General features: G+C 64.0%; 55 protein-coding genes, 1 other RNA gene and 1 pseudogene (1 of these 57 cut by a window edge). 31 read left to right on the plus strand and 26 right to left on the minus strand.

What is annotated here, in order from left to right; translation table 11 throughout:
* A protein-coding gene (locus QCE62_RS01900; RefSeq protein ID WP_309913679.1) for an EAL domain-containing protein crosses the window boundary here: on the plus strand, positions 1 to 410 show its final stretch. 2,704 nt of this gene lie to the left of the window's left edge; the window shows 410 of its 3,114 coding nt (coding positions 2,705-3,114); its start codon lies beyond the left edge, outside the window; the stop codon is at positions 408 to 410.
* A gap of 6 nt (positions 411 to 416) precedes the next feature.
* Here the strand turns inward: QCE62_RS01900 and QCE62_RS01905 are convergent, their stop codons facing one another.
* A complete protein-coding gene (locus QCE62_RS01905; protein ID WP_309807189.1) occupies positions 417 to 812 on the minus strand; it encodes an acyl-CoA thioesterase in 396 nt (131 codons plus the stop codon).
* Positions 813 to 1,050: 238 nt separating this feature from the next.
* Between QCE62_RS01905 and QCE62_RS01910 the strand changes: the two genes are divergently transcribed.
* The 7 genes from QCE62_RS01910 (at position 1,051) to QCE62_RS01940 (ending at position 8,792) form a co-directional block, all read left to right on the plus strand.
* Positions 1,051 to 2,928: an ABC transporter ATP-binding protein/permease gene (locus tag QCE62_RS01910; RefSeq protein WP_309913682.1), complete on the plus strand. Its 1,878-nt coding sequence runs from the start codon at positions 1,051 to 1,053 to the stop codon at positions 2,926 to 2,928.
* A gap of 89 nt (positions 2,929 to 3,017) precedes the next feature.
* On the plus strand, positions 3,018 to 3,986 hold the full coding sequence (locus QCE62_RS01915) for a LysR family transcriptional regulator (RefSeq protein ID WP_309913685.1): 969 nt from the start codon (positions 3,018 to 3,020) through the stop codon (positions 3,984 to 3,986).
* Positions 3,987 to 4,094: 108 nt separating this feature from the next.
* Entirely contained in the window at positions 4,095 to 5,402 is a 1,308-nt protein-coding gene (locus QCE62_RS01920) for a Glu/Leu/Phe/Val dehydrogenase (RefSeq protein WP_309913690.1), read from the plus strand.
* A 291-nt stretch (positions 5,403 to 5,693) separates the two neighbouring features.
* On the plus strand, positions 5,694 to 6,587 hold the full coding sequence (locus QCE62_RS01925; RefSeq protein ID WP_309913693.1) for a glutamate/aspartate ABC transporter substrate-binding protein: 894 nt from the start codon (positions 5,694 to 5,696) through the stop codon (positions 6,585 to 6,587).
* A gap of 68 nt (positions 6,588 to 6,655) precedes the next feature.
* Positions 6,656 to 7,396 carry an amino acid ABC transporter permease gene (locus QCE62_RS01930; protein ID WP_309807196.1) on the plus strand — a complete coding sequence of 247 codons (741 nt, stop codon included), beginning with the start codon at positions 6,656 to 6,658 and terminating at the stop codon, positions 7,394 to 7,396.
* Complete coding sequence (gltK, locus tag QCE62_RS01935; protein WP_309807197.1) at positions 7,396 to 8,070, plus strand: glutamate/aspartate ABC transporter permease GltK; 675 nt, start codon at positions 7,396 to 7,398, stop codon at positions 8,068 to 8,070. Before QCE62_RS01930 ends, gltK begins: the two co-directional genes overlap by 1 nt.
* A complete protein-coding gene (locus QCE62_RS01940) occupies positions 8,067 to 8,792 on the plus strand; it encodes an amino acid ABC transporter ATP-binding protein (RefSeq protein ID WP_309807198.1) in 726 nt (241 codons plus the stop codon). The genes gltK and QCE62_RS01940 overlap by 4 nt, the downstream gene beginning before the upstream one ends.
* Positions 8,793 to 8,843: 51 nt before the next feature.
* On the opposite strand, the gene QCE62_RS01945 is transcribed toward QCE62_RS01940, so the two are convergent.
* Positions 8,844 to 9,746, minus strand: coding sequence for a class II glutamine amidotransferase (locus tag QCE62_RS01945; protein ID WP_309913697.1), 903 nt, complete (start codon positions 9,744 to 9,746; stop codon positions 8,844 to 8,846).
* 186 nt (positions 9,747 to 9,932) lie between these two features.
* Here QCE62_RS01945 and pyrC point away from each other — a divergent pair, with 186 nt between their 5' ends.
* The 3 genes from pyrC (at position 9,933) to rnpB (ending at position 12,262) form a co-directional block, all read left to right on the plus strand.
* A complete protein-coding gene (gene pyrC / locus QCE62_RS01950; RefSeq protein ID WP_309913701.1) occupies positions 9,933 to 11,003 on the plus strand; it encodes a dihydroorotase in 1,071 nt (356 codons plus the stop codon).
* A gap of 10 nt (positions 11,004 to 11,013) precedes the next feature.
* A complete protein-coding gene (locus tag QCE62_RS01955; RefSeq protein ID WP_309913703.1) occupies positions 11,014 to 11,826 on the plus strand; it encodes a DUF3025 domain-containing protein in 813 nt (270 codons plus the stop codon).
* Between the two features lie 23 nt (positions 11,827 to 11,849).
* Positions 11,850 to 12,262, plus strand: an RNA gene (gene rnpB, locus QCE62_RS01960) — RNase P RNA component class A.
* 72 nt (positions 12,263 to 12,334) lie between these two features.
* Here the strand turns inward: rnpB and QCE62_RS01965 are convergent.
* Positions 12,335 to 12,760, minus strand: a complete 426-nt coding sequence (locus tag QCE62_RS01965) for an OsmC family protein (protein WP_309913705.1) — start codon at positions 12,758 to 12,760, stop codon at positions 12,335 to 12,337.
* A 643-nt stretch (positions 12,761 to 13,403) separates the two neighbouring features.
* Between QCE62_RS01965 and rplM the strand changes: the two genes are divergently transcribed.
* The 3 genes from rplM (at position 13,404) to erpA (ending at position 14,817) form a co-directional block, all read left to right on the plus strand.
* Complete coding sequence (gene rplM, locus QCE62_RS01970; RefSeq protein ID WP_016344249.1) at positions 13,404 to 13,832, plus strand: 50S ribosomal protein L13; 429 nt, start codon at positions 13,404 to 13,406, stop codon at positions 13,830 to 13,832.
* Between the two features lie 11 nt (positions 13,833 to 13,843).
* Positions 13,844 to 14,236 (plus strand): 30S ribosomal protein S9, encoded by a 393-nt coding sequence (gene rpsI / locus QCE62_RS01975; RefSeq protein WP_035497678.1) that lies wholly within the window; start codon positions 13,844 to 13,846, stop codon positions 14,234 to 14,236.
* A gap of 215 nt (positions 14,237 to 14,451) precedes the next feature.
* Positions 14,452 to 14,817, plus strand: coding sequence for an iron-sulfur cluster insertion protein ErpA (erpA, locus tag QCE62_RS01980; RefSeq protein WP_309807205.1), 366 nt, complete (start codon positions 14,452 to 14,454; stop codon positions 14,815 to 14,817).
* Between the two features lie 67 nt (positions 14,818 to 14,884).
* Here erpA and QCE62_RS01985 read toward each other — a convergent pair whose 3' ends face one another.
* The gene (locus tag QCE62_RS01985; protein ID WP_309919545.1) at positions 14,885 to 16,015 is read right to left on the minus strand and encodes an anhydro-N-acetylmuramic acid kinase; all 1,131 of its coding nucleotides are present in this window, start codon (positions 16,013 to 16,015) and stop codon (positions 14,885 to 14,887) included.
* Between the two features lie 382 nt (positions 16,016 to 16,397).
* On the opposite strand from QCE62_RS01985, the gene tyrS reads away from it, so the two are divergent.
* The 3 genes from tyrS to QCE62_RS02000 are packed head-to-tail and all read left to right on the plus strand — an operon-like array spanning position 16,398 to position 18,781.
* Entirely contained in the window at positions 16,398 to 17,654 is a 1,257-nt protein-coding gene (gene tyrS / locus QCE62_RS01990; protein ID WP_309913708.1) for a tyrosine--tRNA ligase, read from the plus strand.
* A gap of 4 nt (positions 17,655 to 17,658) precedes the next feature.
* Positions 17,659 to 18,117: a D-aminoacyl-tRNA deacylase gene (dtd, locus tag QCE62_RS01995; protein ID WP_309913711.1), complete on the plus strand. Its 459-nt coding sequence runs from the start codon at positions 17,659 to 17,661 to the stop codon at positions 18,115 to 18,117.
* 13 nt (positions 18,118 to 18,130) lie between these two features.
* Positions 18,131 to 18,781, plus strand: coding sequence for a histidine phosphatase family protein (locus tag QCE62_RS02000; protein ID WP_309913713.1), 651 nt, complete (start codon positions 18,131 to 18,133; stop codon positions 18,779 to 18,781).
* Here QCE62_RS02000 and ruvB read toward each other — a convergent pair.
* The 9 genes and pseudogenes from ruvB to QCE62_RS02045 form a co-directional block, all read right to left on the minus strand.
* Complete coding sequence (ruvB, locus tag QCE62_RS02005; RefSeq protein ID WP_309913717.1) at positions 18,778 to 19,839, minus strand: Holliday junction branch migration DNA helicase RuvB; 1,062 nt, start codon at positions 19,837 to 19,839, stop codon at positions 18,778 to 18,780. The genes QCE62_RS02000 and ruvB overlap by 4 nt on opposite strands.
* Positions 19,840 to 19,904: 65 nt before the next feature.
* Positions 19,905 to 20,486 carry a Holliday junction branch migration protein RuvA gene (gene ruvA, locus QCE62_RS02010; protein ID WP_309913719.1) on the minus strand — a complete coding sequence of 194 codons (582 nt, stop codon included), beginning with the start codon at positions 20,484 to 20,486 and terminating at the stop codon, positions 19,905 to 19,907.
* Positions 20,487 to 20,510: 24 nt separating this feature from the next.
* On the minus strand, positions 20,511 to 21,053 hold the full coding sequence (gene ruvC, locus QCE62_RS02015) for a crossover junction endodeoxyribonuclease RuvC (protein ID WP_309913722.1): 543 nt from the start codon (positions 21,051 to 21,053) through the stop codon (positions 20,511 to 20,513).
* Positions 21,054 to 21,154: 101 nt separating this feature from the next.
* Positions 21,155 to 22,720 carry a bifunctional phosphoribosylaminoimidazolecarboxamide formyltransferase/IMP cyclohydrolase gene (gene purH / locus QCE62_RS02020; RefSeq protein ID WP_309913725.1) on the minus strand — a complete coding sequence of 522 codons (1,566 nt, stop codon included), beginning with the start codon at positions 22,718 to 22,720 and terminating at the stop codon, positions 21,155 to 21,157.
* Positions 22,721 to 22,784: 64 nt separating this feature from the next.
* On the minus strand, positions 22,785 to 23,018 hold the full coding sequence (locus QCE62_RS02025) for a Fis family transcriptional regulator (RefSeq protein ID WP_008351548.1): 234 nt from the start codon (positions 23,016 to 23,018) through the stop codon (positions 22,785 to 22,787).
* A pseudogene (dusB, locus tag QCE62_RS02030) lies at positions 23,015 to 24,109 on the minus strand (tRNA dihydrouridine synthase DusB). Before dusB ends, QCE62_RS02025 begins: the two are co-directional and overlap by 4 nt.
* A 215-nt stretch (positions 24,110 to 24,324) precedes the next feature.
* On the minus strand, positions 24,325 to 25,533 hold the full coding sequence (locus QCE62_RS02035) for a UbiH/UbiF/VisC/COQ6 family ubiquinone biosynthesis hydroxylase (protein ID WP_309913728.1): 1,209 nt from the start codon (positions 25,531 to 25,533) through the stop codon (positions 24,325 to 24,327).
* A gap of 12 nt (positions 25,534 to 25,545) precedes the next feature.
* Positions 25,546 to 26,934, minus strand: a complete 1,389-nt coding sequence (locus QCE62_RS02040; protein ID WP_309913731.1) for an aminopeptidase P N-terminal domain-containing protein — start codon at positions 26,932 to 26,934, stop codon at positions 25,546 to 25,548.
* Between the two features lie 81 nt (positions 26,935 to 27,015).
* On the minus strand, positions 27,016 to 28,320 hold the full coding sequence (locus QCE62_RS02045) for a class I SAM-dependent RNA methyltransferase (RefSeq protein WP_309913734.1): 1,305 nt from the start codon (positions 28,318 to 28,320) through the stop codon (positions 27,016 to 27,018).
* 245 nt (positions 28,321 to 28,565) lie between these two features.
* On the opposite strand from QCE62_RS02045, the gene QCE62_RS02050 reads away from it, so the two are divergent.
* Both QCE62_RS02050 and QCE62_RS02055 read left to right on the plus strand, forming a co-directional pair.
* Positions 28,566 to 28,946: a hypothetical protein gene (locus tag QCE62_RS02050; protein WP_309913736.1), complete on the plus strand. Its 381-nt coding sequence runs from the start codon at positions 28,566 to 28,568 to the stop codon at positions 28,944 to 28,946.
* A 13-nt stretch (positions 28,947 to 28,959) separates the two neighbouring features.
* Positions 28,960 to 29,559: a hypothetical protein gene (locus tag QCE62_RS02055; protein ID WP_309913739.1), complete on the plus strand. Its 600-nt coding sequence runs from the start codon at positions 28,960 to 28,962 to the stop codon at positions 29,557 to 29,559.
* A gap of 91 nt (positions 29,560 to 29,650) precedes the next feature.
* Here the strand turns inward: QCE62_RS02055 and QCE62_RS02060 are convergent, their stop codons facing one another.
* The 3 genes from QCE62_RS02060 to QCE62_RS02070 are packed head-to-tail and all read right to left on the minus strand — an operon-like array spanning position 29,651 to position 32,573.
* On the minus strand, positions 29,651 to 31,093 hold the full coding sequence (locus tag QCE62_RS02060; RefSeq protein WP_309913741.1) for an NAD(P)(+) transhydrogenase (Re/Si-specific) subunit beta: 1,443 nt from the start codon (positions 31,091 to 31,093) through the stop codon (positions 29,651 to 29,653).
* Entirely contained in the window at positions 31,094 to 31,414 is a 321-nt protein-coding gene (locus QCE62_RS02065) for an NAD(P) transhydrogenase subunit alpha (RefSeq protein WP_106854767.1), read from the minus strand.
* 13 nt (positions 31,415 to 31,427) lie between these two features.
* Entirely contained in the window at positions 31,428 to 32,573 is a 1,146-nt protein-coding gene (locus QCE62_RS02070) for a Re/Si-specific NAD(P)(+) transhydrogenase subunit alpha (RefSeq protein ID WP_309913748.1), read from the minus strand.
* Positions 32,574 to 32,816: 243 nt separating this feature from the next.
* On the opposite strand from QCE62_RS02070, the gene QCE62_RS02075 reads away from it, so the two are divergent.
* The 3 genes from QCE62_RS02075 to QCE62_RS02085 all read left to right on the plus strand — a co-directional run bounded on the left by QCE62_RS02075 (position 32,817) and on the right by QCE62_RS02085 (position 35,254).
* Positions 32,817 to 33,299 (plus strand): NUDIX hydrolase, encoded by a 483-nt coding sequence (locus tag QCE62_RS02075; RefSeq protein WP_309913750.1) that lies wholly within the window; start codon positions 32,817 to 32,819, stop codon positions 33,297 to 33,299.
* 90 nt (positions 33,300 to 33,389) lie between these two features.
* The gene (gene mnmA, locus QCE62_RS02080) at positions 33,390 to 34,523 is read left to right on the plus strand and encodes a tRNA 2-thiouridine(34) synthase MnmA (RefSeq protein ID WP_309913752.1); all 1,134 of its coding nucleotides are present in this window, start codon (positions 33,390 to 33,392) and stop codon (positions 34,521 to 34,523) included.
* A 173-nt stretch (positions 34,524 to 34,696) separates the two neighbouring features.
* Positions 34,697 to 35,254, plus strand: a complete 558-nt coding sequence (locus QCE62_RS02085; RefSeq protein ID WP_309913754.1) for a TetR/AcrR family transcriptional regulator — start codon at positions 34,697 to 34,699, stop codon at positions 35,252 to 35,254.
* A gap of 267 nt (positions 35,255 to 35,521) precedes the next feature.
* On the opposite strand, the gene QCE62_RS02090 is transcribed toward QCE62_RS02085, so the two are convergent.
* From QCE62_RS02090 to QCE62_RS02110, 5 genes are all read right to left on the minus strand, one after another.
* Complete coding sequence (locus tag QCE62_RS02090) at positions 35,522 to 36,130, minus strand: glutathione S-transferase C-terminal domain-containing protein (protein WP_309919548.1); 609 nt, start codon at positions 36,128 to 36,130, stop codon at positions 35,522 to 35,524.
* A 117-nt stretch (positions 36,131 to 36,247) separates the two neighbouring features.
* On the minus strand, positions 36,248 to 36,970 hold the full coding sequence (locus QCE62_RS02095) for a PqiC family protein (protein WP_309913757.1): 723 nt from the start codon (positions 36,968 to 36,970) through the stop codon (positions 36,248 to 36,250).
* The gene (locus QCE62_RS02100) at positions 36,967 to 38,649 is read right to left on the minus strand and encodes an MlaD family protein (RefSeq protein ID WP_309913760.1); all 1,683 of its coding nucleotides are present in this window, start codon (positions 38,647 to 38,649) and stop codon (positions 36,967 to 36,969) included. Before QCE62_RS02100 ends, QCE62_RS02095 begins: the two co-directional genes overlap by 4 nt.
* A complete protein-coding gene (locus QCE62_RS02105; protein WP_404987166.1) occupies positions 38,642 to 39,325 on the minus strand; it encodes a paraquat-inducible protein A in 684 nt (227 codons plus the stop codon). The genes QCE62_RS02100 and QCE62_RS02105 overlap by 8 nt, the downstream gene beginning before the upstream one ends.
* Positions 39,322 to 39,996 carry a paraquat-inducible protein A gene (locus QCE62_RS02110; RefSeq protein ID WP_309913763.1) on the minus strand — a complete coding sequence of 225 codons (675 nt, stop codon included), beginning with the start codon at positions 39,994 to 39,996 and terminating at the stop codon, positions 39,322 to 39,324. Before QCE62_RS02110 ends, QCE62_RS02105 begins: the two co-directional genes overlap by 4 nt.
* A gap of 506 nt (positions 39,997 to 40,502) precedes the next feature.
* Between QCE62_RS02110 and QCE62_RS02115 the strand changes: the two genes are divergently transcribed.
* From QCE62_RS02115 to QCE62_RS02125, 3 genes are all read left to right on the plus strand, one after another.
* Complete coding sequence (locus QCE62_RS02115; RefSeq protein WP_309913766.1) at positions 40,503 to 41,072, plus strand: cytochrome b; 570 nt, start codon at positions 40,503 to 40,505, stop codon at positions 41,070 to 41,072.
* Positions 41,073 to 41,215: 143 nt separating this feature from the next.
* The gene (locus tag QCE62_RS02120; RefSeq protein WP_309807234.1) at positions 41,216 to 41,773 is read left to right on the plus strand and encodes a YceI family protein; all 558 of its coding nucleotides are present in this window, start codon (positions 41,216 to 41,218) and stop codon (positions 41,771 to 41,773) included.
* 107 nt (positions 41,774 to 41,880) lie between these two features.
* Positions 41,881 to 42,414: a YceI family protein gene (locus QCE62_RS02125; RefSeq protein WP_404987345.1), complete on the plus strand. Its 534-nt coding sequence runs from the start codon at positions 41,881 to 41,883 to the stop codon at positions 42,412 to 42,414.
* Between the two features lie 77 nt (positions 42,415 to 42,491).
* Here the strand turns inward: QCE62_RS02125 and secF are convergent, their stop codons facing one another.
* The 5 genes from secF to queA all read right to left on the minus strand — a co-directional run bounded on the left by secF (position 42,492) and on the right by queA (position 48,504).
* Positions 42,492 to 43,442, minus strand: coding sequence for a protein translocase subunit SecF (secF, locus tag QCE62_RS02130; protein WP_309913772.1), 951 nt, complete (start codon positions 43,440 to 43,442; stop codon positions 42,492 to 42,494).
* A gap of 17 nt (positions 43,443 to 43,459) precedes the next feature.
* On the minus strand, positions 43,460 to 45,532 hold the full coding sequence (secD, locus tag QCE62_RS02135) for a protein translocase subunit SecD (RefSeq protein WP_309913775.1): 2,073 nt from the start codon (positions 45,530 to 45,532) through the stop codon (positions 43,460 to 43,462).
* Between the two features lie 120 nt (positions 45,533 to 45,652).
* On the minus strand, positions 45,653 to 45,982 hold the full coding sequence (gene yajC / locus QCE62_RS02140; RefSeq protein ID WP_309807238.1) for a preprotein translocase subunit YajC: 330 nt from the start codon (positions 45,980 to 45,982) through the stop codon (positions 45,653 to 45,655).
* 254 nt (positions 45,983 to 46,236) lie between these two features.
* Positions 46,237 to 47,400 (minus strand): tRNA guanosine(34) transglycosylase Tgt, encoded by a 1,164-nt coding sequence (gene tgt / locus QCE62_RS02145; protein WP_309913778.1) that lies wholly within the window; start codon positions 47,398 to 47,400, stop codon positions 46,237 to 46,239.
* A gap of 57 nt (positions 47,401 to 47,457) precedes the next feature.
* A complete protein-coding gene (queA, locus tag QCE62_RS02150; RefSeq protein ID WP_309913780.1) occupies positions 47,458 to 48,504 on the minus strand; it encodes a tRNA preQ1(34) S-adenosylmethionine ribosyltransferase-isomerase QueA in 1,047 nt (348 codons plus the stop codon).
* A gap of 73 nt (positions 48,505 to 48,577) precedes the next feature.
* Between queA and recG the strand changes: the two genes are divergently transcribed.
* From recG to ubiA, 6 genes are all read left to right on the plus strand, one after another.
* Complete coding sequence (gene recG, locus QCE62_RS02155; RefSeq protein ID WP_309913783.1) at positions 48,578 to 50,779, plus strand: ATP-dependent DNA helicase RecG; 2,202 nt, start codon at positions 48,578 to 48,580, stop codon at positions 50,777 to 50,779.
* A 146-nt stretch (positions 50,780 to 50,925) separates the two neighbouring features.
* A complete protein-coding gene (locus QCE62_RS02160) occupies positions 50,926 to 51,885 on the plus strand; it encodes a LysR substrate-binding domain-containing protein (RefSeq protein ID WP_309913786.1) in 960 nt (319 codons plus the stop codon).
* Between the two features lie 327 nt (positions 51,886 to 52,212).
* Positions 52,213 to 53,685: a catalase gene (locus QCE62_RS02165; RefSeq protein ID WP_309913788.1), complete on the plus strand. Its 1,473-nt coding sequence runs from the start codon at positions 52,213 to 52,215 to the stop codon at positions 53,683 to 53,685.
* A 33-nt stretch (positions 53,686 to 53,718) separates the two neighbouring features.
* Positions 53,719 to 53,871, plus strand: a complete 153-nt coding sequence (locus tag QCE62_RS02170; protein ID WP_309807245.1) for a hypothetical protein — start codon at positions 53,719 to 53,721, stop codon at positions 53,869 to 53,871.
* A gap of 134 nt (positions 53,872 to 54,005) precedes the next feature.
* Complete coding sequence (locus tag QCE62_RS02175; protein WP_309807246.1) at positions 54,006 to 54,494, plus strand: Dps family protein; 489 nt, start codon at positions 54,006 to 54,008, stop codon at positions 54,492 to 54,494.
* A gap of 130 nt (positions 54,495 to 54,624) precedes the next feature.
* Complete coding sequence (ubiA, locus tag QCE62_RS02180; RefSeq protein ID WP_309913791.1) at positions 54,625 to 55,482, plus strand: 4-hydroxybenzoate octaprenyltransferase; 858 nt, start codon at positions 54,625 to 54,627, stop codon at positions 55,480 to 55,482.
* Positions 55,483 to 55,491 lie beyond the last annotated feature (9 nt).

The raw sequence follows: 55,491 nt of genomic DNA on the forward strand, positions 1-55,491 counted from the left end.
ATCTCGAACTCGAACTCACCGAAAGCGCGATCATGCGCAACGCCGAGGAAGCGATCACGATGCTGTCCGAGCTATCCGCGCTCGGGATCGGCATTGCCATCGACGACTTCGGCACCGGCTATTCGAGCCTGTCCTATCTGAAGCGCTTCCCGGTGCACCGGCTGAAGATCGACCGCTCGTTCGTCGCGGACATCGGCGCGTCGAGCGACGACGAAACCATCACCTCGGCGATCATCGCGCTCGCGCATTCGCTGGAGTTGCAGGTGATCGCGGAAGGCGTCGAAACCTCCGCGCAACACGAGTTCCTGCGCGCCCGCGACTGCGACGAAATGCAGGGCTTCTTCTTCTCGCGCCCGATGCCGCACGAAGCGATTCCGGGCCTCTTGCAACAGGGCGTGCTGCCGAACTGAGGCGCGTCAGTCGAGCGGCGGCAGGACGCGCGGACGGCGGTCGCGGTCGGTCGCGACGTAGGTGAGCGTCGCCTCCGTTACCTTGACGACCTCTTCGGCGAGGCTCATGCGCTGCGCATAGACCTCGACCGATACGGTGACCGACGTGTTGCCGGTCTTCACGATGTCGGCATAGAAGCTAAGCAGGTCGCCGACGAATACCGGATGCTTGAAGAGGAACGAATTCACCGCCACGGTCGCGACGCGTCCGTTGGCGCGGCGGCTCGCGGGAATGGAGCCGGCGATGTCCACCTGCGCCATGATCCAGCCGCCGAACACGTCGCCGTGGACGTTGGCGTCGGCGGGCTGCGGCACGACGCGCAGCGCGACCTGCTTCTGGGGAAGATTGGATTGGTCGGTCATGGCAGGTTTCCGGTTGGCGAGGGAGGAGCGGCGGCCGGCGCAAGCGGCCCCTTGGGCCTTCTGCGACAATGCCGTTAGACGGATGCGCTTCCGGCCGCGCGGCAACTTGCAGCGGCGCCGGGCGCTTGCCATAAATTGTACGGGAAAGCCTGCGCGAGACCGGCTCCCGCCCCGCCGACCGATGCGTTACCCGGCGCCGCATTCCGGCTGGAAGCGGCGCGCTTGCCCCACGATACTCATGCGCCGCACGTCCAACCGAGAGCCCGGGCCCGCGCCCCAGGGCCCGCGCAACGACTGGCAGACGATCCGTTCGCTGCTGCCTTATCTCACCACGTACAAATGGCGCGTCGCGTTCGCGCTGACCTGCCTGATCGGCGCGAAGGTCGCGAACCTGGGCGTGCCGATCGTGATGAAGAAGATCGTCGATGGCCTGTCTTCCGTGCAGCATCTGACCGCGCTCGGCCGCGCGACGGATGCGCCGGGGATCGTGCTGATCGGCGGCATCGGGCTGCTGGTGGTCGCCTATGCGGCCGCGCGGCTCTCCACCTCGCTGTTCACCGAACTGCGCGAACTGCTGTTCGCCAAGGTCACCGAAAGCGCCGTGCGGCAACTCGCGCTGCGCGTGTTCCGGCATCTGCATTCGCTGTCGCTGCGCTTTCACCTGGAGCGGCAGACGGGCGGCATGTCGCGCGACATCGAGCGCGGCACGCGCGGCATCCAGCAACTCGTTTCCTATTCGCTGTACAGCATCCTGCCGACGCTCGTCGAAGTCGGCCTCGTGCTGGCGTTCTTCGTGACCAAGTACGAAGCGTATTACGCGATCGTCACGGGGATCGCGCTGGTGACGTACATCGTCTTCACCGTGAAGGTGACGGAGTGGCGCACGCATTACCGCCGCACGATGAACGATCTCGATTCGAAGGCGAATTCGCGCGCGATCGATTCGCTGCTCAACTACGAGACCGTCAAGTACTTCGGCAACGAAGAATGGGAAACGCGCCGCTACGACGAGAATCTGCAGCGCTATCGCGCGGCCGCGATCAAGTCGCAGCGCTCGCTGTCGATGCTCAACTTCGGCCAGCAGACGATCATCGGCGTCGGGCTCGTGTTCATCCTGTGGCGCGCGACGCAGGGCGTGATGGCCGGCCGCCTGACGCTCGGCGATCTCGTGCTGATCAACACCTTCATGTTGCAGCTGTATATACCGCTCAATTTCCTGGGTGTCGTGTATCGCGAGCTCAAGCAGGCGCTGACCGACATGGACCGCATGTTCACGCTGCTCGGCGCGGGCCGGGAAGTGCCCGACGCGCCGGATGCGCAAGCGCTCGCGGTGCGCGGCGGCGAAGTGCGCTTCGAGCACGTGAGCTTCGCCTATGAACGCGCGCGGACCATCCTGCATGACGTCGATTTCACGATTGCCGCCGGCACCACGACCGCGGTGGTCGGGCACAGCGGCTCGGGGAAGTCGACGCTCGGACGCCTGCTGTTCCGCTTTTACGATCTCGAGCGCGAGCAGGGCGGCGCCATCCGCATCGACGGACAGGACATTCGCGACGTCACACAGGACTCGCTGCGCGCGGCGATCGGCATCGTGCCGCAGGACACGGTGCTGTTCAACGATTCGATCTATTACAACATCGCGTACGGCCGTCCTTCCGCGAGCCGCGACGAAGTGATCGCGGCGGCGCGTGCGGCGCATATCCACGATTTCATCGAGGCCTTGCCGGCGGGTTATGACACGCCGGTCGGCGAACGCGGGCTGAAGCTCTCGGGCGGCGAGAAGCAGCGTGTCGCCATTGCGCGCACGCTGCTCAAGAACCCGCCGATCCTGATTTTCGATGAAGCCACGTCGGCGCTCGATTCGAAGTCCGAGCGCGCCATCCAGCGCGAACTGGATTCGATTGCGCGGGAGCGGACCACGCTGATCATTGCGCATCGGCTGTCGACGGTGGTGCATGCTCAGCAGATCATCGTGATGGATCATGGGCGCATCGTGGAACGCGGCACGTTCGCCGAGTTGCTCGATGCGGGTGGTCTGTTCGCGCAGATGTGGGCGTTGCAGCAGCAGAAGACCGGAGAAGCGGCGGCGGATCAGCGCGATGCGGCGAGGGTTTGAAGATCGCGCTGAGCAGCGGGCCTGCGTCGCCCGTGTGTCGATAAAATGCGTGTTTTGCCGCCACAGGCGCATTGCGCGCACGACGAAGCATGGAACTCAAATGGCTCGAAGACTTCGTTTCGCTCGCGGAGACGCGCAGCTTCAGCCGCTCCGCTGAATTACGGCATATCACGCAACCCGCCTTCTCACGCCGCATCCAGGCGCTCGAAGCGTGGCTCGGCACCGAACTGATCGATCGGTCCGTCTATCCGACGCGCCTCACGCAGGCCGGCCAGGTCTTCTACGAGCAGGCGCTCGCGATGCTCTCGCAGTTCCACGAGGCGCGCACGCTGTTGCGCGGGCAGGGCGGCGTGCCGGCGGCGACCATCGAGTTCGCCGTGCCGCATACCTTGTCGCTGACCTACTTTCCGCGCTGGCTGGAGCATATCGAAGCGCGTCTCGGGCGGATCCGCACCCGCCTGCGCGCGCTCAACGTGCACGACGCGGTGCTGTCCCTGGTGGAAGGCGGCTGCGATCTGGTGATGGGCTATCACCATCCCAGCCATCCGGTCGCGCTCGATCCCGCGCGTTACGACATGCTCACGCTCGGCACCGAACCGATCAGCCCGTTCTCCGCGGTGACGAAAGGTGGCCGCGCGCGCTTCACGCTGCCGGCGTCCGCCGAATCGCCGGTGCCGTATCTGTCGTACACGCCGAACGCGTACCTCGGCCGCATGACCGAGACGATCATCGCGACCTCGCCGGTACGCCTCTATCTCGACAAGGTCTATGAAACCGACATGGCCGAAGGACTGAAGGCGATGGCGATCGCGGGCCACGGCATTGCCTTCCTGCCACACAGCGCCGTGGAGGATGCGGTGGAGGAGGGCCGCCTCATCCGTCTCGACCGGGGCACGCGCGGCATGCCGGCCGGCCAGTTCACGCTGACCATGGACATCCGGCTGTATCGCGACAAGCTGGCATCGATGGGCGAGGAACCGCGCCAGGCATTGATGCGTGCGCTATGGGACGCGGTCAACGAGGAGCTGCTCAAGGCGGCTGAAACCGCCGCCACGTAAGGCTTTCGAACGTTATGCACAAAACGCATGACGGGATAAAAATCCGGCATTGGATTTGCAGAGGCCGTTTTTCGACAATGGCTGCATTCCTTCACCGCTGGAGCATCAATGTCTTCGTCGAACGCGCAAACGCCGGACGCCAAACATGCCATCCCGTCGTACCTCAATGCCGATGATCTCGGTCCTTGGGGAAACTATCTGAAGCAGGTTGATCGCGTCGCTCCCTATCTCGGTTCTCTCTCCCGCTGGCTCGAAACCCTCAAGCGTCCCAAGCGCATCCTCGTCGTCGACTGCCCGATCGAACTCGATAACGGCACCGTCGCGCACTTCGAAGGCTATCGTGTGCAACACAACACGTCGCGCGGTCCCGGCAAGGGCGGCGTGCGTTACCACCAGGACGTGACGCTCTCGGAAGTCATGGCGCTGTCCGCGTGGATGTCGGTGAAGAACGCTGCCGTGAACGTGCCGTACGGCGGCGCGAAGGGCGGCATCCGCGTGGATCCGCGCACGCTGTCGCGCGGCGAACTCGAACGGCTGACGCGCCGCTACACCAGCGAGATCGGCATCATCATCGGGCCGAACACGGACATCCCCGCGCCCGACGTGAACACCAACGAGCAGATCATGGCTTGGATGATGGACACCTACTCCATGAACCAGGGGCAGACGGCCACCGGCGTCGTCACCGGCAAGCCGATCTCGCTCGGCGGCTCGCTCGGCCGCCGGGAAGCCACCGGACGCGGTGTGTTCGTGGTCGGCAGCGAAGCGGCGCGGCGCATCGGCATGGAGATCGAAGGCGCGCGCATCGCGGTGCAGGGCTTCGGCAATGTCGGCGGCATCGCGGCCAAGCTGTTCCAGGAAGCGGGCGCGCGCGTGATCGCCGTGCAGGATCACACCGGCACGCTGCATAACTCGAAGGGCATCGATACCGTCGCGCTGCTCGAGCACGTCGCGCAGAACGGCGGCGTAGGCGGCTTCGCAGGCGCGGACCCGGTGCAGGCCGACGAATTCTGGATGATCGAGAGCGACATCCTGATCCCGGCGGCGCTCGAGAACCAGATCACCGAGAAGAACGCCGGCAAGATCCGCACGAAGATCGTCGTGGAAGGCGCGAACGGCCCGACGACCACCGCGGCGGACGACATCCTGACCGACAAGGGCATCCTCGTGATCCCCGACGTGATCGCCAACGCGGGCGGCGTGACTGTGTCGTACTTCGAGTGGGTGCAGGACTTCTCGAGCTTCTTCTGGACCGAGGACGAGATCAACCAGCGTCTGGAGCGCGTGATGCGCGAAGCCTTCGCCGGCGTGTGGCAGGTGGCGAGCGAGCATCAGGTGTCGGTGCGCACGGCGGCGTTCATCGTCGCGTGCTCGCGGATCCTCCAGGCGCGCGAGATGCGCGGCCTGTATCCCTGATCTGCTACGCGGTCCACGGGTGAGCGGTCTGCAGGAGGCGGACCAGCGTTTCGCTCACTGATTCATGCGTGCGGCATTCGTCAGAATGCCGCACGCATTTGCATGAAAACTACAGGCGGGCGCGGCAGATGTAACACGCCATGCGTTAGTCAAAAAACGCCAGTAACATGCGCCGTCGCAATCGGGCGGCCATCCGTCTTAAAAATAAGACGGAGTGGGTTAACAATCATTCTTTCAGAATAATTACCCTGCTAAACTTGGCCCGGTTTTTCGCCACAGGAGATCGAACACATGAAGATTAAAAAGGCTGCGCTGCTGGTTGCCGCGCTCGGTTTCATCGCAACGGGCGCCTACGCGCAAGATGCCGGCACGCTGAAGAAGATCAAGGACACGGGTGTCATCTCGCTGGGGCATCGCGAATCGTCCATTCCGTTCTCGTACTACGACGACAAGCAGCAAGTCGTCGGCTATTCCCACGAATTCGCCCTCAAGGTGGTCGAAGCCGTCAAGACGAAGCTCGGCATGTCCGAGCTGAAGGTCAAGCTGACGCCGATCACCTCGCAGAACCGCATTCCGCTCGTGCAGAACGGCACGGTGGACATCGAGTGCGGCTCGACCACGAACAACGCCGAACGCCAGCAGCAAGTGGCCTTCTCGAACACGATCTTCGTGATCGGCACGCGTCTCATGACCAAGAAGGATTCGGGCGTGAAGGACTGGGCCGACCTGAAGGGCAAGACTGTCGTGACGACCGCCGGCACCACGTCCGAACGCCTGCTTCGCAAGATGAACCAGGACAAGAACATGGGCATGAACATCATCAGCGCGAAGGATCACGGCGAGTCGTTCCTGACGCTGTCGACCGGCCGCGCGGTGGCCTTCATGATGGACGATGCGCTGCTCGCCGGCGAACGCGCCAAGTCGAACAACCCGGGCGATTTCGTGATCGTCGGTGCGCCGCAATCGCATGAAGCGTACGGCTGCATGATCCGCAAGAACGATCCGGAGTTCAAGAAGGTCGTGGACGACGCCATCGCCAAGGTCGAAACCTCGGGCGACGCCGACAAGATCTACAAGAAGTGGTTCGAAAGCCCGATCCCGCCGAAGGGCCTCAACCTGAACTTCCCGGAAAGTGATGACATCAAGGCTCTCTACAAGAGCCCGAATGACAAGGCAATCGACTAAACGGTTCGAGTTTGGAGCGAACGAGACGGAAGGAGCTTGCTTCTTCCGTTTCTTTTTGGAGTGAGTCCATGTCTTATCACTGGAACTGGGGCGTACTGCTGAGCCCCGTTTCGACCGGCGAGCCCACGACCTATCTCGGCTGGCTGATCTCCGGCTTCTGGGTGACGATTACCGTGTCGCTCGCCGCCTGGGTGATCGCGCTGGTGGTCGGCTCGCTGTTCGGCATTCTGCGCACGGTCCCGAACCGCACGCTGGCGGCCATCGGCACTGTTTATGTCGCGATCTTCCGCAATATCCCGCTGATCGTGCAGTTCTTCGTCTGGTATCTCGTGATTCCGGAACTGCTGCCCGTGTCCTGGGGCAACTGGTTCAAGCAACTGCCGCCGTCGGCGCAGTTCTTTTCATCGTCGATCATCTGTCTCGGGCTCTTCACCGGCGCGCGCGTGTGCGAACAGGTGCGCTCGGGCATCAACGCGTTGCCGCGCGGCCAGCGCAACGCAGGCCTCGCGATGGGCTTCACCGAATGGCAGACCTACCGCTACGTGCTGATGCCGGTCGCGTACCGCATCATCGTGCCGCCGCTCACGTCGGAGTTCCTCAACGTGTTCAAGAACTCGGCGGTGGCCTCGACCATCGGTCTGCTCGATCTCTCCGCGCAGGCGCGCCAGCTCGTCGACTACACGGCGCAGACGTATGAGTCGTTCATCGCGGTGACGATCGCCTACATGCTCATCAACCTGATCGTGATGCAGCTGATGCGCTGGCTCGAAGCCAGAACGCGCCTGCCCGGCTACATCGGAGGCAAGTAATGCATTACAACTGGAGTGACATCCTCGCGTCCTGGCCGACGCTGATGACCGGCGCGAAGATCACGCTGCAGATCACGGTGCTGGCGATCGTGATCGGGATCATCTGGGGCACGGTGCTCGCGCTGTTCCGGCTCTCGGGCGTGAAACCGCTGCAATGGTTCGCGAGCGCCTACGTCACGCTGTTCCGCTCGATCCCGCTCGTGATGGTGCTGCTGTGGTTCTTCCTGATCGTGCCGCAGTTGCTGCAGAACGTGCTCGGGTTGTCGGCGGATATCGACATCCGCCTCGCCTCGGCGATGGTCGCGTTCTCGCTGTTCGAAGCCGCGTACTATTCGGAAATCATTCGCGCCGGCATCCAGGCGGTGCCGCGCGGCCAGGTGAACGCCGCGTTCGCGCTCGGCATGACCTACGGCCAGGCCATGAAGCTGGTGGTGCTGCCGCAGGCCTTCCGCGCGATGGTCCCGCTGCTGCTTACCCAGGCCATCGTCCTGTTCCAGGATACGTCGCTCGTGTACGTCATCAGCCTCGCGGACTTCTTCCGCACGGCCACGAACATCGGGGACCGCGACGGCACGTCCGTCGAAATGATCCTGTTCGCGGGCGCCTGCTACTTCGTGATTTGCGTGGTGGCGTCGGCCCTCGTCAAAAGTCTTCAGAAAAAGGTCGCAAGATGATCTCTATCAAGAATGTTTCCAAGTGGTACGGGCAGTTTCAGGTGCTGACGGACTGCACCACCGAAGTGAAGAAGGGCGAAGTGGTCGTGGTGTGCGGTCCGTCGGGCTCGGGCAAGTCGACGCTCATCAAGACGGTCAACGGTCTCGAACCGTTCCAGAAGGGCGAGATCACGATCAACGGCCAGTCGCTCACCGACAAGAAGACCAATCTGTCGAAGCTGCGCTCGAAGGTCGGCATGGTGTTCCAGCATTTCGAGCTGTTCCCGCACCTGACCATCACGCAGAACCTGACGCTTGCGCAGGTCAAGGTGCTCGGCCGCTCGAACGAGGAAGCGACGCAGAAGGGGCTGAAGCTGCTGGACCGCGTGGGTCTGCGGGCGCATGCGGACAAGTTTCCGGGCCAGTTGTCGGGCGGTCAGCAGCAGCGCGTGGCGATTGCACGCGCGCTGTCGATGGACCCGATTGCGATGCTCTTCGACGAACCCACCTCCGCGCTCGATCCGGAGATGATCAACGAAGTGCTGGACGTGATGGTCGAACTCGCGCAGGAAGGCATGACCATGATGTGCGTGACGCACGAAATGGGCTTTGCGAAGAAGGTGGCGAACCGCGTGATCTTCATGGATCGCGGGTTGATCGTCGAGGACGACCAGAAGGAAGCGTTCTTCGCGAATCCGAAGTCGGACCGCGCGAAAGACTTCCTCGCGAAGATCCTGCATTGAGCTTGACCGCGTAATGATGAAAACGGCGCTCTCGAAGCGCCGTTTTTTATCTCACTCGATCCCGAGTTCCGATTCGACCGTGGCCGTGCTGCGCATCTCCTCGATCTGCAGCGCCGAGCCGACGCAGGCTTTCGCAAGCGGCTCGGCGGCCTTCTTCGCGACCGCCTCCGGCACCGGCACGTTCACCGTGCGCGCCAGCGCGCCGCACTGGAACATCGCGAGATCCCCGGGGGCGAAGCGGGTCCAGATTTCGTCGTCGGTGAGCGGGGACGTGGCGATCACCGCCACGCGATCTTCCGGCGTCGTGTACTTGGCGAAGTCGATGGACATGTCGGCGTCGATCAGATGCGCCGTCGAGAACGGCCAGCTGCGCACCAGATAGTACAAATGGGTGGAGCAGTGCGAGAACAGCGCCTGGCCGTTCGACATCAGGAAGTTGAACACGCCGTATTGCGTGATGTCGCGCGTGAGTTCGGCGAGGGCGTCGAACAGTTCGTCGAGCGGCGGCTGCGAGCAGGGGAATTGGCGGCGCAGGCCTTGCAGCAGCGCGCAGAAAGCGAGTTCGCTATCCGTGGTGCCGACCGGCTGATAGACGCCGGTCAGTTCCGGTGCATGGCCTTTCAGGTCGCCGTTGTGCGCGAAGATCCAGTGGCGGCCCCACAGTTCGCGCATGAACGGATGGCAGTTCTCCAGCAGGATGTGCCCTTGCGTCGCCTTGCGGATGTGGGCGATGGTGTTCTTCGACTTGATCGGATAGCGCTTGACCATGTCCGCCAGAGGCGAACTGGCCGATGACTGATGGTCGATGAACAGCCGGCAGGCCTTGTCCTCGAAGAATGCGATGCCCCAGCCGTCGGCGTGATGATCGGTTACGCCGCCGCGCGCTGCAAACCCGGTGAACGAGAACGTCACGTCCGTGGGTTCGGCGCAATTCATTCCGAGAAGTTGGCACATGTCGCTGAGGCAGGCGGGCGGTCGCCCTGAACGGGTTGTTACAATACGTCCGACAAGCATATCACCGAGGCAAGCGCGAAAAAATCGCCCAACCGCTCATAACCGCGCGCGTTGTGCAATTTCCACGGCGGATTTTTCCTGTGCTCGGGTGGCTTGCGCCATTCCAACGTTCCCCGTCATCTCGCCATGTCCGCTACCTCTTCCTCGCCTCAGTCGCTCACCCTCGCGCGCCCCGACGATTGGCACCTGCACGTGCGCGACGGCGCCACCCTCGCAGCCGTGCTGCCGCACACGGCAAGGCAGTTCGGCCGCGCGATCATCATGCCGAACCTGAAGCCGCCGGTCACCACGACCGAACTGGCGAGCGCTTACCGCGAACGCATTCTGGCGGCGCTGCCGAAAGAAGGCGCCGGTGCGCGTTTCGAGCCGCTGATGACGCTCTATCTCACCGACAACACACCGCCCGACGAAATCCGCCGCGCAAAGGCGAGCGGCTTCGTGCATGGCGTCAAGCTGTATCCGGCGGGCGCGACCACGAACTCCGACGCGGGCGTCACGAGTCTCGCGAAGTGCGCGAAGACGATCGAGGCGATGCAGGAAACCGGCATGCCGCTGCTGATTCACGGCGAAGTCACCGATGGGGACATCGACGTGTTCGACCGCGAGAAGGTGTTCATCGACCGGGTGATGACGCCGCTGCGCCGCGATTTCCCCGCGCTCAAGGTCGTGTTCGAGCACATCACGACGAAGGACGCGGCGGACTATGTGCGCGAGGCCGAGGGGCCCATCGGAGCAACCATTACTGCGCATCACCTGCTGTACAACCGCAATATCATGCTGGTCGGCGGGATGCGGCCGCATTACTTCTGCCTGCCGGTGCTCAAGCGCGAGACGCATCGCGTCGCGCTGGTCGAGGCGGCGACGTCGGGCAATCCGCGCTTCTTCCTCGGCACGGACAGCGCGCCGCATCCGAAGGGACTGAAGGAGCATGCCTGCGGCTGCGCGGGCTGCTACACGGCGCTGCATGCGCTGGAACTGTATGCCGAGAGCTTCGACAAGGCCGGCGCGCTCGATAAGCTCGAAGGCTTTGCGAGCTTCCACGGCGCGGACTTCTACGGCCTGCCGCGCAGCAAGGAAACCGTGACGCTGGAACGCGGCACGTGGACGCTGCCCGCGGAATTCACCGCCGGCGACGCGACCATCGTGCCGTTGCGCGGCGGCGAAACCATCGGCTGGCGCTTCGCGGACGCAAGCTGAAGCGTCGGGTGTGAGCGCCGGTTTCGCTGACATCGACTGGACGCGGCCATGGCTTGCGTCCATCGAAGCGCGCGGCAGGCGCTGGCAGGCCGCGGCGCTTGCCGGTCATGCCGACTATCTCGCGGTGCTGAACGCGGACGCATTCGATGCCACGCACGTAACGGGACGCGGCGCACGGCTCGCGTTTATCGCGCAGGACGCGTTGCCGGCCGGTGCGTCCTACGAAGGTCACATTGCCGAGACCGGCTGTGTGCCCACGCGCCACAACCTCCACGATTTCTTCAACGCGTCGATGTGGTTCGCGTATCCGCGCATCAAGGCGGCGCTCAACGCGCGCCAGGCAGAGCAGATCGCGGCGCTCGGCATCGGGCCCACGCGCGGCGCCGTGCGGGATGCGCTGACGCTCTTCGACGAAAACGCTGTGTTCTTCATCTCCGCCGATGCCGCGCTCACCGATGCCCTGCGCGGCTTCGACTGGCGCGCGCTGTTCGTCGCCGGGCGCGCGGCGTGGGGCACGCGTTGCGAGGCGCGCATTTTCGGCCATGCGTTGCTGGAGAAGCTCGTCGCGCCGTACAAGGCGTGTACGGGGCATGCGTGGATCGTCGAGGTGCCGGCGCGCTATTTCTCCCTCGACGATGACGGCCGCCGCGCGTTCATCGACGAAAGCGTTGCGGCGCGCATCGCCGCCGGGCCGTTCGATAGCCGCGTCTTTGCGCCGCTGCCGGTGCTGGGTGTGCCGGGTTGGTGCGAGGCGAATGCGGACGCCGCGTTCTACGACGATTCCACGGTGTTCCGGCCGGGACGCCGGACGATCCGGCGCTAGCCGGATGTTAGAATCGGTGCCGCAAAGCGGGCCAGGCAATCGCGGCCTCGACGGTTTCGGTCGAAGAGGGCGAGGAAAGTCCGGACTCCACAGGGCAGGGTGATGGCTAACGGCCATCCGTGGCAACACGCGGAACAGGGCAACAGAAAGCAAACCGCCGATGGCTTCGGACGCGAGTCCGGAGATCAGGTAAGGGTGAAACGGTGCGGTAAGAGCGCACCGCGGGCGTCGCGAGGCGTTCCGGCACGGTAACCTCCACCCGGAGCAATTCCAAATAGGCAGGCAAGCATCTTCGCGATGCAGGACGGGGCCCCCGTTCGTCTGCGGGTAGGAAGCTTGAGCGCGTCAGCAATGGCGCGTCTAGAGGAATGATTGCCACGTGCGCCGGTTTCGGCCGGTGCGTGCACAGAATCCGGCTTATCGGCCCGCTTTGTCGTCATTCAAAAGGAAAGAGCCGGCGTCTCGCGACGTCGGCTCTTTTTGTTTGCGCTTGCGGATCCGGCTGGGACTACGCTTCGACGATGTCGAACGAATGCGTCAGTTCCGTGCCGCTCTTCGCCAGCATGATCGACGCCGAGCAGTACTTGTCGTGCGACAGGTTGATGGCGCGCTCGACCGTCGCCGGGTTCAGGTTCTTGCCGGTCACGGTGAAGTGGAAGTGGATCTTCGTGAAGACCTTCGGATCTTCGCTGGCACGGTCGGCCTTGAGGGTGACCGAGCAGTCCTGGATTTCCTGGCGGCTCTTTTTGAGGATCATCACCACGTCATAGGCGGTACAGCCGCCGGTGCCGAGCAACACGATTTCCATGGGCCGCGGCGCGAGATTGCGGCCGCCGCCTTCCGGCGCGCCGTCCATGTTCACGAGGTGGCCGCTGCCCGTTTCGGCGGCGAAGGCCATGCCGTCTTGTCCCATCCAGCTCACTTTGCATTCCATGCTCAGGCTCCAACTGCTCAACACTTCGTTACAGAGGGAATCATTGTAGCGGGTCACGGCGGTCGGCCTGCGGGGGGCTTACGCACATTTCCGGGTTGACGGGCGGGAAAGGGCGCTGTTGAACGCGATATGCTGATGCAAAAAACAAGTCGAGGATAAGATCTAGGCGCGAAATTTCACGTTCTTCGGGGCCGGAGACACTGTCAAGTTGTTGATGTAGAGAGAGAAATCTGACTTGATGCAATTCTGCTATTCATTTCAAATAATGAAATGAAATCTCATGATGCAAATCTTCTTGCTTTGCAGCATGGCCGTGCCTATACTCGTTCCTGTCTCCTCCACCTCCTCCTTTGGTGGATTAAGCCCGAGCCTCAGTTGCCCGGGCTTTTTTTCGTCCCTCGGTTTCGCGGCACCTCCGTTTCTTCGGCCTTCTGCGCGCGACGCGCGCTTGTTAAGACCGCCTCTTTGACGCGACGCCTGATTTCCCTATATAATTCAAAGTTCTCTTCGCCACACGCCCGCGGAGAGAGGCTTGTGAGAGCCTGCACGCGTCGTGGGAGGGCATCAACGTCCCGCAAACGCACCCAATAAGCAGGGCCGAACAACGCAAAGTTCAAGGGCAATTCAATTTTTTGGATCGATCATGAAGACGTTTTCCGCAAAAGCCGAAGAGGTGACGCGCGAATGGTACGTGATTGACGCGACGGATAAGGTTCTCGGCCGTGTCGCCAGCGAAGTGGCACGCCGTCTTCGCGGCAAGCATAAGCCTGAGTTCACCCCGCACGTCGACACTGGTGATTTCATCATCATCGTCAATGCCGGCAAGCTGAAGGTCACCGGCAACAAGACCACGGACAAGAAGTACTATCGTCACTCGGGCTACCCGGGCGGCATCTACGAAACGACGTTCGGCAAGATGCAAGAGCGCTTCCCGGGCCGTGCGCTCGAGAAGGCCGTCAAGGGCATGCTTCCGAAGGGTCCGCTCGGCTACGCGATGATCAAGAAGCTGAAGGTCTACGCCGAAGCAACGCATCCGCATACGGCTCAACAGCCTAAAGCGCTCGAGATCTAAGGGGAGCCCACATGATCGGTAACTGGAACTACGGTACGGGCCGCCGCAAGAGCGCCGTCGCTCGCGTCTTCATCAAGTCGGGCAAGGGCGAGATCATCGTCAATGGCAAGCCCATCGCCGACTACTTCTCGCGTGAAACGTCGCTGATGATCGTGCGTCAGCCGCTCGAACTCACGAACCACGGCACCACGTTCGACATCAAGGTCAACGTGAACGGCGGCGGTGAGACGGGTCAAGCCGGTGCGGTTCGCCACGGCATCACCCGCGCGCTGATGGACTACGACGCAACGCTCAAGTCGCAACTGTCGAACGCTGGCTTCGTCACCCGTGACGCACGTGAAGTGGAACGTAAGAAGGTCGGTTTCCACAAGGCACGTCGCCGGAAGCAATTCTCGAAGCGTTAAGCGCTCGGGGTTTCGCATCGGGGGCCGATTTTCGGCCTTGCTGCGAAGCTGCTGCAAAGGCCGCCCGCACTGCTGTGCCGGCGGCTTTTTCTTTTTTCGGCGCACGTCGGGGCAGGCTGTCGAAATTTGAACCAGCCCATTGATTTCATGGGCTTTCGGCACGATATCGAGATCAGCCCTACAATAGCGGTTAGAAGCTTAATTGGAGAGTTCGAATGAGCGCTGTCAGCGACACCCCCACGACCGAAATGCCGTTGCCATTCGTCTTCACCGACGCAGCGGCGGACAAGGTCAAGCAATTGATCGATGAAGAAGGCAATCCGGACCTGAAACTGCGCGTGTTCGTGCAGGGCGGCGGATGCTCCGGTTTCCAGTACGGTTTCACGTTCGATGAAACCGTGAACGAAGACGACACCGTGACGGAAAAGGGCGGCGTGCAGTTGCTGATCGACTCGATGAGCTATCAGTATCTGGTCGGCGCGGAGATCGACTACAAGGACGATATCAACGGCGCGCAGTTCGTCATCAAGAACCCGAACGCCTCGACCACCTGCGGTTGCGGATCTTCGTTCTCGGTCTGAGCGCACAGAAACTTGCATGAAAAAACGGAGCCTGTGCGGGCTCCGTTTTTTTGTTTCGGCGCCGCCGTCAGTGCGGATAGATCGCGCCGAGCACCCGCTCACCCGCCGCACCCGTCACCGCCGGAAGATTGCCCGGCTCACGCGCGACACAGCGCATCGCAAGCCAGGCGAAGGCCAGCGCCTCCACCTGCTGCGGCGGCACGCCAAGCGCATCGGTCGTCATCACGGGCACGCCGTTCACGCCGCCGTCTTCCAGCGCCTGCTGGAGCATCTTCAGCAAGACCGGATTGCGCGCGCCGCCGCCGCAGACATAAACCGCGCGGCTGTCCGATGCATGCCGGGCAATCTCGCGGGCAACCGTCGTTGCGGTGAGCGCAGTGAGGGTCGCCTGGACATCGGCGGGCGCGAGTTGCGCGAACGCGCCGAGCTTCGCGTCCATCCACGCGGGATTGAACAGATCGCGTCCGGTGCTCTTGGGCGGCGAAAGATCGAAGAACGGTTCGTCGAGGAGCGCGTTCAGCAATGCCGCGTTCACCTGCCCCTGTGCCGCGAATTGCCCGCCCTCGTCGTAGGGCTTTTTCAAGTGACGCAGCGTCCATTCGTCGATCAGCGCATTCGCCGGCCCGCAGTCGAAGCCGCGCACTTCGCCGCTGGCCGCGAGGATCGTGATATTGCTGATGCCGCCCAGGTTGCATACCACCCGCGTCTCGTTCCTCGCGCCGAACACCGTCGCGTGAAAGGCCGGCACGAGCGGCGCGCCCTGACCGCCGGCGGCGACATCGCGGCTGCGAAAATCCGCGACGACATCGATGCTGGTCATCTCCGCCAGCAGCGCCGGGTTGTTGATCTGCCGCGTGTAACCCTTCTCCGGCCGATGTCGCACCGTCTGCCCATGCACCCCAATGGCGCGCACCTTCGCCGCCGAGAACCCGCTCATGCTCTGCAGTTCATGGCAGCACACGGCATAGCGTGTCGCGAGCGCGTTGGCGGCGAGGGCTTCGCGTTCGATCTCGTTCTCGCCGGGCGCTTGCAACGCGAAGAGTGCGTCCCGCAAGCCTTTCGAAAACGACACGTGCGCCTCGCCGAGCACGACCGGCGGCTTGCCGGTGGCAAACTGCACGGCCACGCCGTCGACGCCATCCATGCTGGTGCCGGACATCAAGCCGAAGTACACGCCATCCGCCTTGCCGGTTTCGATTGCTTCGGTTTTCTTTCCCACGCTGTTCTCCTCGTCGATGCGATGCCGCCGGATTCCTCGATCCAGCGGCGATTATCCGGGTTAAGGACCGAATCGTTAAGATGCGTCTGAAACGATCTGTCTCGTGCGGCACATGCGGGCCGCGTCTGGAAGTGCGGCAGGCCGCCCTTGAACGGTGCAAATCCATCCGAAGCGGCACGAATAGCCGCCTGATCGCGTAAAATTGCCGGCTTGAAGCATTCAATGCGCGCGATTCCGTCATTCGCCGCGCGCGCCGCGATCCGACGCGGCGACCCATCCGGCCAGCCCGGACCGCGGCCAAGCGCGCACGAGACGCCGCCGACGCCAGCCATCGAACCTTTTGACTTCACAAGCCGCAAGCATGACCACAGACTCCAACGCTTCCTCCGCGCCTGCCGCCCAGCGCTTTCCGATTACCGACGAAGTGAAGAGCGCGCTCGCCATCGCGAAGCGTGGCTGCGACGAACTGCTGATCGAAGACGAATTCGCGCAGAAGCTCGCGAGGAGCGCCGCGACGGGCAAGCCGCTGCGCATCAAGCTGGGCCTCGACCCGACAGCGCCGGACATCCACATCGGCCATACGGTCGTATTGAACAAGATGCGCCAGCTGCAGGATCTCGGCCATCAGGTGATCTTCCTGATCGGCGACTTCACTTCGCTGATCGGCGATCCGTCCGGCCGCAATGCCACGCGTCCGCCGCTCACGCGCGAACAGATCGAGACCAACGCGAAAACCTATTTCGAACAGGCGGCGCTCGTCCTGGACCGCGACAAGACCGAGATCCGCTACAACAGCGAATGGTCGATGCCGCTCGGCGCCGACGGCATGATCAAGCTGGCCTCGCGCTACACGGTCGCACGCATCCTGGAGCGCGAAGACTTCACCAGGCGTTTCCAGGGCGGCGTGCCCATCTCGATCCACGAATTCCTCTACCCGCTGATGCAGGGCTACGACTCCGTCGCGCTGAATGCGGATCTCGAACTCGGCGGCACGGACCAGAAGTTCAACTTGCTCGTCGGCCGTGAACTGCAAAAGCAATATGGCCAGGAACAGCAGTGCATCCTGACGATGCCGCTGCTCGAAGGTCTCGACGGCGTCGAGAAGATGTCGAAATCGAAGAACAACTACATCGGCATCAGCGAGAAGCCCACCGACATGTTCGGCAAGCTGATGAGCATCTCGGACGTGCTGATGTGGCGTTACTTCGAGCTGCTGTCGTTCCGGCCGATGAACGAGATCGAAGGCTACAAGCGCGAAGCCGACGGCGGCCGCAATCCGCGCGACTTCAAGGTGATGCTGGCGCAGGAAATCGTCTCGCGCTTTCATTCGCAGGCGGATGCCGAGCGTGCGCTCGACGACTTCAATCATCGCGCGAAGGGCGGCGTGCCGGACGACATTCCGAGCATCACGCTCGCGGGCGCGCCGCTTGCCATTGGTCAGCTGCTCAAGCAGGCGGGCCTCGTGCCGTCGACCAGCGAAGCCCTGCGCAATATCGAGCAGGGCGGCGTGAAGATCGACGGTACGACCGTCTCCGACAAGGCCGTGAAGATCGAAGCGGGCGAGTTCATCGTGCAGGTGGGCAAGCGCCGCTTTGCGCGCGTCACGCTGACCGCCTGAGCCGATGATCGCGCTGATCCAGCGGGTCCGGCGCGCCGACGTGCGCGTGAACGAACGCGTGACGGGCGCGATCGAAGCGGGCCTGCTCGCGCTGGTCTGCGCCGAGCGCGGCGACAACGAAGCCGCCGCGGACAAACTCCTCGCGAAGATGCTGGCGTATCGCGTGTTCAGCGATGCCGCCGGCAAGATGAATCTGCCGGTGTCCAACATGGATGGCGCGGGGCGTGCGGGCGGCGTGTTGCTGGTATCGCAATTCACGCTGGCCGCCGATACTTCGAGCGGCCTGCGCCCGAGCTTCACGCCGGCCGCGCCTCCGGACGAAGGCAAGCGGCTCTTCGACTACTTCGTGGCGCAGGCGCGCGCGAAGCATCCGATCGTCGAGACGGGCGAATTCGGCGCCGAGATGCAGGTGTCGCTCGTCAACGACGGTCCGGTCACCTTCTGGCTGCAAGTGCGGCCCTGATATCAGGAAGCCTATGACGACGCAGGTCCTCTTCATTCGACACGGCGAAACCGATTGGAATCGCCTCAAACGCATTCAGGGACACGTCGATATTCCGCTGTCGGCGCATGGTGTGCAGCAGGCGGAGCAACTGGGCGCGCGGCTTGCCCGTGAAGGGCGACTCGATGCCGTCTATTCGAGCGATCTGCAACGCGCGCGCCAGACCGCGCATCCTTTTGCCGATGCGCTTGGACTCGAAATACGTTTGTCGGAAGGACTGCGCGAGCGTTTCTTCGGCGCGTTCCAGGCGCACGACAGCGACGAGATCAACGAGAAATTCCCCGCCGAATATATCGAATGGCAGACGCGCGATCCGGGCTTCTCGCCGCCCGGCGACGGCGAATCGCAGCGCGTGTTCTATCACCGCGTGGTGCATGCGATGGAGCCGATCGTCGCTGCGCACGCGGGCGGCCGGATTGCGGTGGTCGCGCACGGCGGCGTGCTGGACTGCATCTACCGGTTCGCGATGAAACTGCCGTTGCAGGAGCCGCGCAACTGGCCGCTGCTCAATTGCAGCATCAACATCGTGGATTACGGCGCGGACGGCGCTACCGTGGTTTCGTGGGGTGACGTCGCGCACCTTTCCACCGATACCGACGACGACAACCTCCGCAAACGCGCCTAGCCGTTATTGGCGTCCCACATGTCGCGCACCGGACCGGCGTCGGGCGCGACGAGCCCGAAGTGGCGATACGTGAGCATCGTGGCGACGCGTCCGCGCGGCGTACGCTGCAGGAAGCCTTGCTGGATCAAATAAGGCTCCAGCACGTCCTCGATGGTGTCACGCTCTTCGCCGATGGCCGCCGCCAGATTGTCCACCCCGACCGGACCGCCGTCGAACTTGTGCAGGATCGCTTCGAGCAGCTTGCGGTCCATCAGGTCGAAGCCGACCGGATCGACGTCGAGCATCTTCAGGGCTTTGTCGGCGACGTCGGCGGTGATCATGCCGTCCGCTTTCACTTCCGCGTAATCTCGCACGCGCCGCAGCAGGCGGTTGGCAATCCGCGGCGTGCCGCGCGAGCGCTTGGCGATTTCGAACGCGCCTTCATTGACGATATCCGCCTTCAGCAGCGACGCCGAGCGCGCGACGATGCGCGCCAACTCGTTCGCGTTATAAAACTCCAGCCGCGACACAATGCCGAACCGGTCGCGCAACGGATTCGTCAACATGCCCGCGCGCGTGGTTGCGCCGACCAGCGTGAACGGCTGCAAGTCCAGCTTCACGCTGCGCGCGGCCGGACCTTCGCCGATCATGATGTCGATCTGGTAATCCTCCAGCGCCGGATACAGGATTTCCTCGACGACCGGCGACAGCCGGTGAATTTCGTCGATGAACAGCACGTCATTGGCTTCGAGATTCGTGAGCAGCGCCGCGAGGTCGCCCGCGCGCTCCAGCACCGGCCCCGAGGTCTGCCGCAGATTCACGCCCATTTCCCGCGCGATGATGTGCGCAAGCGTGGTCTTCCCGAGGCCCGGCGGCCCGAACAACAGCACGTGATCGAGCGCTTCGGAACGCCGCTTGGCGGCTTCGATGAAGATTTCGAGCTGCCCGCGCGCCTTTTCCTGCCCGATGTATTCGTCCAGCTTGTGCGGGCGCAAAGCGCGCTCGAATGCTTCCTCGTTGGGCGAGACGGGCGAGGCCGAGATGACGCGTTCGGCGGCGAGTTTGTCGGTTTCGATCATGGTCCGATTGTACAGCGAGCTTTTGCGCGGCGAAGCTGGCCGGATGGCCTAGGAGAATCCCGCTTTTACGCCTTCGACAGCGCCTTCAACGCCAGCTTGATGCCTTCCGACACACCCGTTCCGGCCGGCACGTTCTTGATGGCGGCGAGCGCTTCCTTCTCGGAATAACCGAGCGCGAGCAGCGCATTGAGAATGTCCGACGCGTGATCCGACTGCGAAGCGGCGCTCGCCATCGCGCCGAGATCGGCGCCGAGCTTGCCTTTCAGTTCGAGCAGCAGGCGCTCGGCAGTTTTCTTGCCGATGCCCGGCACGCGCGTCAGGCGCGCGGCGTCCTGGGTCGTCACGGTCTGCGAGAGTTCGTGCACGCTCATGCCGGACAGCACGGCCAGCGCCATGCGTGCGCCAATGCCGCTGATCTTCAGCAATTCACGGAAGGTCGAGCGCTCCTGCGCCGTGAGAAAGCCGTACAGCAGATGCGCGTCTTCGCGGACGATCATTTGCGTGAGCAACACGACCTTTTCGCCGGTGTTCGGCAGGTTGTAGAACGTGCTCATCGGCACGTCGATTTCATAGCCGACGCCATTGCAGTCGACGAGCAAATGCGGCGGATTTTTTTCCAGCAGAACGCCGGCGATGCGACCGATCATGGATTTATATGCGTGTGAAGTGTTCTAGCCAATGAGCCGCCCGCGACGGACACGGAGGCCTTTTTTCGCGAGCCCCGGCGCAATCTCGCCCAGCGTCGCGAGCCCGCCGCCGCCGTGCGCGTGGCAGATGGCCATGCCGAGCGCGTCGGCGGCATCGGTGCCCGGCATGCCGGAGAGGCTCAGCAGGCGCACGACCATCTGCTGCATTTGTTCCTTGGTCGCGCGGCCGTAGCCGACCACGGCCTGTTTCAGTTGCAGCGCCGTGTATTCGGCGACTGGCACGCCGCCCGCCACCAGTCCGCAGATCGCGGCGCCGCGCGCCTGGCCCAGCAGCAGCGTGGATTGCGGATTGACGTTGACGAAGACCTTCTCGACGGCCGCCTGATCCGGATTGTGCTGCGCGATGAGCGTCGAGATGCCGCTGAAAATGGTGTTCAGGCGCGAGGGCAGGTCGGCATCGGCGGTCTTGATGACGCCGCTCGTCACGTAGCTGAGCGTATGTCCGTGCTTCTCGATGATGCCGAAGCCGGTCACGCGCAAGCCGGGGTCGATGCCTAGGATTCTCATTCGTTCGCGATGCGGGTCGTCGACCGGGTAGTCGATATCAAAAAGGCCTGTTTGCGCCGTGTGTTGCGCAAACAGGCCCATCTTAATGGAAGCGTCCGGATTTAATGACGGAAATGACGCGTGCCGGTGAGGATCATCGCAATGTTGTGCTCGTCGGCGGCGGCGATCACTTCGTCATCGCGCATCGAGCCGCCCGGCTGGATCACGCAGGTTGCGCCCGCATTCACGACCACGTCGAGGCCGTCGCGGAACGGGAAGAACGCATCCGACGCCACGGCCGAGCCGTTCAGCGTCAGGCCGGCGTTCTGCGCCTTGATGCCCGCGATGCGCGCCGAGTCCACGCGGCTCATCTGGCCCGCGCCGACGCCCATGGTCATGCCGTTCGCGCAAAACACGATGGCGTTCGACTTGACGAACTTCGCGACGCGCCACGCAAACATCAGGTCGTCCATTTCCTTCGGCGTCGGGTGGCGCTTCGTCACCACGCGCAGTTCATGCGGCTGCACGTTCTTCGCGTCCAGCGACTGCACCAGCAGACCGCCGCCAACACGCTTCAGATCGAACGTGTTGTGACCGTCGCCGAGCGCGATCTGCAACAGGCGCACGTTCTGTTTCGCGGCGAACACGGCGCGCGCCGCGTCGCTGAACGACGGCGCGATCAGCACTTCGACGAACTGCTTCGCGACCGCCTGGGCTGCCGCTTCGTCGACTTCGCGATTGAACGCGATGATGCCGCCGAACGCCGAGGTCGGATCCGTCTGGAACGCCTTTGCATACGCTTCGTTCGCGTCCGCGCCGAGCGCCACGCCGCACGGGTTCGCGTGCTTGATGATCACGCAGGCGGGCGCGTCGAAGGTCTTCACGCATTCCCACGCCGCGTCCGAATCCGCGATGTTGTTGTACGACAGTTCCTTGCCCTGCAACTGCGTGTAGTTGGCGAGCGCACCGGCTGGAACCGACAGATCGCGGTAGAACGCGGCGCTCTGGTGCGGGTTCTCGCCGTAGCGCAGGTCCTGCACCTTCTCGAATGCGAGGTTGAAGGTGGCCGGGTACGTGTTGCGGCTCGAATGCTTCAGCTCTTCGGTCAGGCTCGTCAGGTAGTTCGTGATGGCGCCGTCATACCGCGCGGTATGCGCGAACACCTTGGTGGCGAGACGGAAGTTGGTCGTGTAGCCGACGCTGTTGCCGTTCGCGCGCATTTCCTCGAGCACGGTGGCGTAGTCGGCCGGATCGACGACGACCGTCACGTCGCGATGATTCTTCGCCGCCGAGCGCAGCATGGTCGGCCCGCCGATGTCGATGTTCTCGATCGCGTCTTCCAGCGAGCACTCTTCCTTCGAGACCGTCTGCACGAACGGATACAGGTTCACGACCAGCAGATCGATAGTCGGGATCTCGTGCTGCTCCAGCGCGGCCATGTGCTCGGGCAGATCGCGACGGGCGAGGATGCCGCCATGCACTTTCGGATGCAGCGTCTTCACGCGTCCGTCGAGCATTTCCGGGAAACCGGTGTAGTCGGCGACCTCGGTGACGGGCAGGCCCGCGTCGGCGAGCAGTTTCGCCGTGCCGCCGGTCGAGAGGAGCTTGACGCCGAGCGCCGACAGCGATTTCGCGAAATCGACGATGCCGGATTTGTCGGAGACGGAAAGGAGCGCTTGCTTGATCATGATGAACACTGAAACCGAGAAAAAAGAACCAGGCCGGACCGAGGCGGCGCCTCGGTCCGAAGAATCAAATCAATCCGTGCTGTTGCAGCTTCTTGCGGAGCGTGTTGCGGTTGATGCCGAGATACTCAGCCGCCAGCGACTGGTTTCCCCCGGCCTGCTCGAGCACCACTTCCAGCATCGGTTTTTCCACGCACGAGATCACCATGTCGTAGACGTCGTGCGGATTGGAGCCGTCCAGGTCCTGAAAATAGTTGTCGAGGCTCTGGCGGACGCATTGTTCGATGTTATGTCTGCTCATGCGGCAATCAGTCGGTCTGTCGTGTTGTTGAGCCCGCCGCACGATTCTTCTTCGGCTGCGCCGTCCGCTTCCCCGGCCTCGTCCACATAGACGAGACGGTCGGACAACGCCTTTTGCGCGTCGAAGAATTCGTTGACTGCGAGCAATTGTTCTTTGGTCGTGTCCAGCGTATTCATCCGGTGCCGAAAGGTGTTGGCGCCGGAAAGGCCGCGAGTGTACCAGCCGATATGCTTGCGCGCCGTCCGAACGCCCGTGAATTCCCCATAAAAGGCGTAGTGATCTTCGAGGTGCTCGTTCATCACCTGCTGGATCTCGACGATGCGCGGCGGCGGCATGTGCTCGCCGGTCTTCAGGAAATGTTCGATTTCGCGAAACAGCCACGGGCGGCCTTGCGCGGCGCGACCGATCATGATGGCGTCGGCGCCGGTCACGGCAAGCACGTGGCGGGCTTTCTCGGGCGTGGCGATGTCGCCGTTGGCGACCACCCGGCTCTTCACCGCGGCCGTCACGGCGGCGAAGGTTTCATATTACGCATCGCCCTTGTACAGATCGGCGCGGGTGCGGCCGTGCACGGTGAGCATGGCGATGCCCGCGTCCTGCGCGATCCGCGCAATGGTCAGCGCGTTCTTGTTGTCGCGATTCCAGCCGGTGCGGATCTTGAGCGTGACGGGCACGGCGCCGGGCCCCACGCCGACCGCCTGCACGACGGCTTCCACGATGCGCGCGACCAGCGGTTCGTTCTGCAGCAGCGCGGAGCCCGCGGCCACGTTGCAGACCTTCTTGGCCGGGCAGCCCATGTTGATGTCGATGATCTGCGCGCCGTTCGCGACATTGTGTCGCGCGGCCTCGGCGAGCATCTGGGGATCAGCGCCGGCGATCTGTACGGAGATGGGTTCGACCTCGCCCGCGTGGTTGGCGCGGCGCATGGTCTTTTCGCTTTTCCACAGCTGCGCGTTCGACGCGACCATCTCCGACACCGCATAGCCCGCCCCCATGCGCTTGCAGAGCTGGCGGAACGGGCGGTCGGTGACGCCTGCCATCGGGGCGACGAACAGGTTGTTGCGCAGAACGTGTGAACCGATGGTGGGCATGAAGGCTCGGGCATCCGCATGGCAGAGTCCGGCCGATGGCGGCCGCAAACGCGTCTGGCGGAGGCAATGTCACAGAAGGGAAACGCGTATTTTAACGCGAAGCGCGTGCTGAAATTAAGGGCAATCGCGTGCAAGTCATTAAATCTTCTATGAAAGAACGCGCGTTCATAGAGGATAAGTTGATCGCATGACGCAAGCGATTGCCTTCGGACAGGCTAGCGGCGCTGACCAAACATCATCTGGCGGGCGAGCGCAGTTTTTACCGGCGGCAGAAATTCGAGCGCGGTGAGCGCGAGCCCGCGCATGGCCGCAAGCGGCGCGAAGTCGGACGTGAAGAGGCGCGCGAGGGTGTCGGTGGCGCCGATGGTCAGACGCCGGTCGAGCGCGCGGCGCTGCGCGAAGCGGGCGAGGGCGAGCGGGCGCGGGCCGTCGGCGGAGAGCGCGTCGGTGAGCGCGAGCGCGTCGCGCAGACCAAGATTCAGCCCTTGCCCCGCGACCGGATGCAGCGTCTGCGCCGCGTTGCCGATGGCGACGGTGCGTTGGTCGACCAAGACCTCCAGCGCCGACAGTCCGAGCGGAAACGCGGCACGGCTCGCGATGCGCGTGAACCGGCCCATGCGCGTACCGAAGGCCGCGCCGAGTTCCGTGAGGAAGCTGGCCTCGTCGAGTTGCATGCGGCGCGCGGCTTCCTCCGGCGTGCAGCACCAGACCAGCGAGTAGTCTGCGTGGCGCGGGCCGCCACACGGCAGCAACGCGATGGGGCCTTCGTTGGTGAAGCGTTCCCACGCGACGTTCGGGCGCGGATCCGACACGCTCACCGTCCCGACGATGGCCGTCTGGCCATAGTCGCGCGCCCGACGCTCGCCGGGTGTGCTGATTTCGCTCGTCTTCTCGTTCTTCTGATAAAGCCCGCCTTCGGCGTTGACCAGCACTTTCACGCGGATCTTGCGTTCGCCGTCGGCCGTTTGCAGCGGCAGGGTGATGCCGTCGTTGTCCTGAAGCGGCGCGAGCGCGGCGGTGTCGGTGAGCCAGTGGACGGGCGTGGCGCGCACCGCGGCCGCCAGCGCGCTGACCAGCGAACCGTAGCGCACCACGTAACCGAGTTCGGGGAGTTCGTGCTCGTCATGCTCGATCAGCGTGCGGCCGAAATGCCCGCGCTGCGACACATGAATACGGCGGATGGGCGTGGCGTCGCCGGGGAAGCCGAGCGGCTGGAGCATGACACGGCTGCCGTGCGACAGCGCGAGCGAGCGCGGATCCTGGACGGCGGCTTCGGGCGTGCGGGCATCGATCAGCGCGATCGACAGCCGTGAGGTTGCGCTGCGTCGCGCGAGCCAGCCCGCGAGCGCGAGCCCGACCGGCCCCGCGCCGACGATGGCGATGTCGTAGTCGAAATGCGGTGTGACGGCTTGAATATCGCTCATGGCCGATTCGGGTCAGGATGCGCGCATCAGCGCTTCGATTTCATCGGCGGCGACCGGCACATCGCGCGTGATCAGCTCGCAGCCGGTGTCCGTCAGGATGGCGTCGTCCTCGATGCGGATGCCGATGTCCCAGTAGCGCTCGGGCACGTCGGCGGACGCGCGCACGTAGAGTCCCGGCTCGATCGTGAGCGCCATGCCGGGCAACAGCGTGCGCCAGGGCCGCGCGCCTTGCTCGTCGAGCGGACCGCCGGCCTCGCGATACTCGCCCGCGTCATGCACGTCCATGCCGATCCAGTGCCCCGTGCGATGCATGTAGAAGGGCGCATAGGCGCGTTGGGCGAGGACGTCGTCGAGCGTGCCGACCTTCGTCTTGTCGAGAATGCCGGTGTCGAGCAGCCCTTGCGACAGGACTTTGAGCGCGGCCTGGTGCGGTGCGTCGAAACTCACGCCGGGACGCGTGGCCTCGACGGCGGCGGCTTGCGCGGCGAGCACGATGTCGTAGAGCTCACGCTGCGCCGGCGTGAAGCGGCCGCCGGCGGGAAAGGTGCGCGTGATGTCGGATGCGTAGCCGTCGAGTTCGCAGGCTGCGTCGATCAGGATGAGATCGCCCTCGCGCGCAATGGCGTTGCCCGCAGGGTAATGCAGCACGCAGGCGTTCGCACCCGCGGCGACGATCGAGCCATACGCCGGCGCCTGTGCGCCATGGCGGCGGAACGTGTAGAGCAGTTCGGCCTCGATCTCGAATTCACGCATGCCGGGACGGCACGCTTGCATGGCTCGGCGATGCGCTTCAGCGGAGATGGACGCGGCGCGACGCATGATGCCGATTTCATGCTCGTCCTTGACGAGGCGCATTTCGTCGAGCAGCGGCAGCAGATGGTGCACGGTTGCCGGGGCGCGCACGCCGCTGCGGCCCTGCGCGCGGACTGCTGCGAGCCAGCCGCGCACTTGCGCGTCCAGTTCCGCCGAGGTGCCGAGCGCGTAGTGCAGCGCGGGGGAGTCCGCGATCAGGCGCGGCATCTCGTCGTCCAGTGCGGCGACCGGCAGCGCGGCGTCCAGACCGAACGCTTCAAGCGCGCCTTCGGGGCCGAAGCGGAAGCCTTCCCAGGTTTCCCGCTCGGCGTTTTTTTCGCGGCAGAACAGGATGGATGCGGGCTCGCCGTCCTGCGCGTCCGCGTCGAGCACGAGGACTGCCTCGGGTTCGTTGAAGCCTGTCAGATAGTAGAAGTAGCTGTCGTGACGGAACGGGTAGTCCGTGTCGCGATTGCGCATGACTTCCGGCGCCGTGGGCAGGATGGCGACGCCGCCGCCTTGCGCGCGCAACGCGGCAAGCACGCGCTCGCGACGGGCGCGATACACGCCGACGGCAATGGGCTGGACGAGTTCGGTGAGTGAGTTCATGCGCCGATTGTAGCGCCGGCTTCGCGCCGGCGTGACTCGGCCATTCGGCCTATTGCGCCGTCGCGAAGCGGCAGGGCATGCTTACTCGTCAGCGGGACGGTTGCGCACGCTTCCGGCAATCAGGTCGAACCGGAACAGGCGGCATTCGAGCGCGCCGTTGAAGAGCGGCGTCTTGGTCGATTCGCGCAGGCGCAGCAGGCCGGGCAGCTTGCGGTCGGACGTGAGCACATAGGCGCGCCAGCCGGGAAAGCGCTGCTTGAGCGCGTTGCCGAAGTTGATGAAGAACTCGGTGTCCGCGGGATCCGGCTGAGCGCGTGCGAACGTGTCTTCCTCGTCGCGGCGGTTGCGCGGCGTCTCGCGAATCTCGCCGCGCGGACCGCGGCCGCGCACTTCGATACGCTCGCCGTACGGCGGGTTGGCGAGCAGAATGCCGGGCGCATCGGTCGGCGGCACCATGTTGCGGGCATCCACCTGCTTGAGCGACAGGTTGGAGACGCCCGCGCGGCTCAGGTTGGCGCGCGCCTTCTCGAGCATGTCGCCGGAAATGTCGCTGCCGAAGATGGTCAGCTCGCTTTGTGAGGCGCGCGCGGCGCGGCGTTGTTCGGTTGCGGCCTGCTTGAGCTTCTGCCACATGCCCGGGTGGAAGGGCTTGAGCTTCTCGAAGCCGAAGCGCCGCTCGCTGCCCGGCGCAATGCCGAGCGCGGTTTGCGCCGCTTCGGCGAGGAACGTGCCGCTGCCGCACATCGGATCGAAGAGCGGCGTGCCCGGCGTCCAGCCGGTCAGGCGCAGAATGCCCGCCGCGAGGTTTTCACGCAGCGGCGCCGCGCCCTTGTCGAGCCGCCAGCCGCGTTTGAAGAGCGGCTCGCCCGAGGTGTCGAGATACAGCGTGCATTCGTTCAGCGTGAGGAACGCGAACACGCGCACGTCCGGCTGCGCGGTATCGATGCTGGGGCGCGCGCCCGCCACGTCGCGCAGGCGGTCGCAGACGGCGTCCTTCACGCGCAGCGTGGTGAATTCGAGGCTCTTCACCGGCGACTTGATGGCGGTGAGATCCACACGCATGGTCTGGCTCGGCGTGAACCAGTTCTCCCAGCGCTGCCGGTGCGTCAGCTCGTAGATGTCGTGTTCGTTGCGATACGGGCCTTGTGCGACCTTCAGCAGCACGCGGCTGGCAATGCGCGAGTGCAGGTTCGCGGCCATGCCGGCAACCCAGCCGCCGCGAAAGTGCACACCGCCCGGCACCTGAGCGCCGACGGTCAACTCGCCGCCGCCCGAGAGCGGCGCAGCGGAAACATGCCGTTCCCCGATCTCCGTGAGCTCGGCGGCAAGCGGTGCTTCAAGACCGCGCGGGCAGGGGACGAACCAGTCGAAGAGAGGGGAGGACATGAGGGCAGCGGTATCGATCATTCAAACCGCGCATTGTACGCTGGCCGTCTTGCAATTCGGACTAAGTGACTTGTGGGGCGGGTGCGCGGAGGGATATTGTCGGGATCGCTTGGGGGCGGGGATTTGCAAACTCAACCGAAGAGAGTAGCCATGCGAAGACAGCAGTCAACCCGAATTGAACCACGCTCAATGTCAGTTTCTACATTGAAGCAGTCAGCTTGTTTGCCGTTGAGAGGGACGTCCACTTGAACAAGCATGAACTGGAACTCCAGCGGCTCACGCTCAGTTCAGTGAACCTCCGGGAGTGGTTAGGTTTGGCGAGACATATCATCACCGTGATCGGCCTGATTTGGTGCGCGCGCCTGATGTTCGCCGGGATCGAGAACATTTCCACGGCCAATCCCGAGTCGCTGAAGGCGCTTGCTCGCGTCGTGGAACACATGCATCTCGGGAGCCTGATGGGTTATCTGGTTGCTGCCATGACCGGAGTTGGCTGGTTTTTCGAACGCACCGGCAAGAAACGAGCAATCCGCAAGCTTGGCGAGAGTCGGCGGCAACTGGAGTGTGATGATCCCTGCCACTCAAGCAGCGGGTTGACTGCAACGGGCGAGACGCCCATCCGATAGAAAGGTGATGACGATGCAAATGTTCCTGCTTGGATTGGGCTTGCTGCTGTTCATGAGCGTGTGGCACTACGCGTTGCGGAGAAGCATTCTCGATCATTACCGGGACCAGCTTTTCGACTTGCGCGACGAACTGCGCGAAACGTACTTGCTGCGCGGCTGGGACCTGAACAGTCCGCTGTACGCGCGGCTGCGCCGACTCGCCAACGGCTACCTGCGGTCTACCGAGGCGTTTTCGTTGATCCCGTTTCTGTATCTGGAGATCCGGATTCGAGCCAATCCCCCACTGTTCAGCGCAATGAGAACCGGCCTCGAGCAGCAGTTGGACGTTGAGGACGAAGCGCTCAAGGGGTTTGTCGTCGATTACCGCAGGCGCGCATTCGACATCATGTTGAGGTACATGATCAATGGCTCGCTTCTCATGGTCTCGATCTACTCCGTGATGGTGTACCTCACGACGATCTGTACATTGCTTCGCTCGCTGCACAAGGGCGCGTTCCAATGGTCGAGGCGCGCCGTCGCCGAGTGGTTCTTCAGGAAGGATCTGGTCGAGGAATATTCGTATCGCCTGGGCAGGCAGCAGCGAATCGGAGGTACCTGCAAGCCCGCATCCTGATTGCTCGTCCGCCCCGCTCCAACAAAAAGGGCCCGCATTTCCGCGGGCCCCCGTCACGACTCCGGCATGCATCCTCAGCCGGCAGCAGACATCACTCCACCGCCTTCATCATGTCTTCCACCACCTTCTTCGCGTCGCCGAACACCATCATCGTCTTGTCCATGTAGAACAGCTCGTTATCCAGGCCAGCATAGCCCGCCGCCATCGAGCGCTTGTTCACGATGATCGTCCGGGCCTTGTACGCTTCCAGAATCGGCATCCCTGCGATCACGGATTTCGGATCGGTCTTCGCGGCCGGATTCACCACGTCGTTCGCCCCCAGCACCAGCACTACGTCCGTCTGTCCGAACTCGCTGTTGATGTCCTCCATCTCGTGGACCATCTCGTAAGGCACCTCGGCCTCCGCCAGCAGCACGTTCATGTGCCCCGGCATGCGCCCCGCGACCGGATGAATCGCATAGCGCACGTCGATACCCTTCTCGACCAGCTTGTCCGTCAGTTCCTTCAGCGCATGCTGCGCGCGCGCCACCGCCAGACCGTAGCCCGGCACGATCACCACGCTCTCCGCGTTGCCGAGCATGAACGCGGCGTCATCGGCGGAACCGGATTTCACCGGCCGCTGCTCCTGCGCCCCGCCCACCGTGGCCCCGCCCGCCTCGCCGCCGAAGCCGCCCAGGATCACGTTGAAGAACGAGCGGTTCATCGCGCGGCACATGATGTACGACAGGATCGCGCCCGACGATCCCACCAGCGAGCCCGCGATGATCAGCATCGGATTGTTCAGCGAGAAGCCGATGCCCGCCGCCGCCCAGCCCGAATATGAGTTGAGCATCGACACCACCACTGGCATGTCCGCGCCGCCGATCGGGATGATGATCAGCACGCCCAGCGCGAACGCGATGAGCGTCATGATGATGAACGGCAGCCACGATTCGGTGAGCATGAAGATCACGCCGAAGCCGATCATCGCGATGGCCAGCAACAGGTTGATCAGATGCTGGCCCGAGTACACCACCGGCGCGCCCTGGAACAGCCGGAACTTGTACTTGCCCGAGAGCTTGCCGAACGCGATGACCGAACCCGAGAACGTGATCGCGCCCACGAACGTGCCAATGAACAATTCGACGCGATTGCCATACGGAATCGGCTCGCCTAGCGGCGCGAGGCCGAACGCGGCGGGCTCGGCGACGACGCCGTAGGCAATGCACACCGCCGCCAGACCGATCAGCGAGTGCATGGCCGCGACGAGTTCGGGCATCTTCGTCATCTCGACCTTCGCCGCGATGTACGCGCCCGCGCCGCCGCCCACGATCAGCGCGACGAACAGCAGCGACAGGCCCAGCGCGAGATTCGCTTCGAGGAAGGCGGCCTGTTTCACGATCAGCGCGAGCGTCGTGAGAATGGCGATCGCCATGCCCGCCATGCCAAACGTGTTGCCGATGCGCGCGGTCTTCGGATTGGACAAGCCTTTCAGCGCCTGGATGAAGCACACCGAGGCGACGAGATACAGGAGGGTGACGACGTTCATGCTCATTTACGCGCCCTCCTTGTGCGTGATCTTCTTCGGCTCCTTCTTCTTGAACATTTCGAGCATTCGCCGCGTGACGAGGAAGCCGCCGAACACGTTCACCGCCGCGAGCAGCACCGCGAGCGTGCCGAAGAACTTGCCGGCCGCGCCGACCGTCAGGCCCACCGCGAGCATCGCGCCGACAATGACGATCGCCGAGATCGCGTTGGTCACGGCCATCAGCGGCGTATGCAGCGCCGGCGTGACGTTCCACACCACGTGGTAGCCCACGTAGATGGCCAGCACGAAGATGATGAGATTGATCACCGTGTGATTGATGACGTCCATGTTCGTCTCCGTGTCAGGCCGGGGCGCGGGCGGGCTGACCATCGCGGCACTGGAGCGTGGCCGCGACGATGTCGTCCGCGAGGTCGATGTTGAGCGTGCCTTCCTTGGTCAGGATCAGCTTCAGGAAGTCGAGAAGATTGCGGGCGTAGAGCGCGGAGGCATCGGCGGCGACCATCGACGCCAGGTTCGTATGGCCGACGATATGCACGCCGTGTTTCATCACCACCTGATCGACTTCGGTGAGCGGACAGTTGCCGCCTTTGCGGCCTTCGAACTCGGGGCCGCGTCCGGCGGCGAGATCGACGATCACCGAACCCGGCTTCATGTGCTTGACCGTTTCGACAGAGAGCAACGTGGGCGCGGGACGGCCCGGGATCAGCGCCGTCGAGATGACGATGTCCGCCGCCTTCGCGCGCTCGTGCACCTGCGCCGACTGCCGCGCAAGCCAGCTCGGCGGCATCGGCCGCGCATAGCCGCCGACGCCGACCGCCGCCTCGCGTTCCTCATCGGTTTCGAACGGCACGTCGACGAACTTCGCGCCCAGCGATTCGATCTGTTCCTTCACGGCCGGCCGCACGTCCGACGCCTCGACGACCGCGCCCAGCCGCTTGGCCGTCGCGATGGCCTGCAGGCCCGCGACGCCCGCGCCCAGCACGAGCACGCGCGCGGCTTTCACGGTGCCGGCGGCGGTCATCAGCATCGGCATGAAGCGCTGGTAGTACTGGCAGGCCATCAGCACGGCCTTGTACCCGGCGATGTTCGCCTGCGACGACAGCACGTCGAGACTCTGCGCGCGCGTCGTGCGCGGCGCGGCTTCGAGCGCGAACGCCGTTACGCCCGCCGACGCGAGCCGCGCGGTGTTGTCGGTATTGAAGGGATCGAGCATGCCGATGAGCACGGCGCCCGGTTTCAGCATCGCCAGTTCGCTTTCGGACGGCGACTGAACCTTGAGGACGATCTCGGCGGAAAAGGCGGCTGCGGCATCGACGAGGTCGGCGCCTGCCTGGGCGAAGGCGTCGTCGATATAGCTCGCCTGCAAGCCCGCGCCGCTCTGCACCGAGATCCGGTGCCCCTGCGTGACGAGCTTCTTGACCGTTTCGGGCGTGGCGGCGACGCGCGCCTCGTTCGCCCGCGTTTCAGCGGGTACTCCGATATGCATCTTCGAATCCTCCTGTCTTTGTGTCGTTTTTTTCCCTTGGGCAGGGCTCGAACGACCAAGGCCGAGTCTTGTTTCAAATGCTGGAATGAACGGCTCTCGCCACTGTAACCGAAGAAAGCCCGCGCAAAAATCCGATCCGGCACTTGTTACTGATTATGGTCATAGCGCTTACCCTTAGGCGTTCGGGGCCGTCTGCCCGGCGCAGCAGGCGTAATCGATCGCGTGACGGTAAAATGACGGACCATGAAATCAGACACTTGGGCGCCTCACGTGACGGTGGCGGCGATCGTCGAGCACGACGGACGCTTTCTCGTCATCGAGGAGCACACGTCGGCAGGGTTGCGAATCAACCAACCGGCCGGTCATCTCGAAGCGGGCGAAACGCTCGTTCAGGCGGTCATCCGCGAAACCTTCGAGGAAACCGCGCATCGCTTCGAACCCGAGGCGCTGGTCGGCGCGTACATGACGCATTTCCAGCGGCCCGACGGCGACGTCACCTATCTGCGCTTCACGTTCTGCGGCAAGTCGGCGGGCGAAGAAGCCGGACGCGCGCTGGACGACGGCATCGTGCGCGCCATGTGGCTCACCGCCGACGAGTTGCGGGCGTCCGCCGGGCGGCATCGCACGCCGATCGTCCTGGCGTGTCTCGAGGATTACCTGTCCGGGCGGCGCGTGCCGCTCGATTTCATTCATACGCATTCGGTCGCGCCGGCGCTGCGAGCTTGACGCCTTTCGCAGCGGCGCCAGATTCAGACCGCCCCGGGCGGTGCACTTCCCGCACGTTTTCGGCGCTGTGCGGGTCAACGCGGTATCCCTATGAGCAAGCAAAGAGTCGTGGTGGGCATGTCGGGCGGCGTGGATTCGTCGGTGACGGCGTGGCTGTTGAAGGAACAAGGCTACGAGGTGGTCGGCCTGTTCATGAAGAACTGGGAAGACGACGACGACGGCGAATACTGTTCGACGCGGCAGGACTGGATCGACGTGGTCTCGGTCGCGGATCTGATCGGCATCGACGTGGAAGCGGTCAACTTCGCCGCCGAGTACAAGGACCGCGTGTTCGCGGAGTTCCTGCGCGAGTATTCGGCGGGCCGCACGCCCAATCCCGACGTGCTGTGCAACGCCGAGATCAAGTTCAAGGCGTTCCTCGACCACGCGATGTCGCTCGGCGCGGAGTCCATCGCGACCGGCCATTACGCGCGCGTGCGCGAACGCGACGGCTTGTTCCAGCTGCTCAAGGCCACGGATTCGACCAAGGACCAGTCGTACTTCCTGCATCGGCTGAATCAGGCGCAGCTGTCAAAGACGCTGTTTCCGCTCGGCGAGATCCCGAAGACCCAGGTGCGCGAGATCGCGGCCCGGATCGGTCTGCCGAACGCGAAGAAGAAGGATTCGACCGGCATCTGCTTCATCGGCGAACGGCCGTTCCGCGACTTCCTGAACCGCTACCTGCCGACCAAACCGGGCCCGATGAAGACGGCCGAAGGCAAGCTCGTCGGCGAACATATCGGGCTCGCGTTCTATACGCTCGGTCAGCGCAAGGGCATCGGCATCGGCGGCGCGAAGGACGGCAGCGGCGAGCCGTGGTTCGTCGCCGGCAAGGATGTGGCGAGCAATACGCTGTACGTCGTGCAGGGCCACGATCATCCGTGGCTGCTGTCGCCGGCGCTGGTTGCGGGCAACACGAGCTGGGTTGCCGGCTTCGCGCCGGACGAAGGCGTGGCGTGCGGCGCCAAGACGCGCTATCGGCAGCAGGACGCCGCATGTCATTTCTCGCGCGCCGACGACGGACGCTTTGAGCTCCGTTTCGACGACGCGCAATGGGCCGTCACGCCGGGCCAGTCGGCCGTGCTCTATCAGGACGACATCTGCCTGGGCGGCGGCATTATCGAACAGGCATCGATGGGGCATGAAGCATCGCAGGCGGCTGCCGTTGCCACGAGTGCGCGATAGGCGATCCGGCTGGGTTGTGACCGCAAGCCCTGACTACGGTCAGGGCCTTGTTATTTCAAAAATTGACACTTTACGGCGTTACGTTTCAGAAAAAACTTTTTTTGATACAAGTGCTTGACCGTCTATCTAGCGATAGATAAGTTAAACGGGTCGCTGGCCAGGCCGAATCTCAAATGGACAAGAGCACCGTACGCGAAGCGCTTCTGGAACACGCTCAGACTCTGCTGATGACGCGCGGCTATAACGCGTTCAGTTATCGCGATCTGGCCGAATTGGTCGGCGTGAAGACGTCGAGCATTCACTATTACTTTCCGGCGAAGGAGGATCTGGCGCTCGAAGCGGTGAACGCTTACAGCGCGGACCTGATGTCGTCCGTGTATGCCATCGACAGCTCCGCGCCCGCCGACAAGAAGCTCGATCGCTATGCCAAGGTGTTCGGGCGGATTCTTGGCGGCGGCAACCAGGTTTGCCTGTGCGGCATGCTGGCGGCGGATATCGAATCGCTGCCGGACAAGGTGCGGCAGGCGGTGCAGGCGTACTTCAAGGCGAACGAGAACTGGCTGGCGAAAGTGCTGGCCGAAGGCGAAGCGCAGGACACGCTCGATGCCGGTGGAAAACCCGAGGCCGCCGCGCGGACACTCTATGCCGCGTTCCAGGGAGGCTTGCTCGCAAGCCGTCTGTTTCAGGTGCGAGCGCGGCTCGAAGAAATCGCCGATTCAGTACGGCGGTAGATAAGCCTGTGGATAACCCTGTGAAAAACACAGGAATCGGGCACTGACTGTCTATCTTTGGGTAGATAGATTTTGGCGGGGCGGAACACGAAGGCGGTGTTCGGAAACTGCCTGAGGCGTTTCGCACGAGATTTATCGCCATTCCGCATGTCGAAACGTCGACGGTTCGTCTCACATGTCGGCGTGAAGAAGCTTACGTCTATCTAGTAGTAGATTTAAATTGAAACGCCCCCGCGCTGCATCTTCATGCGGGCAGAGGTGAACGGGTCAGGCCGGCACCGTGTCAATGAACGATTGCCGTTGCGACAAACGCGCGTAGTACTTGTCGAGACTCGGATGGGCATCACGCCAGTTCAGATCGGGCAGGCGCAGGTCGAGATAGCCGAGGGCGCAGCCGCACGCGATATCCGCCAGCGTGAAGCGGTTCGCCGAACACCACTGTTTGGAACCCAGACCGCGCGACATCGCGCGCAGTCCGTCGTCCACCTTGTGCCGCTGACGCGCGATCCACGCTTCGCTGCGATGTTCTTCCTCGCGCAACACGCCTTCGAGGCGGATGAGAACGGTGGCGTCGAGCATGCCGTCGGCGAGGGCTTCCCAGCAACGCACTTCGGTGCGCTCGCGCCGTTCCTGCGGGAGCAGTTTGCCGACGGGCGTCAGGGTGTCGACGAATTCGCAGATCACACGCGAATCGAACACGGCATCGCCGTCGTCGAGAAGCAGGCAGGGCACTTTGCCGAGCGGATTGAAGTCGTGGATTTTCGTGCCGGCGGCCCAGACATCTTCGAGAACCAGTTCGCAATCGATCTTTTTCTCTGCCATGACGATCCGTACCTTGCGGACGAACGGGCTGGTGTGCGAACCGATCAGTTTCATCATCTTGTCTTCGCGTGGCTGCGTGTTTCGGGCGTCGATGATCTTAACCGGGCGACCCCGCGCCCCATGCCAGATTCGGCGCGCGTGTCGTCTGTCGACAACACGGCGCGCCGGGGCTCACGACGCGCTGGCCGTGGCCGGCGCGCCCGACGAAGGACAGGGCAACAGCGGCGCCTTCGCGGGCCGGGCGACGACAGCGGACTTGCCTTTCGCCGCAACGCCCGATGCCGCTGATGCAGCCGTAGCAGCCGGCGCTTCCGGCGGCAGCGAAGCCACGCTGCGCATGCCGGCCGAGATGGCCGAAGCCAGTTCGTCGACGGCCTTGCGATGTCCGTCCACCAGCGCGTCGTAGCCTGAGCCCACGGGTTCCTGCGCGACGGTCCGGCACGTCAGCACGTTCGACGACCCCGCGGCGCGCACGCTCCAGACCGCGTCGAGCACGGCGCGCTCGCCGGGCCACGATTCGAAGCGCTGCACGTTGACCTTCACGCGATACACCGGCACCGACTCCGGATGCGGCGTGTTGTAGACATCGATGGCGCCGAGCTGCTGGGTGAGATCGGCGGACAGCGCGCGGCGCACTTCATCGGACGGCAGCGAGGACCAGCGGTCCTGCTCCAGCACCTGGACCTGCGCCGGGCTCGTCTGCACGACCAGCTGGTTGCGCGTGACCTGCTGCGGCATGTCGACGGGCGCGAGCTCGAAATAGAACGCGGCGGGCGACGAAGGCACGGGCCGCGCCTCGCCGCCGGCGAGCGTATAGAAACGGCTCGTCGGCGAGGCGCAGGCGGCGAGCATGCCGGCTGCGGCCAGAGTCAACATCAACGGGCCGAACTTCATGGTTTGTCTCCCGATTTACCGCGCAACAGCGATTCCGGATGGCGTTCCAGATAATCCGCCAGCGCATTGAGCGATTGAAGCGTGCGCGTGAGTTCCTGCATGGCCTGGCGCGTGTCCGACTGAATCGGCGAATCGGATTGCAGCGTGGCCTGCGCCGCGCTGAAGGTCTTCTTCGCTTCGTCGAGCGTGCCGCGCATGTCCGGCAGGACTTCCTTGTCGAGCTTGTCGAACAGCGCGTTGGCGTTCTTCAGCGAGCCGTTCAGATTGTTGCCGATTTGGTCGAACGGAATCTTGTCGATCTTGCGCGCGATGTCGGCAATCTGCAGTTGCAGTTCGTCCAGCGTGTTCGGCACGGTCGGCAGCTCGATCGGATCGTTGCTGGCGGACACCTGCGCCGGCGGCGCCTTCGGGAAGAAGTCGAGCGCCACATACAACTGGCTCGTCAGCAGGTTGCCGGTACGCAACTGGCCGCGCAAGCCGCGTTTCACGAGCAGTTGCAGCATGTCCTGGCTCGCCGACGATCCCTGTTCCGGCAGCGCCTGCCTGGCGCGCTTGCCGAGCCGGTCGGGGTACAGGTCGATGGTGACCGGCATCATGAACGAATGCGTTTTCTGATCGTACTGCACGCCGATGCCGGTAACTTGGCCCAGCACGATGCCGCGGAAATCCACCGGCGCGCCCACGGCCAGGCCGCGCAGCGACTGGTTGAAGTTCATCACGACATGCACGGCCTGCCCGTCCGGATCGCGCATGGCGTCGGACTGGTCGGAAGCGAGGCGGAAGGTGGCGTTGTTCTGCGCCTGCGGCCCGGATTGCTGGTTGGGCGGCGTCTGGAACGCAATGCCGCCGAGCACGACCGTCGCGAGCGACTGCGTGTTGAGCGTGAAGCCGCTCGAATCGAGGCGCAGATCCACGCCGCTCGCATGCCACCAGCGCGAATTCGTGCCGACATACTGGTCGTACGGCGCGTTGACGAACACCTGCAAGGTGACGCCGGTGCCGTCCTTGTCGAGCGAGAAGGCCGCGACCTGACCCACCTGCACGCGCCGGTAATAGACCGGGGAGCCGATGTCGAGCGAGCCGAGCGATTCGCCGTGCAGCGTGAAGGTGTGGCCCTTCTGGTCGCCGGTGATGGCGGGCGGCGTCTCCAGCCCGACGAAATAGCTCTGGTCTTCAGTGGACTTGCCCGCATCGACGCCGATGAACGCACCGGACAGCAAGGTGGACAAGCCGGTCACGCCGCTTGCGGCCACGCGCGGGCGCACGATCCAGAAGCGCGTGTCCTTGACGGCGAAATCGGTGGCTTCCTTGGTGAGCTGCACGTCGACGAGCACGCGCGAATGATCCTTCGACAACGTGATGCCTTTGACCGTGCCGATATCCACGTCCTTGAACTTCACCTTGGTCTTGCCGGTTTCGAGGCCTTCGGCGCTGGCGAAGCTGATGGTGACCGTCGGTCCGCGGCTCGACACCGTCTTCACGACCAGGATCACGCCGATCAGCGCCGCGACGAGCGGAATCACCCAGACGAGCGAGGGCAGCCAGCGGCTGCGCGGTTCGATCACGGGTTCGGGAAGGTTCGGCGGCAGGCCGCCGCCTTTATCGGCACCTGCACCGGCGCCGGTGTCGGCGGGCGGCGCGGGCTGCTTCGGGTCGTTCGGACCTTGGGCACTAGTCATGTTTCTTTCCTGACGGTTCGATGTTGTCCCACATGAGGCGCGGGTCGAATTGCATGGACGCGATCATCGTCAGCACGACGACCGACGCGAACGCGAGCGCGCCCGGTCCCGGCGTGATGACGGCGAGCGACTTGAAGCGCACCAGCGCGATGGTGAGGGTGATGACGAAGACATCAAGCATCGACCAGCGCCCGATGCCTTCGACGATGCGGAACAGGGTGGTGCGCTGCCGCGGCCGCCAGGTAGAACGGCGCTGTACGCTGATGACGAGGAAGCTGAGGGTCGCGAGCTTGAGCATCGGCACGAGAATGCTGGCGATGAAGATCACCGCCGCGAGCGGATAGTCGCCGTCGTTCCAGAAGAGCGCGACGCCGCTCATGATGGTGTCGTCCTGCGAGCCGAGTATCGATGACGTGTGCATGATCGGAAACAGGTTCGCCGGAATATAGAGGATCGCGGCGCTGATGAGCAGCGCCCACGTCCGCGCGATGCTGTCCGGATGACGCCGGTGCACGACGGCGTCGCAGCGGGTGCAGCGCTGTTTCTCGATGGTGTGCGCGAGCGGCTGCACGAGTCCGCAGGCGTGGCACGCCACGACCTGCGCGCGCGATGCCGTGGTGTAGTGGATGGCGGGCGGATCAGGTTGCTCGGCTGCCTGCTCGATGGCGTCGCTCATGATTTCTGCCTTTTGGTGGGCTCGGGCCTGGCTTGACGCCGGCACCTGGCCGGGCGCGGTTCGAGGCGGCTCGCGATGGCCCACAGCGCGCGCGGGTCGAAGCTCACCACGACGGCGAACATCAGTGTCAGCGCGCCGAAAGCGAACAGCGCAGCCTCGGGAATCACGCGCGCGATGCTCACCATTTTCACGAGCGTGACGAGCACGCCGAGCATGAACACTTCGATCATGCCCCACGGCCGCACGAACTGAATGCCGCGCAGCACCGTGTTGAAGCCCGGCGGAATATACCCCGAGCGCAGCGGCAGCAGCACATAGAGGAGCGCGAGCAGTTCGCACAGCGGGAACAGCACGGTGGAGCAGAAGACCAGCACCGCCATGATCTCCATCTGCTCGCTCCACAGCGCGACGATCGCGCCGATCAGTGTGGTCTCCGACGTGAGCCCGTTGGCCTCCAGTTCGACGATGGGAAAGCCCTGCGCGATCAGGAACGTGACGAGGGCCGCGAGCGTCATCGCGCAGACCTTGTCGAGGTTCGACGAAATGCTGCGATAAAGCAGCGAGCCACAGCGCGGACATTTCGCCGACGCATGCTGGGGCAGGTCACATTTTCGGGAGAGCGCGTCGCATTCGTGACACGCGATCAGGTCGTCCGGTTGATTGGCATTCATGGTCGAAGCCCGAGCCGTGTCGAGCGGAATTGGCGGGCGTTGCGGGGACCGCGGGGACCGGCTCCGGTGGAGCATAGCAAGCAGCGGGCCAGCGCAAACGCAATCAGCATGGTATCAAATGGCGCCTTGATGACGGATGAAGCAGTACGCTTCTTCACATCGGGGAATGAAATGGCCCGTTCGTCCGTTAAGTCTTCCAAGCGACATCGCGCCCGGAATGCGCTGTGGTTGATGCCGCGAGGTTGCGCAGACATCGACCGTTGCATGCATGGAATAGTTCGTTGCACCGGTGAAGCGAGCCTTGTCAAAGCAGCCCTCGACCGGCCGCAAACCCGCATCGAATATGACTTTCGGCTATCCTGCACGGACTTTTGGCAGGCGCTGGCGGTTAAGCTACGTTGCGGTAGCATGGCGGCCTTGCGTCCCCCTCATTGCATGTCCGTGCATGAAGGCGGGACGTCACCCCGTCATGCCGTTACACACAGCACTCTCTGGATGAAAGCACTATGGAAAGTACCGCACACGTCGCGGCAGCCGCGCCGCAACCGCGTTACAGCGCCACGGCGATCGGCCTGCACTGGATCATTGCGTTGCTGATCGTGGGCGGTTTCTACCTCGGCTGGATCATGACGGATATCCCCGGCTTCACGCCGACCAAGCTCAAGTATTTCTCGTGGCACAAGTGGATCGGCGTGACGGTGTTCGCGCTCGCCGTGCTGCGTTTGCTGTGGCGCGTGACGCATCCGGCGCCGCCGCTGCCGGGCGGCATGCCGCCCTGGCAGAAGGGCGCGGCGCATCTCGGCCACCTCGCGCTGTATGTGCTGATGCTCGTGATCCCGGCTTCCGGCTATCTGTACAGCTCGGCGGCGGGCCTGCAGGTGGTGTATCTCGGCGTGCTGCCGCTGCCGACCATCATCGGTCCGGACAAGGCGCTGAAGGCCACGCTGCGCCTCGTGCACATCGCGCTGAACTACACGCTGCTGTTCTTCGTCGTCATGCATGTGCTGGCAGCGCTGAAGCATCATTTCGTCGATCGCGACGGCCTGCTCGGCCGGATGCTGCCGTTCCTGCGCTGAGCGCGCATTGTTTCCTCGTCGTTGGCAGGGCGTTTCCCGGCGGCTGATTGTTATCGCGGTCTTTTGATTTCCAATACCGGTTTTGTTCCGGAACCGTCGTTCGCAAGGATGGTTCAGGTTCGTACCGTCTGAACAGGGCACACATGAAAGTGAAACTGAATCGCTGGATGATGGCAACGGGCGCCGCGTTCGCGCTGGTCGCGGCGGCGCATGCGCAGGTCGACCTGGGCAAGAGTTCGGTGGTGGCGACGTCGAAGCAGATGAACGTGCCCACCGACGGCAAGTTCAACAAGTTCAGCGCGCAGATCGCCTTCGATCCGGCGAAGCCCACGGCGGGCACCGCGAACATCACGATCGACACCGGCAGCTACGACCTCGGCGACGACGACTACAACAAGCAGGTGCGCGGCGCCGAATGGTTCGACGCCGGCAAGTATCCGACCGCGACCTTCGTGTCGAGCGCGATCGCGCCGGCCGGCGGCAACAAGTACAACGTGACCGGCAAGATCACGATCAAGGGCAAGTCGCAGACGGTCACCGTCCCGGTCACGGTCACGCAGCAGGGCGCGACCGAAACCTTCGACGGCGCGCTGCCGATCAAGCGCACCCAGTTCGATATCGGCACGGGTGAGTGGAAGGATACGTCGATCGTGGCGGACGACGTCGTCATCAAGTTTCATATCGTCGCCGCGAAGAAGTAAGCGGCGCGTCAACCTTTTTGCACACGCTTTGTGTATCTAGTCAGGAGAAGAACTTGAAAAAGCTTTCGATCATCGCTGCGGGCGCGCTCGCACTCGGCACGCTCGGCATGTCCTTCGGCGCGCTGGCCGCCGACACCTACAAGCTCGACCCGAACCACACCTATCCGAGCTTCGAGGCCGACCACTTCGGCGGCGTGTCGACGTGGCGCGGCAAGTTCAACAAGAGCAGCGGCGAAGTGACGCTCGACCGCGCGGCGAAGACCGGCACGGTGAACGTGACGATCGACATCGCTTCGGTCGACACCGGCAACGACAAGCTCAACGAGCATCTGCAGAAGGCGGAGTTCTTCGACGCGTCGAAGTATCCGACGGCCGAGTACAAGGGCACGTCGATGAAGTTCGACGGCGATGCGCCGAGCGAAGTGATGGGCACGCTGACGATGCACGGCGTCACCAAGCCGCTGAACCTGAAGATCGAGCACTTCAAGTGCTTCGTGAACCCGATGATGAAGAAGGAAGTGTGCGGCGTGGAAGCGACGGCGACGTTCGATCGCGGCGACTTCGGCATGGACTACGGCAAGTCGTATGGCTTCAGCCTGAAGACGGTGCTGCATATCCAGGCGGAAGGCGTGAAGCAGTAAGCGTTTCAGCGCGCCAAAACAAAGCGGCCGGTCTGTGAAGACCGGCCGCTTTTTTACGTCCTGGAATGCCTGAAGCTTCAGACCTGAGCGCCCGCGTTCGGGTCGTTCGGATCGAACTTGTCCTTCTTGTCCTTCACGAGGTCTTCACGCTTCACGCCGAACCACATGGCAAGCGCCGCGGCCACGAACACCGACGAATAGATACCGAACAGGATACCCACGGTCAGCGCCAGCGCGAAGTAATGCAGCGTCGGGCCGCCGAAGAAGAACATCGACAGCACCATCATTTCCGTACAGCCGTGGGTGATGATGGTTCGCGACATGGTGCTGGTGATCGCGTGGTCGATGACTTCCATGACGGTCATCTTGCGCTGCTTGCGGAAGGTTTCGCGGATCCGGTCGAAGATGACAACGGATTCGTTCACCGAATAGCCGAGCACCGCGAGAATCGCCGCCAGCACCGAGAGCGAGAACTCCCACTGGAAGAACGCAAAGAAGCCGAGGATGATCACCACGTCGTGCAGGTTGGCGATGACGCCCGCCACTGCGTACTTCCACTCGAAGCGGAACGACAGGTAGATCACGATGCCGACCACCACGCACGCCAGCGCGAGCAGGCCGTTGGTCACGAGTTCCTTGCCCACCTGCGGACCGACGAACTCGACGCGCTGCAGGCTCACCTGCGGGTTGTCGGCCTTGAGCGCGCCCATCACCTGGTCGCTCTGCTGCGCCGAGGTGAGGCCCTGCTTGATCGGCAGGCGGATCAGCACGTCGCGCGAGGTGCCGAAGTTCTGCACCTGGGCGTCGGCGTAGCCGAGCTTGGTCATGGTCGCGCGCACGGGTTCGGGCGATACGGCCTGCGGATACTGCACCTCGACGACCGTTCCGCCGGTGAACTCCACCGACAGATGCAGCCCGCGATGCACGAGGAAAAACACGGCCGCGAGGAAGGTCACGAGCGAAATCACGTTGAAGATCAACGCGCGCTCCATGAACGGAATATCGCGGCGGATGCGGAAGAATTCCATGTTCTAGCTCTCCGGGTTCAGCGGGACTGGCCCGGTTTCTGTTGATCGACGCCCGGCCCCGAACGGCGGCGCACCGTCGGCTTGCCGCTGCGTGCCTGCGTCTGGACGGGCGCCTGGGCCGGCGCGCGCGGCGCGGCGGTCTTGGTCTTGCCCTTCGCGGTTTTCACGATTTCATCCACCGGCGAGTCGTCGCCGCGCTGGGCCGCCAGATAGGCCGCCGCGGCGGCTTCGGCGTTGCCGCCGTCCGGACGCCACACCTGGCCGATCGCCAGCGACTTCAGCTTCTTCTTGCCGCCGTACCACAGGTTCACGAGGCCGCGCGAGAAGAACACGGCCGAGAACATCGACGTCAGGATGCCGATACAGTGCACGACCGCGAAGCCGCGCACCGGACCCGAACCGAACGCGAGCAGCGCCAGGCCGGCGATCAGCGTGGTGACGTTCGAGTCGAGAATCGTCGCCCAGGCGTGCCTGAAGCCTTCCTGGATCGCGGTCTGCGGCGGCGCGCCGTTGCGCAGTTCTTCGCGGATACGCTCGTTGATGAGCACGTTCGCGTCGATCGCCATACCGAGCGCCAGCGCGATAGCCGCGATGCCCGGCAAGGTCAGCGTGGCTTGCAGCAGCGACAGGATGGCCACCAGCAGCAGCAGGTTGACCGACAGCGACAGCATCGAGAACAGGCCGAACAGCAGGTAGTACGCGATCATGAAAACGGCGATCGCGGCGAAACCGTACTGCACCGAGTCGAAGCCCTTCTTGATGTTGTCCGCGCCAAGGCTTGGGCCGACGGTGCGTTCCTCGATGATGTCCATCGGCGCCGCGAGCGAGCCCGCGCGCAGCAGCAGCGCGAGATCGGCGGCGGCTTGCGGCGTCGGCTGGCCAGTGATCTGGAAGCGGTCGCCCAGTTCCGACTGGATGGTCGCGACCGTCAGCACTTCGCCCTTGCCCTTCTCGAACAGCACCATGGCCATCGGCTTGCCGATGTTGTCGCGCGACACCGCCGACACCGCGCGGCCGCCGGCCGAATCCAGACGGATATTGACGGACGGGCGCTGATGTTCGTCGAAGCCCGCGGACGCGTCGATGATGCGGTCGCCGGTGAAGATCACCTGCTTGCGCAGCAGCACGTTGCGGTCGCCCTGCTTGAAGGCTTCGTCGCCGGGCGGGACCGGATCGTTCAGGCCGATGTAGGTATTGACCGGGTCGGCGAGGCGCGCTTCGAGCGTCGCCGTGCGGCCGATGATGTCCTTCGCCTTCGCCGTGTCCTGCACGCCCGGCAGTTCGACCACGATACGGTCCGAGCCCTGCTGCTGGATCACCGGCTCGGCGACGCCCAGTTCGTTGACGCGGTTATGCAGCGTCGTGATGTTCTGCTTGAGCGCGCCGTCCTCGACGGTTCGCTGCGTCGCCGCCGAGAACGTGCCGACCACCTGATAGCCGTCGCCGCCCTGGCGCGTGCTCCATTGCAGTTCGTTGACGCCGGTCTGGAGCAGGGTGCGCGCGTTGTCCGCGGCGCTCTGGTCCGAGAAATTCACGACGACCGATTGCCCGACGCGGTTCACGCCGCCGTCGCGGACGTTGCGGTCGCGCAGGTAGGTGCGGGCGTCGGCGGCGTCGGAATCGAGCTTCTTGTTGAGCGCGCCGGCCATGTCCACTTGCAGCAGGAAGTGGACGCCGCCGCGCAGGTCGAGACCGAGATACATCGGCAATGCGTGCAGGGCCGTCAGCCAGCGCGGCGAGGCGCTCTGCAGGTTCAGCGCGACGATGTACTGAGGATCGCTCGGGTCGCTGTTGAGCGCGTGGCTCAGCAGGTCCTTCACGCGCAATTGCGTGTCGGTGTCCTTCAGGCGCACGCGAATGTTCGCGTTCAGCTGGGAGTTGTCGAACGTGACTTCATCGGCGGTGACGTGGTTCGCGGCGAGCGCGCTCTCGACGTTCGCGAGCGTGGCGGAGTCGAGCTTGACCGTAGCCTTGCCGCTGGATACCTGCACGGCCGGCGCTTCGCCGAAGAAGTTGGGGAGCGTGTACACGAGGCCGATGACGAGCGCCATCAGCATCACGACATACTTCCAGAGGGGATAACGATTCATGGGGATGGCCGACCGTCAAGTTGGCTTCGGGGAGAGGGCGTCCGGCGGTGCGCGGAAGGGCGTCGGGGGAATCCGACGCCCGGCGGCGAGGCCGCGCCGGACGCGGCGGAACAGGTGGCCTTACAGCGACTTGATCGTGCCCTTCGGGAGGATGGTGGTCACGGATGCCTTCTGGATGGTGATTTCCGTGCCTTCGGCGATTTCCACGCCCACGTACGCGTCCGTCACCTTCGTAATCTTGCCGACGATGCCGCCGTTCGTCACCACTTCATCGCCCTTGGCCATGGCGGCGAGCATGTTGCGATGCTCCTTCTGACGCTTCATCTGCGGGCGGATCATGATGAAGTACAGCACCGCGAACATCAGGATGAGCGGCAGGAAGCTCATCAGGCTCGATTCCGCGCTGCTCGCGGTGGTGCCTTGTGCAAAGGCATTGGAAATGAACGACACGTTGGTCTCTCCGTTATGACGCAAAAAAAGCGTTCGATGAATACGTTCGATAATCTCGAATGAAATTAGCCGGCTATTCTACCACCCGCACTTGTCGCGAGACTTTAGGAATGCGCTTTGTCTTCAAGCTGTTATCCGGGTGTTATCCGGCTTATGAAGAAGCTGTGAAGCGGCGAATTCCGTGGCCTTCGCGGCATGAGCCGAAAGCAATAGAAAGCAGATTGTAATGCTTGGGCGCGCGTTTCCGGTCCGCGTCAGTCCACGCCGCGCGCGCGATTCTCCGCGAAAGTCTTGCGGAACGCCTCGAACGAGTGGTTTTCGATGGATTCGCGCACTTCGCCCATCAATTCAAGGTAGTAGTGCAGGTTGTGGATCGTGTTGAGCTGCGCGCCGAGAATCTCGCCCACGCGATGCAGGTGATGCAGATAGCCGCGCGTGAAATTGCGGCAGGTGTAGCAGCCGCAGCTTTCGTCGAGCGGTTTCATCGAGTTCTTGTGACTCGCGTTCTTGATCTTGAGATCGCCAAAACGGGTGAACAGCCAGCCGTTGCGCGCGTTGCGGGTGGGCATCACGCAGTCGAACATGTCGACGCCGGCCGCCACGCCCGCCACCAGGTCTTCCGGCGTGCCAACGCCCATCAGGTAGTGCGGCTTTTCGGCCGGCAGCTTCGGGCCGATATGGTTCAGCACGCGCATCATGTCTTCCTTCGGCTCGCCCACGGAAAGCCCGCCAATGGCAAGCCCGTGGAAGCCGATCTCCGACAGTCCCGCGAGCGACTCGTCGCGCAGATCCTCGAACATGCCGCCCTGCACGATGCCGAACAGCGCATTCGGATTGCCGAGCCGGTTGAATTCGTCGATCGAGCGTTTGGCCCAGCGCATCGACATGCGCATGGAATCGGCGGCGTCCTGGTGCGAGGTCGGCACGCCCTGGGTGGCGTAGGGCGTGCATTCGTCGAACTGCATGACGATGTCCGAGTTCAGCACCTTCTGGATCTGCATCGACACTTCGGGCGAGAGGAACAGCTTGTCGCCGTTGATCGGCGACGCGAAGGTGACGCCGTCCTCGGTGATCTTGCGCAGGTCGCCGAGCGAGAACACCTGGAAGCCGCCGGAGTCCGTCAGGATCGGGTGATTCCAGCCCATGAAGCGGTGCAGGCCGCCGTGCGCGCCGATCACCTCCAGCCCCGGCCGCAGCCAGAGGTGAAAGGTGTTGCCGAGGATGATCTGCGCGCGGATCTCTTCGAGTTCGCGCGGCTGAATGGCCTTGACGGTGCCGTAGGTGCCGACCGGCATGAAGATCGGCGTTTCGACCACGCCGTGATTCAGCGTGAGCCGGCCGCGGCGCGCCTGGCCGTCGGTGGTGAGCAATTCGAACTTGAGCCCGTTCTCGGGCGGGGTGGCGTGACCTTCGGTCATCGATGAGACTCCGCTGCAACCGGAGAACAGTCCGGCGCAAAAGTGTGGTTGAGGAATTCAGTTTTGCCGCGTCAGCAGCATCGCATCGCCGTAGCTGAAGAAGCGGTAGCGCTGCTCGATCGCGTGACGGTACGCGTCGCGGATCGTGTCCATTCCGGCAAAAGCCGAGACGAGCATCATCAGCGTCGATTTCGGCAGGTGGAAGTTGGTCACGAGCCGGTCGACCACGCGGAAGGCGTAGCCCGGCGTGATGAAGATGTCGGTTTCGGCCTGGGTGGCTGCGAGCGGGCGGCCGGCCTCGGCGGCGTCGCGGGCGGCGGCTTCAAGCGCGCGCATGGACGTCGTGCCGACCGCGATCACGCGGTTGCCGCGCGCCTTGACGGCGGCGATCCGGTCCACGAGCGTCTGCGGCAGGTCGTACCACTCGCTGTGCATCGTGTGCTCGGCGATATTTTCCACGCGCACCGGCTGAAACGTGCCCGCGCCGACGTGCAGCGTGAGCGTCGCGCGCTCGACGCCGCGTGCGTCCAGCTCGGCGAACAGCGCTTCGTCAAAGTGCAGGCCCGCGGTCGGCGCGGCCACGGCGCCCGGATTGGCCGCGTAGACGGTCTGGTAGCGGGTTTCGTCGTAGGCGTCGGCGTCGTGCTCGATATACGGCGGCAGCGGCAGACGGCCGTATTGCTCGATGAGCGTCAGGCAATCGGCGGGGAAATGCAGCGTGTAGAACGGCTCGACACGCTCGCCCACGGTGACGTCGAACGCGTCCGCCAGACGGATCGTGCTGCCTTCCGGCGGGCTCTTGCTGGCGCGGATCTGCGCCAGCGCCGTGGTTGCGCCCGTCAATCGTTCCACCAGCACCTCGACGCGGCCGCCGCTGGCCTTCTGGCCGAAGAAGCGCGCCTTGAGCACTTTGGTATCGTTGAAGACGAGCAGGTCGCCGGCGTCGAGCAGGGCCGGCAGTTCGGCGAAACGGCGGTCGGTGAAACGGGCGGGCGCGGCGTGGTTGTCCACCTCGAGCAGACGGCTCGCACTGCGCTCGGTGAGCGCGCTCTGCGCGATCAGCTCGGGCGGCAGATTAAAATCGAAATCGGAAAGCGTGAACATGGGCGTGAAGAAAGGCACGAACGCGGCAAAAGCGCGCCGAACAAACCTCATATTGTACTTGCGAAGAGATTAGATGCCCTTGTCCGACCGCCGCGTCACCTCGACCGATCCGCTGTCCGTGGAGGACGGCGAGGCGCCGCACGCCGTCGCGCCGGCGCGCAAGCGGGCCAAGGCGGAGCCGAAGGCCAAGGCCGACGAGAAGCCGAAGACCGTCGTCAAGACCGCGGACAAGCTCGCCAAGCTCGGCCTGAAGTCCGACATCGACCTCGTGCTGCACCTGCCGATGCGCTACGAGGACGAAACCTCGCTCACGCCCGTCGGCGAACTGATTCCCGGCGACAACGCGCAGACCGAAGGCGTCGTGTTCGACAACGAGATCGCCTACCGTCCGCGCCGCCAGTTGCTCGTGAAAATCCACGACGACGCCGGCGACGAACTCACGCTGCGCTTCCTCAACTTCTACGGCTCGCAGGTCAAGCAGATGGCCATCGGCGTGCGTCTGCGGGTGCGCGGCGACGTGCGCGGCGGCTTCTTCGGCATGGAGATGGTGCATCCCACGGTGCGCCCGGTGGATGAAGACACGCCGCTGCCGCAGGCGCTGACGCCGGTGTATCCGTCGACGGCGGGCATCTCGCAGGGCTATTTGCGCAAGGCCATCGATTCCGCGCTCGGGCGCGTGTCGCTGCCGGAACTGCTGCCGGAGCCGATTGCGCGCGCGCATCTCGCGCCGCTCAACGTGCCCGGCCTGCTCGATGCCGTGAAGACGCTGCATCACCCGCGCGCGGATTCCGACGAGACCGCGCTGATCGACGGCACCCATCCCGCCTGGACCCGCATCAAGTTCGAGGAACTGCTCGCGCAGCAACTGTCGCTCAAGCGCGCGCACGAAGAACGCCGCCGCCGCTCCGCGCCCGCCATGCCGCGCCGCGCGCCCGCCGACGCAGCGTCGCTCGTCACGCGCCTGTTGCAGGCGCTGCCGTTCGCGCTGACCGGCGCGCAGCAGCGCGTGGTCGCGGAAATCGCCACGGAGCTGACCCTGCCGCATCCGATGCAGCGTCTCCTGCAGGGCGATGTCGGCAGCGGCAAGACGATCGTCGCGGCGCTCGCGGCGGCGCAGGCCATCGACGCCGGTTATCAGGCCGCGCTCATGGCGCCCACCGAAATCCTCGCGGAGCAGCACGCGCGCAAGCTGCGCGGCTGGCTGGAGCCACTCGGCGTGTCGGTCGCGTGGCTCGCTGGCAGTCTCAAGGCGAAGGACAAACGCGCGGCACTCGAAGCGGCGGCGCTCGGCACGGCGCAACTGGTGATCGGCACGCACGCGATCATCCAGGACGCGGTGGAATTCGCGCGGCTCGGGCTCGTGATCGTCGACGAACAGCATCGCTTCGGCGTGGCGCAGCGGCTCGCATTGCGCGCCAAGGCGCAGAACGCGGCGGACGGCGCGCGCGACTTCCAGCCGCACCAGCTGATGATGTCCGCCACGCCGATCCCGCGCACGCTCGCGATGACCTATTACGCGGACCTCGACGTCTCCACCATCGACGAACTGCCGCCCGGCCGCACGCCGATCCTGACCAGGATCGTGTCCGATGGCCGTCGCGACGAGATCATCGGCCGGGTGCGCGAAGCGGCGCTGACCGGACGGCAGGTGTACTGGGTCTGTCCGCTGATCGAGGAAAGCGAGACCTTGCAGTTGCAGACCGCCGTCGAAACCTTCGAGACGCTGGTGGCCGCGCTGCCGGAACTGCGCGTGGGACTTGTGCATGGCCGGCTCGCGCCCGCCGAGAAAGCGGCGGTGATGGACGCGTTCGCGCGCAATGAAGTGCAGTTGCTGGTCGCGACGACGGTGATCGAAGTGGGCGTCGACGTGCCGAACGCGTCGCTGATGGTGATCGAGCACGCCGAGCGCTTCGGGCTGGCGCAGTTGCATCAGCTGCGCGGGCGCGTCGGCCGGGGCAGCACCGCGTCCGTGTGCGTGCTGATGTACGCCAATCCGCTCTCGCAGACCGCCCGCGCGCGCCTCGCGACGATGCGCGAAACCTCCGACGGCTTCGAGATCGCGCGGCGCGACCTTGAGATTCGCGGGCCGGGCGAGTTCCTCGGCGCGCGGCAGTCGGGCGAGGCGATGCTGCGTTTCGCGAGCCTGGAAAACGACGGCTGGCTGATCGAACCCGCCCGTGAGGCCGCCGACGCGATGCTCGCGACCTTCCCCGATGCCGTCACGCGCCATCTCGCCCGCTGGCTCGGCGTGCGCGAACAGTATCTGAAGGCGTGATTTATAAGACATGAACGTGAACTCGCCGGCGCCATGTCGGTCCCTATTTAGCCGCATCTGAGCGGCGAACCAGCAAAGGTTGTCGAATCGGCGCCGGCAGGTGTATAACTCAAACCTATTGAATCAATGTCTTCCATTGGCCCCCAATGACGCTCACTGAACTGAAGTACATCGTCGCGGTCGCGCGCGAACGGCATTTTGGCCGCGCGGCAGAGGCGTGCTTCGTCAGCCAGCCGACGCTGTCGGTGGCAATCAAGAAGCTCGAAGACGAACTGAATGTGCAGATCTTCGAGCGCGGCACGAGCGAAGTCAGCGTGACGCCCATCGGCGAGCAGATCGTGACGCAGGCGCAGCGCGTGCTCGAACAGACGCTCGCCATCAAGGAAATCGCCAAGCAGGGCAAGGATCCGCTGGTCGGGCCGCTGCGCCTGGGCGTGATCTACACCATCGGGCCGTATCTGTTGCCGACGCTGGTCAAGCAGATGATCAAGGCGGTTCCGCAAATGCCGCTGATGCTCCAGGAAAACTACACGCTCAAGCTGATCGAGCTCCTGAAGCAGGGCGAAATCGATGTCGCGATCATGGCGCTGCCGTTCCCTGAGACCGGCCTCATGGTGCGCGCGCTGTACGACGAGCCGTTCGTGGTCGCCATGCCGTCGGGTCACGCGTGGGAAAACCGCGCAAAGATCGATGCCGACGATCTCAAGCAGGAAACCATGCTGCTGCTGGGCAGCGGCCATTGTTTCCGCGATCACGTGCTCGGCGTGTGTCCGGAGCTGATGCGCTTCTCGCAGAACGCCGACGGCATCCAGAAGACCTTCGAGGGATCCTCGCTGGAAACCATCCGCCATATGGTGGCGAGCGGCGTGGGCATCACGGTGCTGCCGCGCATGTCGGTGAGCGAGGTCAAGCCGCATGCGCCGGGCATCGACTCGGGGCTGCTGAGCTACGTGCCCTTCGACGAACCCGTGCCCGACCGCCGCGTCGTGCTGGCCTGGCGCAAGAGCTTTACGCGGCTGCCGGCCATCGACGCCATTTCCGACGCCATCGCGGCGTGCGACCTGCCCGGCGTGAGGAAGCTCGACATGCCGGTGGCGGTCAACTAGGCCGCAGACGCCTGCTGCCTCTGACGCGCCGCGTTCCGAAAGGACGCGGCGCGTTGTCATTGGGGCGGCCGAACTGCGCCTATCAGATAGATAAAATTAATCAACTTATAAATATCGATAGCATTGGTTAAGCTCCTTTCATCGGTCCCCAACAACGGTGGACGCCCGAACCGGAGGAAGTTGATGCCCCGCACATTCACCTTCAACGCGCGCTTCGAGTCCTGGCGCCGCGTTGCAGTCAGCGTACTCGCCGACTTCGCCCGCGCCGCTGCCTGAGTCAGAGCCCGGCCGACCGATCCCATTCGAACCACGATAAGGAACACCACGATGACGACCCAACGACTCACGACCGCCGCAGGCGCGCCCGTCGGCGACAACCAGAATGCGCAGACCGCCGGTCCGCGCGGTCCGGTGACGCTGCAGGACTTCTGGCTCGTCGAAAAGCTCGCGCACTTCGACCGCGAAGTGATTCCCGAGCGCCGCGTGCATGCGAAGGGTTCGGGCGCGTTCGGCACGTTCCGCGTGACGCACGACATCTCGCGCTATACGAAGGCCAAAGTGTTCTCGGAAGTCGGCAAGGAAACGCCGGTCTTCATGCGCTTCTCGACGGTTGCCGGCGAACGCGGCGCGGCGGACGCCGAGCGCGACGTGCGCGGCTTCTCGATCAAGTTCTATACCGAGGAAGGCAACTGGGACGTGGTCGGCAACAACACGCCGGTGTTCTTCATCCGCGATCCGCTCAAGTTCCCCGACTTCATCCATACGCAGAAGCGCGACCCGTACACCAACATGCGCAGCAACGTGGCCGCGTGGGACTTCTGGTCGCGTCATCCGGAGTCGCTGCATCAGGTGACGATCCTCATGAGCGACCGCGGCATTCCGAAGAACTATCGCCAGATGCATGGCTTCGGGTCGCACACGTTCTCCTTCATCAACGCGGACGGCGAGCGCTTCTACGTCAAGTTCCACTTCAAGTCGCAGCAGCCGATCGAGAACTACACTGACGCGCAAGCCGCGGCCGTGATCGCGCAGGATCGCGAGAGCGCGCAGCGCGATCTGGTGCAGAGCATCGATGAAGGCCGTTTCCCGCGCTGGAATTTCCGCATCCAGGTGATGACGGAAAAGCAGGCGGCCGAATCGCGCATGAATCCGTTCGACATCACCAAGGTGTGGCCGCACAAGGACTATCCGCTGATCGATGTCGGCACGCTCGAGCTGAACCGCAACGCGCAGAACTACTTCGCGGACGTGGAGCAGGCGGCCTTCACGCCGGCCAATGTGGTGCCGGGGATCGGCTTCTCGCCTGACCGGCTGTTGCAGGGGCGTCTGTTTTCGTACGGCGATGCGCAGCGTTATCGCCTCGGCATCAATCATCATCAGGTGCCGGTGAATGCGCCGCGCGCGCCGGTTGGCCAGTCGTTTCATCGCGATGGCGCGATGCGCACCGACGGCAACCTCGGCGGCCGCGTGAACTACGAGCCGAACCGCTATGGCGAATTCGCGCAGGATGTCGCGGCGAACGAGCCGCCGCTCGCGGGCGGCACGGTGTACCGCTACGACCATCGGCAGGACGATGACCACTACAGCCAGCCGGCGGCGCTGTTCGCCCTCTTCGATGACGCGCAGCGCGAACGCTTCTTCGGCAACATCGCGCGGCACATTCATGGCGTGCCGAACGATATCGTCACGCGCCAGATCGAGCATTTCCGCCGTATCGATCCGGCATACGCGGAGGGTGTCGTCGCCGCGCTGGCGCAACTCGGCCAGACCCTCGAAGTGACGGACGAAGCCGCCGTCTGACAGCGATAGTTAGCAATACCGGGAGAACTCATCATGTCTCAAGCGTTGAACCACATCGCCCAGGCGGTCGATCACATCGAAGCCGTCAGCGTGAACGCCTCGCGCGGCGTGCGTGTCGCGCTGGCGTTCGGGATGGTCGCGGCGGCGTATGGCGTCGTCGTGGCAAGCGGGATTGCCGCAGCATGAGAAGGCGGGAAGCGCATCACGCGTCATGAAGCGCTCCCCATTTCTACGCTAAACTGTCGAGCGCTCGCGACGCCGGGTATTCAGGCCGATGCCCGGAGTCCGCACCGTTCGAACCACGCTCTCACGGAGTCATCATGGCGAAGAAAGGCACTGCACCTGCCGTCAACATCGGCATCAGCGACAAGGACCGCAAGAAGATTGCCGACGGCCTGTCCCGTCTGCTGGCCGATACCTACACGCTGTACCTGAAGACCCATAACTTCCACTGGAACGTCACGGGTCCGATGTTCAACACGCTGCACCTGATGTTCGAGACGCAATACAACGAACTCGCGCTGGCCGTCGATTCGATCGCGGAACGCATCCGGGCGCTGGGCGTGCATGCGCCGGGCAGCTACAAGGACTTCGCGAAGCTGTCGTCGATTCCGGAAGCGGATGGCGTGCCGGCGGCGGAAGAGATGATCCGCCAGCTGGTGGAAGGCCAGGAAGCGGTGGTGCGCACGGCGCGCGAGATCTTCCCGGCAACGGAAGCCGCCAACGACGAGCCGACCGCCGACCTGCTCACGCAACGCATGCAGACGCACGAAAAGACGGCGTGGATGCTGCGCGCGATGCTCGCCTGAGCGTCGAAGCACGCTTCGACATCACGCAAACCCCGCTCTCGTGCGGGGTTTGTGCTTTTGGAGGGGTTCGAACGCGCTGCTCTAGAATAGCCGCATCGCGCTTGCCGTATCTCCTGTCCCGACTTCCGCCATGTTCGCCCGACTTCCGCTCTTCATGCGCCTCGTGCGCCTCGACAAGCCCATCGGCAGCCTGCTGCTGCTGTGGCCGACGCTCAACGCGCTGTGGATCGCATCGGACGGCAAGCCGCAGCCGATGCTCCTCGTCATCTTCATCGTCGGTACGATCCTGATGCGCTCGGCGGGCTGCGCAATCAACGACTATGCCGACCGCGACTTCGACCGCCACGTGAAGCGCACTGCCGAGCGTCCAATCACGTCGGGCAAGGTCAAGGCGTGGGAAGCGGTGGCGCTGGCGGCGGCGCTCGCGCTCGTCGCCTTCCTGCTGATCCTGCCGCTCAATACGCTCACCAAGGAACTGTCGGTGTTCGCGCTGTTCGTCGCGGGCAGCTATCCGTTCACCAAGCGGTTCTTCGCGATTCCGCAGGCATATCTCGGCATCGCGTTCGGCTTCGGCATTCCGATGGCCTTTGCCGCCGTGCAGAACCACGTGCCGATGCTCGCGTGGATCATGCTCGCCGCCAACGTGTTCTGGTCGGTGGCCTACGACACCGAATACGCGATGGTGGATCGCGACGACGACATCAAGATCGGCATCCGCACCTCCGCGCTCACCTTCGGCCGCTTCGATGTGGCCGCGGTCATGCTGTGCTATGCGGCCACGCTGGCGATCCATGTGGGCATCGGCGTGGCGCTCGGCTTCGGCTGGCTCTACTGGCTCGGCTGGCTGGCGGCGGCGGCCTGCGCCGTCTATCACTACGGCCTGATCCGCAACCGCGAGCGCATGGCGTGCTTCGCGGCGTTCAAGCACAACAACTGGCTCGGCGGGATGTTGTTCGCGGGCATCGCGCTGCATTACGCGATGACGTAAATGAAAAAC

It is taken from the genome of Caballeronia sp. LZ033, from assembly GCF_031451265.1.
In the GTDB taxonomy this organism is placed as follows: Bacteria; Pseudomonadota; Gammaproteobacteria; order Burkholderiales; family Burkholderiaceae; genus Caballeronia.

Bases quoted from the DNA above. Each gene is read 5' to 3' on its own strand.
- QCE62_RS01905 (WP_309807189.1), bottom strand. From the start codon at position 812: ATGACCGACCAATCCAATCTTCCCCAGAAGCAGGTCGCGCTGCGCGTC.
- QCE62_RS01910 (WP_309913682.1), top strand. From the start codon at position 1,051: ATGCGCCGCACGTCCAACCGAGAGCCCGGGCCCGCGCCCCAGGGCCCG.
- QCE62_RS01915 (WP_309913685.1), top strand. From the start codon at position 3,018: ATGGAACTCAAATGGCTCGAAGACTTCGTTTCGCTCGCGGAGACGCGC.
- QCE62_RS01920 (WP_309913690.1), top strand. From the start codon at position 4,095: ATGTCTTCGTCGAACGCGCAAACGCCGGACGCCAAACATGCCATCCCG.
- QCE62_RS01925 (WP_309913693.1), top strand. From the start codon at position 5,694: ATGAAGATTAAAAAGGCTGCGCTGCTGGTTGCCGCGCTCGGTTTCATC.
- QCE62_RS01930 (WP_309807196.1), top strand. From the start codon at position 6,656: ATGTCTTATCACTGGAACTGGGGCGTACTGCTGAGCCCCGTTTCGACC.
- gltK (WP_309807197.1), top strand. From the start codon at position 7,396: ATGCATTACAACTGGAGTGACATCCTCGCGTCCTGGCCGACGCTGATG.
- QCE62_RS01940 (WP_309807198.1), top strand. From the start codon at position 8,067: ATGATCTCTATCAAGAATGTTTCCAAGTGGTACGGGCAGTTTCAGGTG.
- QCE62_RS01945 (WP_309913697.1), bottom strand. From the start codon at position 9,746: ATGTGCCAACTTCTCGGAATGAATTGCGCCGAACCCACGGACGTGACG.
- pyrC (WP_309913701.1), top strand. From the start codon at position 9,933: ATGTCCGCTACCTCTTCCTCGCCTCAGTCGCTCACCCTCGCGCGCCCC.
- QCE62_RS01965 (WP_309913705.1), bottom strand. From the start codon at position 12,760: ATGGAATGCAAAGTGAGCTGGATGGGACAAGACGGCATGGCCTTCGCC.
- rplM (WP_016344249.1), top strand. From the start codon at position 13,404: ATGAAGACGTTTTCCGCAAAAGCCGAAGAGGTGACGCGCGAATGGTAC.
- rpsI (WP_035497678.1), top strand. From the start codon at position 13,844: ATGATCGGTAACTGGAACTACGGTACGGGCCGCCGCAAGAGCGCCGTC.
- erpA (WP_309807205.1), top strand. From the start codon at position 14,452: ATGAGCGCTGTCAGCGACACCCCCACGACCGAAATGCCGTTGCCATTC.
- tyrS (WP_309913708.1), top strand. From the start codon at position 16,398: ATGACCACAGACTCCAACGCTTCCTCCGCGCCTGCCGCCCAGCGCTTT.
- dtd (WP_309913711.1), top strand. From the start codon at position 17,659: ATGATCGCGCTGATCCAGCGGGTCCGGCGCGCCGACGTGCGCGTGAAC.
- QCE62_RS02000 (WP_309913713.1), top strand. From the start codon at position 18,131: ATGACGACGCAGGTCCTCTTCATTCGACACGGCGAAACCGATTGGAAT.
- ruvB (WP_309913717.1), bottom strand. From the start codon at position 19,839: ATGATCGAAACCGACAAACTCGCCGCCGAACGCGTCATCTCGGCCTCG.
- ruvA (WP_309913719.1), bottom strand. From the start codon at position 20,486: ATGATCGGTCGCATCGCCGGCGTTCTGCTGGAAAAAAATCCGCCGCAT.
- ruvC (WP_309913722.1), bottom strand. From the start codon at position 21,053: ATGAGAATCCTAGGCATCGACCCCGGCTTGCGCGTGACCGGCTTCGGC.
- purH (WP_309913725.1), bottom strand. From the start codon at position 22,720: ATGATCAAGCAAGCGCTCCTTTCCGTCTCCGACAAATCCGGCATCGTC.
- QCE62_RS02025 (WP_008351548.1), bottom strand. From the start codon at position 23,018: ATGAGCAGACATAACATCGAACAATGCGTCCGCCAGAGCCTCGACAAC.
- QCE62_RS02035 (WP_309913728.1), bottom strand. From the start codon at position 25,533: ATGAGCGATATTCAAGCCGTCACACCGCATTTCGACTACGACATCGCC.
- QCE62_RS02040 (WP_309913731.1), bottom strand. From the start codon at position 26,934: ATGAACTCACTCACCGAACTCGTCCAGCCCATTGCCGTCGGCGTGTAT.
- QCE62_RS02045 (WP_309913734.1), bottom strand. From the start codon at position 28,320: ATGTCCTCCCCTCTCTTCGACTGGTTCGTCCCCTGCCCGCGCGGTCTT.
- QCE62_RS02055 (WP_309913739.1), top strand. From the start codon at position 28,960: ATGCAAATGTTCCTGCTTGGATTGGGCTTGCTGCTGTTCATGAGCGTG.
- QCE62_RS02060 (WP_309913741.1), bottom strand. From the start codon at position 31,093: ATGAGCATGAACGTCGTCACCCTCCTGTATCTCGTCGCCTCGGTGTGC.
- QCE62_RS02065 (WP_106854767.1), bottom strand. From the start codon at position 31,414: ATGGACGTCATCAATCACACGGTGATCAATCTCATCATCTTCGTGCTG.
- QCE62_RS02070 (WP_309913748.1), bottom strand. From the start codon at position 32,573: ATGCATATCGGAGTACCCGCTGAAACGCGGGCGAACGAGGCGCGCGTC.
- QCE62_RS02075 (WP_309913750.1), top strand. From the start codon at position 32,817: ATGAAATCAGACACTTGGGCGCCTCACGTGACGGTGGCGGCGATCGTC.
- mnmA (WP_309913752.1), top strand. From the start codon at position 33,390: ATGAGCAAGCAAAGAGTCGTGGTGGGCATGTCGGGCGGCGTGGATTCG.
- QCE62_RS02085 (WP_309913754.1), top strand. From the start codon at position 34,697: ATGGACAAGAGCACCGTACGCGAAGCGCTTCTGGAACACGCTCAGACT.
- QCE62_RS02090 (WP_309919548.1), bottom strand. From the start codon at position 36,130: ATGAAACTGATCGGTTCGCACACCAGCCCGTTCGTCCGCAAGGTACGG.
- QCE62_RS02095 (WP_309913757.1), bottom strand. From the start codon at position 36,970: ATGAAGTTCGGCCCGTTGATGTTGACTCTGGCCGCAGCCGGCATGCTC.
- QCE62_RS02100 (WP_309913760.1), bottom strand. From the start codon at position 38,649: ATGACTAGTGCCCAAGGTCCGAACGACCCGAAGCAGCCCGCGCCGCCC.
- QCE62_RS02105 (WP_404987166.1), bottom strand. From the start codon at position 39,325: ATGAGCGACGCCATCGAGCAGGCAGCCGAGCAACCTGATCCGCCCGCC.
- QCE62_RS02110 (WP_309913763.1), bottom strand. From the start codon at position 39,996: ATGAATGCCAATCAACCGGACGACCTGATCGCGTGTCACGAATGCGAC.
- QCE62_RS02115 (WP_309913766.1), top strand. From the start codon at position 40,503: ATGGAAAGTACCGCACACGTCGCGGCAGCCGCGCCGCAACCGCGTTAC.
- QCE62_RS02120 (WP_309807234.1), top strand. From the start codon at position 41,216: ATGAAAGTGAAACTGAATCGCTGGATGATGGCAACGGGCGCCGCGTTC.
- QCE62_RS02125 (WP_404987345.1), top strand. From the start codon at position 41,881: ATGTCCTTCGGCGCGCTGGCCGCCGACACCTACAAGCTCGACCCGAAC.
- secF (WP_309913772.1), bottom strand. From the start codon at position 43,442: ATGGAATTCTTCCGCATCCGCCGCGATATTCCGTTCATGGAGCGCGCG.
- secD (WP_309913775.1), bottom strand. From the start codon at position 45,532: ATGAATCGTTATCCCCTCTGGAAGTATGTCGTGATGCTGATGGCGCTC.
- tgt (WP_309913778.1), bottom strand. From the start codon at position 47,400: ATGACCGAAGGTCACGCCACCCCGCCCGAGAACGGGCTCAAGTTCGAA.
- queA (WP_309913780.1), bottom strand. From the start codon at position 48,504: ATGTTCACGCTTTCCGATTTCGATTTTAATCTGCCGCCCGAGCTGATC.
- recG (WP_309913783.1), top strand. From the start codon at position 48,578: ATGCCCTTGTCCGACCGCCGCGTCACCTCGACCGATCCGCTGTCCGTG.
- QCE62_RS02160 (WP_309913786.1), top strand. From the start codon at position 50,926: ATGACGCTCACTGAACTGAAGTACATCGTCGCGGTCGCGCGCGAACGG.
- QCE62_RS02165 (WP_309913788.1), top strand. From the start codon at position 52,213: ATGACGACCCAACGACTCACGACCGCCGCAGGCGCGCCCGTCGGCGAC.
- QCE62_RS02170 (WP_309807245.1), top strand. From the start codon at position 53,719: ATGTCTCAAGCGTTGAACCACATCGCCCAGGCGGTCGATCACATCGAA.
- QCE62_RS02175 (WP_309807246.1), top strand. From the start codon at position 54,006: ATGGCGAAGAAAGGCACTGCACCTGCCGTCAACATCGGCATCAGCGAC.
- ubiA (WP_309913791.1), top strand. From the start codon at position 54,625: ATGTTCGCCCGACTTCCGCTCTTCATGCGCCTCGTGCGCCTCGACAAG.